General features: G+C 68.6%; 53 protein-coding genes and 6 tRNA genes (2 of these 59 only partly in view). 28 read left to right on the forward strand and 31 right to left on the reverse strand.

All coding sequences use genetic code 11. The features are described from left to right. Positions 1–228: the end of a cation:proton antiporter regulatory subunit gene (locus CJ177_RS07115; RefSeq protein ID WP_005240833.1), read on the forward strand. It extends 255 nt beyond the left edge of the window; the window shows 228 of its 483 coding nt (coding positions 256–483); its start codon lies off the left edge, out of view; it ends in the stop codon at positions 226–228. Positions 229–235: 7 nt separating this feature from the next. Next, positions 236–1,408 (forward strand): cation:proton antiporter, encoded by a 1,173-nt coding sequence (locus tag CJ177_RS07120; protein ID WP_005240834.1) that lies wholly within the window; start codon positions 236–238, stop codon positions 1,406–1,408. Between the two features lie 81 nt (positions 1,409–1,489). On the opposite strand, the gene CJ177_RS07125 is transcribed toward CJ177_RS07120, so the two are convergent. After that, the gene (locus CJ177_RS07125; RefSeq protein ID WP_005569767.1) at positions 1,490–2,863 is read right to left on the reverse strand and encodes an RNA polymerase sigma factor; all 1,374 of its coding nucleotides are present in this window, start codon (positions 2,861–2,863) and stop codon (positions 1,490–1,492) included. A gap of 121 nt (positions 2,864–2,984) precedes the next feature. Beyond that, a complete protein-coding gene (ppgK, locus tag CJ177_RS07130; protein WP_005240845.1) occupies positions 2,985–3,737 on the reverse strand; it encodes a polyphosphate--glucose phosphotransferase in 753 nt (250 codons plus the stop codon). A 156-nt stretch (positions 3,738–3,893) separates the two neighbouring features. On the opposite strand from ppgK, the gene CJ177_RS07135 reads away from it, so the two are divergent. Beyond that, positions 3,894–4,796: an inositol monophosphatase family protein gene (locus CJ177_RS07135; protein ID WP_037179155.1), complete on the forward strand. Its 903-nt coding sequence runs from the start codon at positions 3,894–3,896 to the stop codon at positions 4,794–4,796. 7 nt (positions 4,797–4,803) lie between these two features. On the opposite strand, the gene cei is transcribed toward CJ177_RS07135, so the two are convergent. After that, the gene (gene cei, locus CJ177_RS07140) at positions 4,804–5,493 is read right to left on the reverse strand and encodes an envelope integrity protein Cei (RefSeq protein ID WP_005240849.1); all 690 of its coding nucleotides are present in this window, start codon (positions 5,491–5,493) and stop codon (positions 4,804–4,806) included. A 480-nt stretch (positions 5,494–5,973) separates the two neighbouring features. Between cei and CJ177_RS07145 the strand changes: the two genes are divergently transcribed. Further along, complete coding sequence (locus CJ177_RS07145) at positions 5,974–6,276, forward strand: DUF4193 domain-containing protein (protein WP_005240850.1); 303 nt, start codon at positions 5,974–5,976, stop codon at positions 6,274–6,276. Positions 6,277–6,322: 46 nt separating this feature from the next. On the opposite strand, the gene CJ177_RS07150 is transcribed toward CJ177_RS07145, so the two are convergent. Next, positions 6,323–6,793, reverse strand: coding sequence for a DUF3093 domain-containing protein (locus tag CJ177_RS07150; protein WP_005240851.1), 471 nt, complete (start codon positions 6,791–6,793; stop codon positions 6,323–6,325). Between the two features lie 86 nt (positions 6,794–6,879). On the opposite strand from CJ177_RS07150, the gene dut reads away from it, so the two are divergent. Both dut and CJ177_RS07160 read left to right on the forward strand, forming a co-directional pair. After that, positions 6,880–7,401: a dUTP diphosphatase gene (gene dut, locus CJ177_RS07155; protein WP_025432405.1), complete on the forward strand. Its 522-nt coding sequence runs from the start codon at positions 6,880–6,882 to the stop codon at positions 7,399–7,401. A 2-nt stretch (positions 7,402–7,403) separates the two neighbouring features. After that, positions 7,404–8,261: a DUF3710 domain-containing protein gene (locus CJ177_RS07160; RefSeq protein ID WP_095867495.1), complete on the forward strand. Its 858-nt coding sequence runs from the start codon at positions 7,404–7,406 to the stop codon at positions 8,259–8,261. A 23-nt stretch (positions 8,262–8,284) separates the two neighbouring features. Here CJ177_RS07160 and CJ177_RS07165 read toward each other — a convergent pair whose 3' ends face one another. After that, on the reverse strand, positions 8,285–8,998 hold the full coding sequence (locus tag CJ177_RS07165) for an alpha/beta fold hydrolase (protein WP_095867496.1): 714 nt from the start codon (positions 8,996–8,998) through the stop codon (positions 8,285–8,287). Between the two features lie 136 nt (positions 8,999–9,134). Here CJ177_RS07165 and CJ177_RS07170 point away from each other — a divergent pair, with 136 nt between their 5' ends. Next, positions 9,135–9,512 (forward strand): OB-fold nucleic acid binding domain-containing protein, encoded by a 378-nt coding sequence (locus CJ177_RS07170; RefSeq protein ID WP_005240856.1) that lies wholly within the window; start codon positions 9,135–9,137, stop codon positions 9,510–9,512. 28 nt (positions 9,513–9,540) lie between these two features. Continuing rightward, entirely contained in the window at positions 9,541–10,221 is a 681-nt protein-coding gene (locus CJ177_RS07175) for a DUF3159 domain-containing protein (RefSeq protein WP_005240866.1), read from the forward strand. A 70-nt stretch (positions 10,222–10,291) separates the two neighbouring features. Here the strand turns inward: CJ177_RS07175 and CJ177_RS07180 are convergent, their stop codons facing one another. The 3 genes from CJ177_RS07180 to CJ177_RS07190 are packed head-to-tail and all read right to left on the reverse strand — an operon-like array spanning position 10,292 to position 12,000. Further along, positions 10,292–10,591 carry a GNAT family N-acetyltransferase gene (locus CJ177_RS07180; RefSeq protein WP_095867497.1) on the reverse strand — a complete coding sequence of 100 codons (300 nt, stop codon included), beginning with the start codon at positions 10,589–10,591 and terminating at the stop codon, positions 10,292–10,294. 35 nt (positions 10,592–10,626) lie between these two features. Then, the gene (locus CJ177_RS07185; protein WP_005240868.1) at positions 10,627–11,286 is read right to left on the reverse strand and encodes a TrkA family potassium uptake protein; all 660 of its coding nucleotides are present in this window, start codon (positions 11,284–11,286) and stop codon (positions 10,627–10,629) included. Between the two features lie 48 nt (positions 11,287–11,334). Further along, positions 11,335–12,000 (reverse strand): TrkA family potassium uptake protein, encoded by a 666-nt coding sequence (locus CJ177_RS07190; RefSeq protein ID WP_005240869.1) that lies wholly within the window; start codon positions 11,998–12,000, stop codon positions 11,335–11,337. Between the two features lie 162 nt (positions 12,001–12,162). Here CJ177_RS07190 and CJ177_RS07195 point away from each other — a divergent pair, with 162 nt between their 5' ends. From CJ177_RS07195 to CJ177_RS07205, 3 genes are all read left to right on the forward strand, one after another. Next, on the forward strand, positions 12,163–14,157 hold the full coding sequence (locus tag CJ177_RS07195) for an APC family permease (protein WP_025432406.1): 1,995 nt from the start codon (positions 12,163–12,165) through the stop codon (positions 14,155–14,157). A gap of 13 nt (positions 14,158–14,170) precedes the next feature. Then, the gene (locus CJ177_RS07200) at positions 14,171–15,439 is read left to right on the forward strand and encodes a class I SAM-dependent RNA methyltransferase (RefSeq protein WP_095867498.1); all 1,269 of its coding nucleotides are present in this window, start codon (positions 14,171–14,173) and stop codon (positions 15,437–15,439) included. A gap of 77 nt (positions 15,440–15,516) precedes the next feature. Beyond that, positions 15,517–15,975, forward strand: coding sequence for a MarR family winged helix-turn-helix transcriptional regulator (locus CJ177_RS07205; protein ID WP_005240874.1), 459 nt, complete (start codon positions 15,517–15,519; stop codon positions 15,973–15,975). Here the strand turns inward: CJ177_RS07205 and CJ177_RS07210 are convergent. From CJ177_RS07210 to glsA, 4 genes are all read right to left on the reverse strand, one after another. Then, entirely contained in the window at positions 15,972–16,634 is a 663-nt protein-coding gene (locus tag CJ177_RS07210; RefSeq protein ID WP_025432408.1) for an SIMPL domain-containing protein, read from the reverse strand. The two genes, CJ177_RS07205 and CJ177_RS07210, sit on opposite strands and share 4 nt — an antisense overlap. Then, a complete protein-coding gene (locus CJ177_RS07215; RefSeq protein WP_005240878.1) occupies positions 16,631–17,470 on the reverse strand; it encodes an ABC transporter permease in 840 nt (279 codons plus the stop codon). Before CJ177_RS07215 ends, CJ177_RS07210 begins: the two co-directional genes overlap by 4 nt. After that, the gene (locus CJ177_RS07220) at positions 17,467–18,429 is read right to left on the reverse strand and encodes a daunorubicin resistance protein DrrA family ABC transporter ATP-binding protein (RefSeq protein WP_005240880.1); all 963 of its coding nucleotides are present in this window, start codon (positions 18,427–18,429) and stop codon (positions 17,467–17,469) included. Before CJ177_RS07220 ends, CJ177_RS07215 begins: the two co-directional genes overlap by 4 nt. A gap of 98 nt (positions 18,430–18,527) precedes the next feature. Continuing rightward, positions 18,528–20,336 carry a glutaminase A gene (gene glsA / locus CJ177_RS07225; protein WP_061043006.1) on the reverse strand — a complete coding sequence of 603 codons (1,809 nt, stop codon included), beginning with the start codon at positions 20,334–20,336 and terminating at the stop codon, positions 18,528–18,530. A gap of 249 nt (positions 20,337–20,585) precedes the next feature. On the opposite strand from glsA, the gene dxs reads away from it, so the two are divergent. Continuing rightward, a complete protein-coding gene (dxs, locus tag CJ177_RS07230) occupies positions 20,586–22,535 on the forward strand; it encodes a 1-deoxy-D-xylulose-5-phosphate synthase (RefSeq protein ID WP_025432409.1) in 1,950 nt (649 codons plus the stop codon). A gap of 69 nt (positions 22,536–22,604) precedes the next feature. Here dxs and CJ177_RS07235 read toward each other — a convergent pair whose 3' ends face one another. Together CJ177_RS07235 and CJ177_RS07240 are read right to left on the reverse strand one after the other, a co-directional pair. Further along, the gene (locus tag CJ177_RS07235) at positions 22,605–24,002 is read right to left on the reverse strand and encodes a sugar porter family MFS transporter (protein ID WP_005240899.1); all 1,398 of its coding nucleotides are present in this window, start codon (positions 24,000–24,002) and stop codon (positions 22,605–22,607) included. A 96-nt stretch (positions 24,003–24,098) separates the two neighbouring features. Beyond that, entirely contained in the window at positions 24,099–25,115 is a 1,017-nt protein-coding gene (locus CJ177_RS07240) for an iron-siderophore ABC transporter substrate-binding protein (protein ID WP_005240901.1), read from the reverse strand. Positions 25,116–25,412: 297 nt separating this feature from the next. Here CJ177_RS07240 and CJ177_RS07245 point away from each other — a divergent pair, with 297 nt between their 5' ends. From CJ177_RS07245 to CJ177_RS07270, 6 genes are read left to right on the forward strand one after another with little or no spacing between them, the layout of a single operon-like run. Beyond that, positions 25,413–26,189, forward strand: a complete 777-nt coding sequence (locus CJ177_RS07245) for a GntR family transcriptional regulator (protein ID WP_095867499.1) — start codon at positions 25,413–25,415, stop codon at positions 26,187–26,189. Then, on the forward strand, positions 26,186–26,413 hold the full coding sequence (locus CJ177_RS07250; protein WP_005240903.1) for a ferredoxin family protein: 228 nt from the start codon (positions 26,186–26,188) through the stop codon (positions 26,411–26,413). Before CJ177_RS07245 ends, CJ177_RS07250 begins: the two co-directional genes overlap by 4 nt. Positions 26,414–26,429: 16 nt before the next feature. After that, positions 26,430–27,860: an ABC transporter substrate-binding protein gene (locus CJ177_RS07255; RefSeq protein ID WP_005240904.1), complete on the forward strand. Its 1,431-nt coding sequence runs from the start codon at positions 26,430–26,432 to the stop codon at positions 27,858–27,860. Beyond that, positions 27,857–28,717 carry an ABC transporter permease gene (locus CJ177_RS07260; RefSeq protein ID WP_061701304.1) on the forward strand — a complete coding sequence of 287 codons (861 nt, stop codon included), beginning with the start codon at positions 27,857–27,859 and terminating at the stop codon, positions 28,715–28,717. Before CJ177_RS07255 ends, CJ177_RS07260 begins: the two co-directional genes overlap by 4 nt. Further along, on the forward strand, positions 28,714–29,493 hold the full coding sequence (locus CJ177_RS07265) for an ABC transporter ATP-binding protein (protein WP_061043009.1): 780 nt from the start codon (positions 28,714–28,716) through the stop codon (positions 29,491–29,493). The genes CJ177_RS07260 and CJ177_RS07265 overlap by 4 nt, the downstream gene beginning before the upstream one ends. Further along, complete coding sequence (locus CJ177_RS07270) at positions 29,493–32,192, forward strand: fumarate reductase/succinate dehydrogenase flavoprotein subunit (RefSeq protein ID WP_095867500.1); 2,700 nt, start codon at positions 29,493–29,495, stop codon at positions 32,190–32,192. Before CJ177_RS07265 ends, CJ177_RS07270 begins: the two co-directional genes overlap by 1 nt. Before the next feature lie 51 nt (positions 32,193–32,243). On the opposite strand, the gene CJ177_RS07275 is transcribed toward CJ177_RS07270, so the two are convergent. From CJ177_RS07275 to CJ177_RS07290, 4 genes are all read right to left on the reverse strand, one after another. After that, complete coding sequence (locus CJ177_RS07275) at positions 32,244–34,352, reverse strand: 3-hydroxyacyl-CoA dehydrogenase NAD-binding domain-containing protein (RefSeq protein ID WP_061701302.1); 2,109 nt, start codon at positions 34,350–34,352, stop codon at positions 32,244–32,246. Further along, complete coding sequence (locus tag CJ177_RS07280) at positions 34,353–35,561, reverse strand: thiolase family protein (protein ID WP_005240909.1); 1,209 nt, start codon at positions 35,559–35,561, stop codon at positions 34,353–34,355. A 149-nt stretch (positions 35,562–35,710) separates the two neighbouring features. Further along, the gene (locus CJ177_RS07285; RefSeq protein WP_005240910.1) at positions 35,711–37,000 is read right to left on the reverse strand and encodes a ribonuclease D; all 1,290 of its coding nucleotides are present in this window, start codon (positions 36,998–37,000) and stop codon (positions 35,711–35,713) included. A 49-nt stretch (positions 37,001–37,049) separates the two neighbouring features. After that, entirely contained in the window at positions 37,050–38,444 is a 1,395-nt protein-coding gene (locus CJ177_RS07290; RefSeq protein WP_061043013.1) for a wax ester/triacylglycerol synthase family O-acyltransferase, read from the reverse strand. A 165-nt stretch (positions 38,445–38,609) separates the two neighbouring features. Between CJ177_RS07290 and CJ177_RS07295 the strand changes: the two genes are divergently transcribed. Further along, positions 38,610–39,860, forward strand: coding sequence for an alpha/beta hydrolase (locus CJ177_RS07295; protein WP_095867501.1), 1,251 nt, complete (start codon positions 38,610–38,612; stop codon positions 39,858–39,860). Here the strand turns inward: CJ177_RS07295 and CJ177_RS07300 are convergent, their stop codons facing one another. Next, positions 39,861–40,454 (reverse strand): DUF3000 domain-containing protein, encoded by a 594-nt coding sequence (locus tag CJ177_RS07300; RefSeq protein WP_005240914.1) that lies wholly within the window; start codon positions 40,452–40,454, stop codon positions 39,861–39,863. A 161-nt stretch (positions 40,455–40,615) separates the two neighbouring features. Between CJ177_RS07300 and hemE the strand changes: the two genes are divergently transcribed. The 4 genes from hemE to CJ177_RS07320 are packed head-to-tail and all read left to right on the forward strand — an operon-like array spanning position 40,616 to position 46,105. Continuing rightward, positions 40,616–41,683: a uroporphyrinogen decarboxylase gene (gene hemE, locus CJ177_RS07305; protein WP_005263993.1), complete on the forward strand. Its 1,068-nt coding sequence runs from the start codon at positions 40,616–40,618 to the stop codon at positions 41,681–41,683. Beyond that, positions 41,680–43,041: a protoporphyrinogen oxidase gene (locus CJ177_RS07310; RefSeq protein ID WP_095867502.1), complete on the forward strand. Its 1,362-nt coding sequence runs from the start codon at positions 41,680–41,682 to the stop codon at positions 43,039–43,041. Before hemE ends, CJ177_RS07310 begins: the two co-directional genes overlap by 4 nt. 4 nt (positions 43,042–43,045) lie before the next feature. Beyond that, positions 43,046–43,741, forward strand: coding sequence for a hydrogen peroxide-dependent heme synthase (gene hemQ, locus CJ177_RS07315; protein ID WP_005240921.1), 696 nt, complete (start codon positions 43,046–43,048; stop codon positions 43,739–43,741). Positions 43,742–43,756: 15 nt separating this feature from the next. Next, on the forward strand, positions 43,757–46,105 hold the full coding sequence (locus CJ177_RS07320) for a molybdopterin guanine dinucleotide-containing S/N-oxide reductase (RefSeq protein ID WP_095867503.1): 2,349 nt from the start codon (positions 43,757–43,759) through the stop codon (positions 46,103–46,105). Here the strand turns inward: CJ177_RS07320 and msrB are convergent. Genes msrB through CJ177_RS07340 form a run of 4 tightly spaced genes read right to left on the reverse strand, consistent with a single transcriptional unit; the run spans position 46,065 to position 50,302 of the window. Then, on the reverse strand, positions 46,065–46,502 hold the full coding sequence (gene msrB / locus CJ177_RS07325) for a peptide-methionine (R)-S-oxide reductase MsrB (RefSeq protein ID WP_005240925.1): 438 nt from the start codon (positions 46,500–46,502) through the stop codon (positions 46,065–46,067). The two genes, CJ177_RS07320 and msrB, sit on opposite strands and share 41 nt — an antisense overlap. Positions 46,503–46,561: 59 nt before the next feature. After that, entirely contained in the window at positions 46,562–47,899 is a 1,338-nt protein-coding gene (locus tag CJ177_RS07330) for a glycosyltransferase family 87 protein (RefSeq protein ID WP_061697013.1), read from the reverse strand. Between the two features lie 34 nt (positions 47,900–47,933). Beyond that, on the reverse strand, positions 47,934–49,499 hold the full coding sequence (locus CJ177_RS07335) for an alpha/beta fold hydrolase (protein WP_025432414.1): 1,566 nt from the start codon (positions 49,497–49,499) through the stop codon (positions 47,934–47,936). Positions 49,500–49,513: 14 nt separating this feature from the next. Beyond that, on the reverse strand, positions 49,514–50,302 hold the full coding sequence (locus CJ177_RS07340) for a pyrimidine reductase family protein (RefSeq protein ID WP_005240942.1): 789 nt from the start codon (positions 50,300–50,302) through the stop codon (positions 49,514–49,516). A gap of 34 nt (positions 50,303–50,336) precedes the next feature. Here CJ177_RS07340 and zapE point away from each other — a divergent pair, with 34 nt between their 5' ends. Continuing rightward, positions 50,337–51,353, forward strand: coding sequence for a cell division protein ZapE (zapE, locus tag CJ177_RS07345; protein ID WP_025432416.1), 1,017 nt, complete (start codon positions 50,337–50,339; stop codon positions 51,351–51,353). 9 nt (positions 51,354–51,362) lie between these two features. On the opposite strand, the gene CJ177_RS07350 is transcribed toward zapE, so the two are convergent. The 3 genes from CJ177_RS07350 to CJ177_RS07360 are packed head-to-tail and all read right to left on the reverse strand — an operon-like array spanning position 51,363 to position 53,573. Beyond that, entirely contained in the window at positions 51,363–51,893 is a 531-nt protein-coding gene (locus CJ177_RS07350) for a GNAT family N-acetyltransferase (protein WP_005240947.1), read from the reverse strand. Next, entirely contained in the window at positions 51,890–52,324 is a 435-nt protein-coding gene (locus CJ177_RS07355) for a hypothetical protein (RefSeq protein ID WP_005240949.1), read from the reverse strand. Before CJ177_RS07355 ends, CJ177_RS07350 begins: the two co-directional genes overlap by 4 nt. A 22-nt stretch (positions 52,325–52,346) precedes the next feature. After that, on the reverse strand, positions 52,347–53,573 hold the full coding sequence (locus CJ177_RS07360) for an MFS transporter (protein WP_061043017.1): 1,227 nt from the start codon (positions 53,571–53,573) through the stop codon (positions 52,347–52,349). A 455-nt stretch (positions 53,574–54,028) separates the two neighbouring features. On the opposite strand from CJ177_RS07360, the gene CJ177_RS07365 reads away from it, so the two are divergent. After that, positions 54,029–54,517, forward strand: a complete 489-nt coding sequence (locus tag CJ177_RS07365; RefSeq protein ID WP_005240954.1) for an alpha-isopropylmalate synthase regulatory domain-containing protein — start codon at positions 54,029–54,031, stop codon at positions 54,515–54,517. Between the two features lie 73 nt (positions 54,518–54,590). Here CJ177_RS07365 and CJ177_RS07370 read toward each other — a convergent pair. The 5 genes from CJ177_RS07370 to CJ177_RS07390 form a co-directional block, all read right to left on the reverse strand. Beyond that, positions 54,591–54,665 (reverse strand) — tRNA-Val (locus tag CJ177_RS07370). Between the two features lie 16 nt (positions 54,666–54,681). Next, positions 54,682–54,754, reverse strand: a tRNA-Gly gene (locus CJ177_RS07375). A gap of 77 nt (positions 54,755–54,831) precedes the next feature. Further along, positions 54,832–54,903, reverse strand: a tRNA-Val gene (locus CJ177_RS07380). A gap of 1 nt (position 54,904) precedes the next feature. Further along, positions 54,905–54,975, reverse strand: a tRNA-Cys gene (locus CJ177_RS07385). Between the two features lie 24 nt (positions 54,976–54,999). Next, a tRNA-Gly gene (locus tag CJ177_RS07390) sits at positions 55,000–55,072 on the reverse strand. 242 nt (positions 55,073–55,314) lie between these two features. On the opposite strand from CJ177_RS07390, the gene CJ177_RS07395 reads away from it, so the two are divergent. From CJ177_RS07395 to CJ177_RS07405, 3 genes are all read left to right on the forward strand, one after another. Continuing rightward, positions 55,315–55,386: transfer RNA gene (locus CJ177_RS07395), tRNA-Val, on the forward strand. Positions 55,387–55,541: 155 nt separating this feature from the next. Further along, complete coding sequence (locus tag CJ177_RS07400; protein ID WP_061043631.1) at positions 55,542–56,747, forward strand: RtcB family protein; 1,206 nt, start codon at positions 55,542–55,544, stop codon at positions 56,745–56,747. Positions 56,748–56,859: 112 nt separating this feature from the next. After that, positions 56,860–57,105, forward strand: the 5' portion of a protein-coding gene (locus CJ177_RS07405) for a TIGR02611 family protein (RefSeq protein WP_061043632.1). 186 nt of this gene lie beyond the right edge of the window; only the first 246 of its 432 coding nucleotides appear in the window; the start codon lies at positions 56,860–56,862; its stop codon lies beyond the right edge, outside the window.

Below are 57,105 nucleotides of genomic sequence, written 5' to 3' on the forward strand. Positions count from 1 at the left end.
CGCACCAAGCAGCTCTACATCAAGGAGGACTCCCGGTTCGACGGCCGCCCGCTCGGCGACACGGCGATGCGCACACGCACCGGGGTCTCGATCGTCGCGGTCATGCGGGCCGGTCAGGTCTACCCGTCACCGAAGCCCGACTTCCTGCTCACCTCCGGCGACCTCCTGGTCGCCGTCGGAACCACAGACGGACTGGACGCGTCAGCCAAGCTCCTGGCCAACGGCTGACGGTCCCGTGAACACCACCACGCTCGCGCTCATCGAACTGGGCGCGGTGTTCTTCGCGCTCGGATTGCTGGGCCGTCTGGCAGCTCAGTTCGGCATGTCGCCGATCCCGTTCTACCTCCTCGGCGGACTCTGCTTCGGCAGCGGCGGCTTCGTCAATCTCGGCGACATCAGCGAGTTCAGCCACCTGGCGGCCGAGATCGGCGTGGTTCTTCTCCTGCTTCTGCTGGGGCTGGAATACACGGCGTCGGAACTCGTCACCGGGTTGCGACGGTCGTGGATGGCCGGGGTCGTGGACGCCGTCCTCAACGCCGCGCCCGGAGCGGTCGTAGCACTGATGCTGGGGTGGGGACCCACCGGCGCGGTCGTGATGGGCGGCGTCACCTACATCTCGTCGTCGGGCATCATCGCGAAGGTACTGAGCGACCTGGGTCGGCTCGGTAACCGCGAAACGCCGGTCGTGCTCTCGATTCTCGTGTTCGAGGACCTCGCGATGGCCGTGTACCTGCCCATTCTGACGGCCCTGCTCGCCGGCGTCAGTTTCGCCGGCGGACTCGAGGCGGTGGGCATCTCCCTCGTCGTCATCTCGGTCGTCCTCGTGATCGCCCTGCGGTACGGCCGCTACGTGTCCGCCCTGCTGGACAGCCCGGACAGCGAGACCCTGCTCCTGAAGCTGCTCGGCGCCGCTCTCCTCGTCGCGGGGATCAGCTCGGCGATGCAGGTCTCGGCCGCCGTCGGAGCGTTCCTCCTGGGAATCGCGATCTCCGGCACGACCGCCCACAACGCGAGCCGCGTCCTCGAACCGCTCCGCGATCTGTTCGCCGCGATGTTCTTCGTGGTGTTCGGACTCAACACCGACCCCCGGGCGATTCCACCGGTCCTCGGCTGGGCCGTTCTGCTCGCCGTCGTCACCGCGCTGACGAAGATGGTCACCGGCGCCTGGGCGGCGAAACAGCAGGGCGTCGGGCGGCTGGGCCGGGCCCGGGCGGGGGTCGCGCTGATCGCGCGTGGCGAGTTCTCGATCGTCATCGCAGGCCTGGCATTGTCGGCCGGAGCGGTGGAGAGCGAACTCGTGGCACTCGCCACCGCGTATGTCCTCCTGATGGCCGTCATCGGCCCGGTGGCGGCACGGGTGGTCGAACCGGTGGCAGGCGCCTGGATCCGGGTTCGCACCAGCGCGTAGCGGGCCGTAGGCGGATGCCGCGGGCGCACACGACGATGCCCCCGGACTCGCTCGGAGTCCGGGGGCATCGAGGTGTGTTCGTCAGTCCAGGTAGTCGCGCAGCACCTGCGACCGGGACGGGTGGCGCAGCTTCGACATGGTCTTGGACTCGATCTGACGGATGCGCTCACGCGTGACCCCGTAGACCTGTCCGATCTCGTCGAGGGTGCGGGGCTGTCCGTCGGTCAGGCCGAAGCGCAGGCGCACGACGCCCGCTTCACGCTCGGAGAGAGTCTCGAGCACCGACTGCAGCTGATCCTGCAGGAGGGTGAACGAGACGGCGTCGACGGCCACGACGGCCTCGGAGTCCTCGATGAAGTCGCCGAGCTGGCTGTCGCCCTCGTCGCCGATCGTCTGGTCGAGGGAGATGGGCTCACGAGCGTACTGCTGGATCTCCAGCACCTTCTCGGGCGTGATGTCCATTTCCTTGGCGAGCTCTTCGGGAGTGGGCTCACGGCCCAGGTCCTGCAGGAGTTCACGCTGGATGCGGCCGAGCTTGTTGATGACCTCCACCATGTGCACCGGGATGCGGATGGTGCGGGCCTGGTCGGCCATCGCGCGGGTGATGGCCTGACGGATCCACCACGTGGCGTAGGTCGAGAACTTGTAGCCCTTGGTGTAGTCGAATTTCTCGACGGCACGGATGAGGCCCAGGTTGCCTTCCTGGATCAGGTCGAGGAATGCCATGCCGCGGCCGGTGTAGCGCTTGGCCAGCGACACGACGAGACGGAGGTTCGCCTCGAGGAGGTGGTTCTTGGCGCGGTTTCCGTCGCGGCAGATCCAGCTCATGTCCCGGCGCTGGGCGGCGGGGAGCTTCTCGCCGGAATCGGACAGCTCCTGCATGATCTGGGTCGCGTAGAGCCCGGCCTCGATCCGCTTGGCGAGCTCGACCTCCTCTTCGGCGTTGAGGAGGGCGACCTTGCCGATCTGCTTGAGGTAGGCGCGGACCGAGTCGGCGGACGCGGTCAGTTCGGCGTCCTTGCGGGCCTGGCGGAGCGCTTCGGACTCCTCCTCGTCCCACACGAAGTCGCCGGAGGCCTTGTCCTTCTCGGACGGCTCCTCGGTCTCCTCGTCCTCGCCGACTGCGACGACCTCGACGACGTCGGACTCGACCTCGGCGAGGTCGCCCTCGGTGATGTCGATGTCCTCCATGTCGGCGGAGTCTTCGTCGACGTCCTCGCCGTCCGCGCCCTTACCGGCCGTGGCCTTCTTTCCGCCCGCCTTCTTGGCTGCCGCCTTCTTGGCGGGAGCCTTCTTCGCTGCTGCCTTCTTGGCGGGAGCCTTCTTGGCCGCCGGCTTCTTCGCGGGAGCTTCCTCGGCTGCCGGAGCAGTGCCGGTGGCTGCCGCTCCGACTGGTGCTTCCGGTCCTGACTCCGAAGTCGAATCAGCAGTCTGACGTGTATCGGTGGCTGCCACGTACGCCCTTTCGTGACGGTGTCGTGCGGCGTCACGCCAGAGTGGTCATCCGGCGGAGAGGTCTACTGGTTTCGCCGGCGCGCAGCCGGGCTCTTCCATTGTAACGACCCATCCGAATTAGTTACGGAGCGATGCCCGTTTCCACCGCGAGCGCAGCACCGACGATGCCCGCCGTATTGAGCAGCGCAGCAGGTACGACGGGTGTCCTGTTGGTCAGATGCGGGATCCACTTCTCGTTCTTCCGGCTGATTCCGCCGCCGGCGATGAACAGATCCGGGCACATGAGGTTCTCGAACCGGGTGAGGACACGGCTCACCTCGCCGGCCCATTCCTTGTACGACAGATCCTTCTTCTCCTTGACCGAGGACGCCGCCCGGTGCTCGGCTTCCTTGCCGTCCACCTCCATGTGCCCGAACTCGGTGTTGGGAAGCAGGACGCCGTCGTGGAGGATCGCCGAGCCGATGCCGGTGCCGAACGTGAGGAGGATGACGACCCCCTTCGCGTCTTTGCCGGCGCCGAGCGCGTCCTCTGCTATTCCTGCCGCGTCCGCGTCGTTGAGGACGGTGACGAGCCGGCCGCCGAGTGCGTCGGAGAACAGCGCGCGGGCGTCCGTCCCGATCCACTTCTTGTCGATGTTGGCGGCGGATCGCGCCACACCGCCGGTGACGACGCTCGGCAGGGTGATACCGACCGGTCCGTCCCATTCTGCCTGGCGGATGATCTCGGCGACGGTCTCCGCGACCGCCTCCGGAGTGGACGGCTGGGGGGTGAGGAGCTTGATGCGGTCCCCGACCAGCTGGCCCGTCTCGAGATCCACGACGCCACCCTTGACGCCACTGCCTCCGACGTCGACACCGAACCCCGTTTTGGTCATGGCGTGTGCTCCTTCGTGTCGACGTCGACGTGTTCTCCGGCGCTCTTCTGCTGCTCGTCACACTAGTGTGTCGACGCGTGTTCGGTGGGCGATGACACCAGCTGTGCGAAACGTCAGCGGTGGTGTGAGGCAGCGAAAGTGTGTTCCGATGGGTGGGTGCATGCACCCCAGAGTTCAGAGTCCGCGCCAGGCAACGTCGGCACCGATCCCAGGCGACTGCTCGAGGTCGCCGTGGCGGTGGCCGAGGAAGCCGCCGCCCACGTCCGGGCGCGACGGCCCGAGGTCTTCGGAATCGTCGGGAAGCGAGCGGGATCCGGCGATTCCGTCGCGTCGAAGAGCACCCCGACCGACCCGGTCACGGTGGTCGACACCGAGAGCGAGCAGGTGATCCGCGACCGGCTCGCGGAGCTTCGCCCCGACGACGCGATCCTCGGCGAAGAAGGTGGGGGAGAGGAGGATTCCGTCGCCGAGGTGCGGTGGATCGTGGATCCGATCGACGGCACCGTGAACTTTCTGTACGGCGTCCCCGCGTACGCGGTGTCCGTGGCCGCCCAGATCGACGGGGTATCCGTCGCCGGGGCCGTGGTCGACGTGGCGGCCCGATCGACCTACGCGGCGGCACGTGGTGGCGGGGCGACCCTCACCGACGGGGACGGGCGGGTGAGCGACCTCCGGTGCAACCCGGTCACCGACGTGTCGATGGCGTTGCTCGCCACCGGATTCGGGTACGGCGCGGCGCGGCGCAAGGCGCAGGGCGCCCTCATCGCGGACATTCTGCCGAGGGTGCGCGACATCCGCCGGATCGGTTCGGCGGCTCTCGATCTGTGCATGGTCGCGGCCGGTCGTGTCGACGCCCATTTCGAACACGGGCTGAGCCCGTGGGACTGGGCCGCGGGGTCGCTGATCGCGACCGAGGCGGGGGCCCGCGTGCGAATCCCCTCCCCGCAGACGTCGAGCGCGGACGGCGAAGTGGTGGTGGCCGCGGCCCCCGGCATCGCCGACGCCCTGGACGCCCTGTTCGCCGAGATCGGGGTGGACACCCCGATCCCGGAACGGTGACCGCCGGTCAGCAGCGGGCGGTGCGCGCCGCCTTCAGCAGGTCGATGTCGAGGGGGGCGGGCTGGCTGCCGGGCGGCGGATCCTTCAGGGACCGCAGGACCTCTTCGGCGTCGGTGTTCGGCGAGATCTTGCGGAAGTAGGTGCCGAGCGCGAGGTCGACCGTGTCGTCGGTGCGGGTGTCCTGGATGAGTTCGGCACACGGGGCCACCAGCCAGAGTGCGCTCGCGGCGGCGGCGCCGTTGGGGCCGAATCGCAGCTGCCCCTGGCACTGCATGTTCTGGTCGACGTAGACCGGGTCGTTGCCCGCCTGGACGTCGGGCGCGCTCGCGAACCCGTAGTCGCTGAGCTGTGCGGCCACCTGCGCCGCCTGGCCGTGCTCGCCGTTGGCGTTGAACACGCGCACCTTCGTGGCGGACAGCGCGGCAGGCTCCACGTCCCGCAGGGTCGAACCGTCGACCTTCTCGCCCAGTGCCTGCTGCGGCGGGGCGGCGGGGTCGACGGGCTGCGCGGCCGGCTGCGGAGGGTTGCAGTCGACCGTGGTGGCCAGATCCTCGTCGTCGCCGAGGACGCCGATCCACACGACGGCGCCGAGCAGGGCGAGGACCGCGAACACCACGAGGATCGGCATCGCCCGCCGCCGCCGGAACGGACGACCCTTGTCGTCGAGCGGGCTGCCTTCGGTGATCAGTGAAACCACAGTGTGCCTCGACCTCTCCTACGAACTGCGCTTCGTACGTTGCACCCGTACAGCGCACCGATACAGGGCCCGGCCACACGTCGTGGCGCAGGTTCGGCACCTACCTTAGATCCCTGGCACGTCATAACCCCGAACCCGTCCCCGTTGTGGAATGTCACAGCTTGCTGTGGTGTTGGTGACGATTAGCAGACAATTTGCGCGATCGGTCGATTCGGTTACGACTTTTGTACTTCCTTCGGCTACTGTCTGGCGGCCCCAGTCGTTCAAAGCGTGCAGAACGAGGGTCGGCAGAAGATGACAAAAGAGGCGTAGATCATGTTTCCGGGGCCTGGTTCCGGGCACGAACCCATCCGCTGCAGCGTTGTGCAGCCGCAGGGTGTGATCTGCGCCGAGGCGGTTTTCGTGTGGGCGGTCGACCAACAATCGGTTCGACGTACCGCACGGGCCGGGATACACCGAAGAGGATGAGGGGAAGGCGACATGGCAACTGACTACGACGCACCGCGGCGAACAGAGTCCGACGAGGTTTCGGAGGATTCGCTGGAGGAACTGAAGGCGCGACGCAACGAGGCTCAGTCGGCTGTTGTCGACGTGGACGAGTCCGACACCGCGGAATCGTTCGAACTGCCCGGCGCGGATCTGTCCGGTGAAGAGCTCTCGGTGCGGGTCGTGCCGAAGCAGGCCGACGAGTTCACGTGTTCGAGCTGTTTCCTGGTGCACCACCGCAGCCGGCTCGCCAGCGACGCGGGCGGAGTGCTGGTGTGCAGGGACTGCGCGGCCTGAGCGACGGTGAGTACGAGAGGCGGACGGTGGGAGGCCCACCGTCCGATCAGTCTCCGTCCGCCTGCGGGCGGGCACGGTTGACGGCGGCCAGCAACTCGGCCGGCCGTCGTGTACTGATCAACCAGTAGGGGGTCGGGTCCTCGGGGTCGTCGAGCACGATCAGTGCCATCGGCTTGACCCACACCCGGTGTTGCACGAACGCGGCGGGGTCGAGCTGACGACCGAGAGCCGCGCTCTTCGCCGAACCGGGCACCTCGGCGACCCGCGCGATCACGTCCAGCGGCAGATGCGCCTGTCCGACCCGCAGGTGAACGCCGTTCGGTTCCTCGACGACCTCGACGCGGAGACGGCTGAGCCAGACGAGTCCCCACACGGGCAGGGGAAGCAGAAGGACGTACGGCAGCCACGCGCGCAGACCCGGCGCACCCATGTGCACCTCGGCGGCGAGCAGACCGGCGACGAACAAGCCCACTGCCCACCACCAGACGGGCACCCACAGGCGCTCGGAGTACAGCACGGGCGAGGTGTTATCGGTGGGCGCGACTTCGGGCCGGGACGTTTGTGACACCCGACCAGGATAGTCGGTGTCTGAGAGTAGGCTCGGTGCACGTGAGCGACCTATCTCCCGGCCTTTCTCCCGCCGCGACCCCCGCCCTTCCGCCCGTCGCCCTCCAGCGGCTGGACCCCGACATTCCGGTCCCGCAGCGTGCGCACGACGGCGACGCCGGTGTCGACCTGTGCAGCACCATCGACGTGACCATCGAGCCGGGGCGCCGCGTCCTCGTCGGAACCGGCATCGCGATCGCGCTGCCCCTGGGCACGGTCGGGCTGATCCATCCCCGATCCGGGCTGGCCGCAAAATCGGGTCTGTCGGTGGTCAACACCCCCGGCACCATCGATGCCGGGTACCGCGGCGAGATCAAGGTGTGCCTGATCAATCACGACCTCGAGACCCCGATCGAGATCCGCCGGGGCGACCGGATCGCCCAACTGCTCGTCCAACGGGTCGAACTGGTGTCGTTCGTCGAGGTCCCGTCGCTCGACGGCACCACCCGCGGCAGCGACGGCCACGGGTCGAGCGGAGGCCACGCGAGCCTCGTCGGCAATGCCAGTGAAGGAGCCTGATCATGTTCGGACGTCGTAAGAAGAAGGAAGCCGAGGACGACCGGCCCGGTTTCTTCGAGGACGCCGAGACGGACGCCGCGGCCGGCGACGCCGACGCGGACTATGAGGACGACTACGACGCCGTGACCGAGGTGGACGGCGGCCCGTACGACGCCGACGACCTCGAGTCGGGCGCCGACCTCACCGTAGGTGAGGTGGGAACCCGACTCGACCTCGGTTCCGTACTCGTCCCGATGCCGCAGGGCGCCCAGTTGCAGGTGGAGATGGCGCCCGACGGTTCGCCGCAGGCCGTGCATCTCGTCACCCAGCACGGGCGCATCACGGTGGCCGCGTATGCCGCCCCGAAGTCTCCGGGCCAGTGGCGGGAAGTCGCGGGCGACCTCGCCGAATCGCTGCGCAACGACAATGCGACGGTGAGCGTCGAGAGCGGACCGTGGGGACGCGAGGTCTTCGCCGTCACCCCGAACGCCGACCTGCGCTTCATCGGCGTCGACGGCTACCGGTGGATGGTGCGCTGCGTGGTCGCGGGACCGAGCGGTGGCAACACGGCCGACTCGGAGCTCGTCGCGACCGCCAGGGCGATCCTGCGCGACACCGTCGTGAAGCGGGGTAACGAGCCGAATCCGGTGCGGACGCCGCTGCCGGTGGTCCTGCCCGAGGCACTCGCCCAGCAGCTGGCCGCCGCTCACCAGCAGCAGCTGGCGCAGCAGCAGGGTGCCGCTCCGCAGCAGTCCGCGCCGCAGCAGCCGGCTCCGGCGGGTCCGCAGGGCGAGCAGCAGGCGCCCCCCGCGGAGGCGCCGGCTCAGCCGCAGCAGCGTCGCGGCGAATCGGGTTCGGCGATGCAGCAACTCGGTCGCTGATCCCGGTTCCGGAGATTCGACGCTCAGGTCCTGTGCAGGACCGAGTCCAGCGCATCGAGGCTGGCGTAGCCGAGAATCGCCGGGTCGGCGCCGATCTCGTCCAGCGACATCGTGACGAGGCCCGAGTGTGGTAGTCGTTCGGACCACTCGCGGGCGACCTCGAGGGGATGCACGGCGTCGTCGGTGGCGGCGGCGATCCCCACCGGCACCGTGATGCGCTCGAGGTCGCCCACACCGGGAGCGTGGTACTCGGACGCTTCGTCCAGCGCGGCGGGAAGGTGCGGCCACTGCGATCGCCACGATTTCGCCAGTTCCCGGCCCAGCCAGGGCGGGCTGGAGGCGATCATCTCGGCAGTGACCTGTTCGAGGCCGTCAGCCCGCAGCCGGGCCGCGGTGAACCGGGCGCTGGCGGCGGCGGGAGCGTCCGCGGCGGTCCCGGTCCACGCGGGCAGCGCCGCGAGGACGCCCGCGACGCGATCCGGGTGTGATCCTGCCCACTGCAGTGCCACGGCGGCCCCGATGGAGACCCCTCCGACGAGGATGCGCCCGTGCCGCGCGGCCGCGGCGTCGAGCGCGTCGACGTAGCTTCCGACGACTCGCCGGGGATCGGGTTCGACTGCGGCCGTGCGCACTCCACGGCAGGTCAGGGGCTCGGTGAAGGCGCGGGCCACGAAGTCCGCGTCGGATCCCGTACCCGGGAGCACAACGGCCACGGACGGCCGGTCATCAGAGGGCATGAGACGATCCTGCCTCGTCCGTCACGGTGCTCCTCCGGTGGTGTGGTTGCTTGGAACCAATGGGTCTACAGTGGCGAATACACAGCCCTACGAGCGGCGCGAAGATCTCGCGTCGCACATGCTCCAGGAGCGCGCAATGGCACCCGCCACGGCAGGATATTTTCGTCGGCTGACTCGCAGGCTCACCGAGGACCTCGAGCAGCTGGACGCCGAGGAAATGGCCGAGACGTCTCAGGCGTCCGGCGCACAACGTGCCTGCGACTGCAGCCGCGGCGAAGAGGTCACCATGCTGGGACGGCTCCGTAGTGTCGAAGCCTGTCCGAAGTCCGGCAATGCCAGCATCGAAGCCGAATTCTTCGACGGCACGGAACAGATCAAGTTGGTGTGGATCGGCCGGCGGAGGATTCCGGGTATCGAGCCGGGCAAAACTCTGCTGGTTCGTGGACGTGTCGGCGAACGCGACGGCCAGAAGGTGATCTTCAACCCGTATTACGAGTTGCGCGGCGAATCGTAGGGGCCGCCCCATGTGGCACTCTCGTTGAGTGACCGAAACGAAGCAGCAATCCATACTCGAACAGCTCGGTGGGATCAGCGGGCTCATCTATTCGACCCTGCCCATCCTGGTCTTCGTTCCGGTCAACGGTGTGTGGGGCCTGGGTCCGGCGATCTGGGCGGCTCTCGGTGTCGCCGTCGCCATTCTCGTCTGGCGCCTCGTCCGCCACAGCCCCATCCAGCCCGCGGTGTCCGGATTCTTCGGCGTCGGCATTTCCGCGTTCATCGCCTATCGCACGGGCGATGCCAAGGGATACTTCCTGTTCGGGATTTACACGAGCCTCGCGTACGGGGCGGTGTTCCTGATCTCGATTCTGGTGCGCTGGCCGCTCGTCGGCCTGATCTGGGGATTCCTCAACGGCCACGGCAACCTCTGGCGGCGCCATCGTGGCGCGGTACGGGCCTACGACGTGGCCACTGCCGCCTGGGCGCTGGTGTTCGCGGCCCGGTACCTCGTGCAGTCGCAACTCTACGATTCGGACCAGACCGGGTGGCTCGCGTTCGCGCGCATCGCGATGGGCTGGCCGTTGGCGGGATTGGCTCTCCTGGTGACGATCTGGGCTGTGCGCCGGGCCGACCGGATCGTCGAACCGGGACCCTCGGACGAGGCCGGCGAACCGACGGACGACACGGAGGCAGGCGGCCCCCGGGACGAGCCCGGCCGTACCTGAGCTCGGCGCCCTTCACATGGGACCGCGGGGGCGCTGACCGGTTGTGCCGGAGACGAAGTCGCCGAACCGATCAGGCCACGAGGTCCTGGTACTCGGGATGCTTCGACACGAATTTCACGACGTACGGGCACACCGGGCGCACCCGCAGTCCACGGCGGCGCAGATCGTCCAGAGCCGCACTCACGAGCGTGCGGGCGAGTCCGAGTCCCTCGTACCGCGGATAGATCTCGGTGTGAACGAAAACGCGTACGCCCCCGTCGACTTCGTACTGCTCGATTCCCGCGAGTTCCCCGTCGGCGTGGATCTCGTACCGGCTCTGCTGCGGGCTGTCGGTGACGACGATGCTCTCGGGTGTTGCGGTGGTACTCAACGGATCCTCCCGGGTGTCGATCGGTCCCCGCCGGGTCAGGAGAGCCCGACGGCCGCTCGAAGGTCGTCCTCGACGTCCACGGACGCGACGAACAGGAGTTCGTCGCCGCCCTCGAGCGGATCGTCCTGCTGCGGCACGATGACCCGTCCGCCGCGGAGGATGGTGACCAGGGCGGCGTCGCGGGGCAATTGCAGCTTGCGGACGGGTTTACCGGCGAGCGGGGTGTTGTCGGGCAGCGTGACCTCGACGAGGTTGGCCTGCCCCTGGCGCAGCGTCATCAGCCGCACGAGATCGCCGACCGACACCGCCTCCTCCACCAGCGAGGCGAGCATCCGGGGCGTGGAGACGGCGACGTCGACTCCCCAGGACTCGTCGAACAACCACTCGTTGCGGGGATCGTTGACGCGGGCCACCACGCGGCTGACCCCGAACTCGGTCTTCGCGAGGAGGCTGAGGACCAGGTTGGCCTTGTCGTCACCGGTGGCCGCGATCACCACCTCGTAGGTTTCGAGGGACGCCGTTTCGAGGCTGCTCAGCTCGCACGCGTCGGCGTGGACCCAGGTCGCCTCGGGCACCGACTCCTGCTCGACGTGCTCGAGCTTGCGTTCGATCAGCATGACGTCGTGTTCGCTGCGGACCAGTTCGCGCGCGATCGAGCGTCCGACTGCGCCGGCTCCTGCGATTGCGACTCTCATCGATTGCTTCCGTTCGGGTGGTCGATCGTGAACATTCTCACTGCCGTCTCAGTTGTCCGAAGGCGGGGGATTGCCCGCGAGCGCGACGGCCTCGGCCACCGTTCCCGACACGGCCGCGATGTACACCTGGTCGTCGGCCTGGAAGACCGTCTTGCGGTCGGGAAGGACGCCGGTGCCGAAGCGGATGATGAACGCGACACGCGAATTCGTCGCCGCCTCGAGTTCGGCGACCGGCCTGCCGATCCAGTCCTCGTGCAGGGACAACTCGGTGACCGCGACGGTTCCGGACGGATCGCGCCACTTGGCGGTCTGGCTGTCGCGGGTGAGGGTGTGCAGGAAGCGGTCCGTCGACCACGGGACGGTGGCGACAGTGGGGATCCCGAGCCGCTCGTACACGGCGGCACGCTTGGCGTCGTAGATCCGGGCGACGACGCGCTCCACGCCGAACGTCTCCCGGGCCACTCGCGCGGAAATGATGTTGGAGTTGTCTCCGGACGACACCGCGGCGAATGCCTCTGCGCGCTCGATACCGGACTTGACCAGCACGTCACGGTCGAATCCCATGCCGACGACGGTGCGTCCGGGGAAGTCGGGTTCGAGACGTAGGAATGCGGCAGGGTCGCGATCGATGACCGCGACCTCGTGGCCGATCCGGGTCAGCGAGCCAGCGAGGGATGAGCCGACCCGGCCGCATCCCATGATGACCACATACACCTTGTACTCCGTTCATGGGCTCTGGCGTCACGTCTCGAGTACGTGCGTACCGAATCGAACCGTACAGTGCCCAGGCGGAAGAGCAACCGAGACAGAGATCGCAATCCGGACACATTGGTGGGTGAGGGTCCAGGTTTTCTGCGGACGGCTTACGCTTTGGCAGTGTCAAAGCTCTCGACCGCCACAAAGCGGCTACTGCTAGGCAGACCCTTCCGGAGCGACAAGCTCGGGCACACGCTGCTTCCCAAGAGGATCGCCCTCCCGGTCTTCGCCTCCGATGCGATGTCATCGGTGGCCTACGCCCCCGAGGAAATCTTCCTCGTACTATCGGTGGCGGGCATCTCCGCCTACGCGTACACCCCCTGGATCGGACTTGCCGTCGCCGCGGTGATGGCGGTGGTGGTCGCCAGTTACCGGCAGAACGTGCACGCCTACCCGTCGGGCGGCGGCGACTACGAGGTCGCGACCGTCAATCTCGGTCCCAACGCGGGTCTGACCGTGGGCAGCGCCCTGCTGGTGGACTACGTCCTCACGGTCGCGGTCTCCATCTCGTCGGCCGCGTCCAACATCGGTTCGGCGGTGCCGTTCGTGGCCCAGCACAAGGTGCTGTTCGCGGTCGCGGCCATCGTGCTGCTGACTGCCATCAATCTGCGTGGCATCCGTGAATCCGGTGCCGCCTTCGCGATCCCGACATACGCGTTCATCGCCGGCATGGCCCTGATGCTGCTGTGGGGGTTCTTCCAGATCTTCGTCCTCGGCGACGACCTGCGCGCCGAATCGTCCGGATTCGAACTCGAAGCCGAGGACTCCCACCTGTACGGGATCGCGTTCGCGTTCCTGATCGCTCGGGCCTTCTCCTCCGGCTGTGCGGCACTGACCGGCGTCGAGGCGATCAGCAACGGTGTTCCCGCCTTCCAGAAGCCCAAGTCCCGCAACGCGGCCACCACGCTGCTGCTGCTGGGATCGATTGCCATCGTGCTGCTGATGGGCATCATCATCCTGGCCCAGAAGATCGGGATCGTGTACGCGCACAGCCCGGCCGAACAGCTGATCGGCGCCCCCGCCGGGTATCACCAGAAGACTCTGATCGCGCAGATCGCGGAGACGGTGTTCGGCGGTTTCCCCATCGGCTTCTATTTCATCGCGATCGTGACGGCCCTGATCCTCGTGCTCGCCGCCAACACGGCCTTCAACGGGTTCCCCGTGCTCGGCTCGATCCTCGCGCAGGACCGCTACCTGCCCCGGCAGCTGCACACCCGCGGCGACCGCCTGGCGTTCAGCAACGGCATCCTGTTCCTGTCCGGGGCGGCGATCGCGTTCGTCGTCCTGTTCGGCGCCGAGGTGACCAAGCTGATCCAGCTGTACATCGTCGGCGTGTTCGTCTCGTTCGTGCTGAGCCAGACGGGCATGATCCGGCACTGGACCCGGCACCTGAAGACCGAGAACGACCCGGCTCAGCGTCGGCGGATGCACCGCTCCCGGGTGATCAACTCCATCGGCCTCGCCATGACCGGCGCCGTCCTGATCATCGTGCTCATCACGAAGTTCGCGGCAGGCGCCTGGATCGCGATCGTGGCCATGGTCGCCATCTTCGTCGTGATGAAGATGATCCGGAAGCACTACGACAGCGTCGCGCGGGAGCTCGAGGAACAGGAATGGGACGGGGTGCTGCCCAGCCGGACTCACTCCATCGTCCTCGTCTCCAAGCTGCACATGCCGACGATGCGCGCGCTCGCCTATGCCCGGGCCACACGGCCGGACACACTCGAGGCGATCACGGTGAACGTCGACGAACCCGACACCCGGGCGCTCGTGCGCCAGTGGGAGAAGACCGACATCGCGGTGCCGCTCAAGGTGATCGAGTCGCCGTACCGCGAAATCACCAAACCCGTGCTCGACTACGTGCGGCGCGTCCGGAAGGACTCGCCGCGGGACGTCGTCACCGTGTTCATCCCCGAGTACGTGGTGGGGCACTGGTGGGAGCAGATCCTGCACAACCAGAGTGCGCTGCGGCTCAAGAGCCGCCTGCTGTTCCAGCCGGGTGTGATGGTCACCAGCGTTCCGTGGCAACTGAACTCGTCCGAGAAGGCGAAGACACTGAACATCGAATACACGGCCGGGGCGTCACGCCGCGGCTACGAACCCGACGACAAGTGACGGGCGAGAAGCGTTGAGTGAGAACTGGTCGGACCGCCGCCTCGAACTGCGGCTGGGAAATCCCGGGCACGGCGGTTTCGTCGTCGCCCGCCATGAGGGCCGCGTGGTCTTCGTCCGGCACGGACTGCCCGGCGAGCGGGTGATCGCGCTCGTCACCGAGGATCGCGGCGGGTCCTACTGCCGGGCCGACGCGATCGAGATCCTCGACGCGTCCCCGGAGCGGGTCACCCCGGTGTGCCCGGTGTCGGGTCCGGGCGGCGCGGGGTGTTGCGACTTCTCGCACGCGAGCCTGCACGTGCAGCGGGACATGAAGGCGCAGGTCGTGGCCGAGCAGTTGGCGCGGCTCGCGCGTGTGCAGCGGGACGTGGACGTCGAGGAACTGCCCGGCACCGGCGACGGCACCGGCTGGCGCACGCGGGTGCGGCTCGCCGTCGACCCGGACGGCCGCCCCGGCTATCACCGGCACCGCAGTTCCGGGATCGTCACGGACCTGGCGTGCCCGCAGATCGAGTCGGCCGCCTACGACGGTGTGAGCGAACACGATTGGACGCCCGGCAGCGAGGTGCAGATCGTTCTCGACGGCGCGGGGGAGCGGCACGTGGTCGAGATCGCTCCGCCGAAGGTGTCGCGGACCGGCCGTACGAGTCCCGGGCGCCGCGGTGCCATGGCACGCCGCGCCGCCAGCGGTGCGCCGCGCGCCGAGCGGGTGGTCGTCGGATCGGGTCGCCCGGTGGAGCGGGTGCGCGACCGGGAATGGGCGCTGGCCGCCACCGGGTTCTGGCAGGCGCATCGCGGGGCCGCGGAAACGTATTCGGCCGTGGTCTCCGAATGGGCCGGGATGTCCGCGGGTGAGACCGCATGGGACCTGTACGGGGGAGTGGGTGTGTTCGCCGCCGCCCTCGCCGGCGGTGCCGGGTCGTCCGGGCACGTGGATTCCGTCGAGTCCTCGCGCCAGGCCGTCGCGGACGGGAAGGCGGCACTCTCCGACCTGCCGCAGGTGCGTTTCCACGCCGACCGGGTCGAGCGCGCCATCTCCGGGCTCGCCTCCCCGCCACAGGTCGTGGTGCTCGATCCGCCGCGTGCGGGCGCGGGGCGTGACGTGATCGGGGCGGTCGCCGCCACGGGCGCCGAACGGGTCGTGCACGTGGGGTGCGACCCGGCGTCGTTCGCCCGCGACATCGGTCTGTACCTCGCGCAGGGATATCATGTCGACGAGCTGCGCGCGTTCGATGCGTTCCCTCTCACCCACCACGTGGAGTGCATCGCGTTGCTGACGCGCTGACAGCGGCGCATCGTTACCGAACGCAACAAAACGTTATAGTCGGCCCGCAAGTAGTGGGTGTGTGGGACGGGGACTGGATGTCGGTACAGGCAGATACTGCGCAAGCGCTCGTCGATGCGGTGTTCGCACTCGGGCGGTCGCTGCGGGCGGTCGTCTCCGCGAGCGGCGAGACCCCGATCCCGCCGGCGCTGACGAGCGTGCTCTTCGTGCTCGCCGCGCGCGGGGAGTGCCGCCAGAACGAACTGGCCGCAGACCTGTGCGTCAGTCAGTCCTCGCTGAGCAGGCAGATTTCCGAACTGGTCGACGCGGGATACGTGTCGCGCGCCGCCGATCCCCACGACAAGCGTGCCTCCCGCATTCGGGTGTCGCCGAACGGGATGGACATTCTGCGCGAGACGACCGAGCGCCGGGCCGAACGGCTGCGCGGCATGCTCGAAGGCTGGTCCCAGGAACAGGCGCTCGCGGCGGTGACGTCGCTGACGCAGCTCAACGACACGTTCGCCGCGTCGGTCCAGCAGCGGGGCCCCCGGGTCTAGACGAGACGCCACCGTACCCGGACGTCGACCCGCGTCGGTTTCTCGCCGCGTTCGACGGCGATCGGGGAGTCGGCCGCCGCGAACGCCTTCGCGACCGGCCGCGGGGACACGTCACCGATGTCGACTTCCGCGATGTCGAGCACCTCGCCCAGCGCACGACGCGACAGCGAGGCGTACTGCTCCGCCTTGGCGAGGGCATCGGCCCAGGCCCGGTCCCGAGCGGTCGCCGTCAGCGCGGCAGGATCGGCGAAGTCGAATTCGAGTCCGCCGAGGCGGATGTCGTCGCCACCCGCGCCGACGCACGCGGCCACCACCTGCGCGGGTGACGATGCGGCCGCCCCGGCCACGCGGACCGTGACCTGCAGCGTCGTCGCGGCGGTGTAGCCCGTCACCTCGCTGCCCCGGCCCTCGGTCCAGGTGGTTTCGGAGTGCACGGAGAGCCCGGTGGTCGCGAGGTCGGGCCCCGAGACGCCGTACCCGCGCAGGGTGTCCGTGACGGCGGTGGTGGACCGGGCGACGGCCTCGAACGCGTCGGCCACCGCGGGACGTGTCGCGGTCACGGTGACGGTGGCGCGGACGAGATCCGGAACCGCCGACACGATTCCGGATCCCCGCACCGTCACCGATCTCTCGGCGTGATCGGTGGCCGCCACCGTCACGACTTACGGTTGTACAGGCGCATCGTCAGCGGTCCGAAGATCACGACGAACCCGGCGCACCACCCGAACACGACGGCGAGATCCGCCAACTCCACCGTCCCGGCCATGAGCCCGCGGATGGACGTCACCAGCTTGCTGATCGGGTTGACGCCGACGAACGCCTGCAGCCAGCCCGGCATGGTCGCGGGGTCGACGAAGATGTTGCTGGCGAATGTCAGCGGGAACAGGATGAACATCGACACACCCATGACCGCCTGCTCGGTGCGCATGAGCATCGCGAACATCGTCCAGATCCAGGACAGGCTGAACGAGAACAGCAACAGCAGGCCGATCGACGCCACCACACCGACGAGACCGCCGTCCGGGCGGAATCCCAGGACGAGCCCGAGGATCAGGACGATGATCGAGGCGATCGTGTAGCGGACGACGTCACCGAGCAGCGCGCCGACGAGCGGGGACGGACGCCAGATCGGGAGCGACCGGAACCGGTCGAACACACCCTTCTCGATGTCCTTGTTGAGCGTCAGCCCGGTGTACATGGTGATCATGACGACCGTCTGCACGAGGATGCCCGGCAGCAGGAACTGTACGTAGGCACTGGTCGAACCGGCCAGCGCGCCGCCGAAGAGGTACGTGAACATCAACGTGAACATGATCGGGAACATCGTCACGTCGAACAGTTGCTCGGGCACGTGCTTGATCTTGAGCAGCGCTCGCCAGCCGAACGAGAGCGAGGTCGACCACGCGGTGGGTCTCGCGGGCCTCGGGCCGGGCATCTTCAGGACGTCGGCGACCGCGGTGGCGGTATCGGCGGTCCGGTCGGTGGTGGAGGTCATGACGCATGCTCCTCGGTGGGTCGGCCGGTGAGGGAGAGGAAGACTTCGTCGAGGCTCGGTTGCCCCAATGCGAATGTGCTGACGGCGATTCCGGCGTCGTCGAGTGCGGGCAGCGCCCGCGAGACCCGGGCCGGGTCGTCGATACGGGCGGTGAGGGCGGCCGGATCGGCTTCTTCGGTAATCGGCACCTCGAGCACGTCCCGCAGCAGCGCTGCCGCCGCGGGACGGGTGGCGATGTCGGTGACCCGCACGTGCAGGGCACCCGACCCGACGGAGGCCTTCAGTTCACCGGTGGTGCCCTCGGCGATCACCTTGCCGTGGTCGATGACGGCGACCCGGTCGGCGAGTTGATCCGCCTCGTCGAGGTACTGCGTGGTCAGCAGAACCGTCGTGCCGCCGGCCACCAGTGCGCGGACGATCTCCCATACCTGATTGCGACTGCGCGGGTCGAGACCGGTGGTGGGCTCGTCGAGGAAGATCATCTCCGGAGTGACGATGATGCTCGCCGCGATGTCGAGCCTCCGGCGCATGCCGCCGGAGTAGTTCTTCACCTGCCGGTTGCCCGCCTCGTCGAGCCCGAAGGCGGACAGCAGCTGTTCGGACCGGGTGCGGGCCGCCGCGCGGGAGTACCCGTACAGCCGGCCGAGCAGCAGCAGATTCTCGTTGCCCGTCAGATCCTCGTCGAGCGACGCGAACTGTCCCGTGAGGGAGACCTTGCTGCGCACGGCGTCCGGTTCGCTCGCGACGTCGTGCCCCAGCACGGTGGCCGTTCCACCGTCGAGGGGCAGGAGCGTGGCCAGCATCCGGATCGCGGTGGTCTTGCCCGCGCCGTTCGGCCCGAGGACGCCGTACACGCCCCCGAGGGGGACGGCCAGATCCAGGCCGTCGACCGCGTGGGTGGATCCGAACGTCTTGACGAGTCCCGTCGTCTCGATGGCCAGCTTTGTCGCTGTGAGCATTGCACCCTGCTTTCGATTCGAGCGTCGTCGATTCCGAGCCCCAAGCCTGTCCGATTTTTCCGATTCGGGCAATCACATTTCCTGTGGGCGGTCCTCGATCAGGGCCGCAGCAGCGACCGGAGCATCACGTCGAGTTGCTCGTAGGCACCGGCAGCAAGCCGTTCGAGGAGAGCGAGTTTGAGGTCGGGCTCGTGGGCGGCCATGTCGGCGTACCGTTCCGCGGGGAGTACGGCGACGGTGACCTCGGAGTCGGCGCACACGTCGTTGAGGAAGTGCAAGTCGAGCAGCATCGTCATCTCGCCGAAGGTCATGCCCGTCGACAGCGTCATGATCCGGTACACGGCACCCCCGGAATCGGTGACTCTCATGCTGACCCGGCCCGACAGGATCAGAAACAGCCCGCACGCCCGGTCGCCCCGGTGGATGATCTGCTCGTCGCGCGTGAACGTGCGGATATCGAGGTCGCGGGTGAGTCGCCGCAGCTGCTCCGGTCGAAGCCCGGCCAGCACCGGATGTTGCGTGACGTCGATCGATGCCGGCTGGCGGAGGGCGGCGCAGTGCAGATCGAGGAGGGTGTCCTCTGACCACTGCAGTGCGGCGTCGAGGTCGGCGAACACCCGCCCGCTGGTACCGGTGAGATCCGACCGCGTGTAGCCCAGCAGGCCCGCCGGATCGACGAGGGCGACTGCGCAGCCGCGACGGGTGAGTTCGTCGCGCAGACTGTCGAGCATGCGGCGCGCGATGCCGCCGACGTCGTCCACCCGCCGGACGTCGACCACCACGACCTCGAGCTCGGTCTCGACCCCGCCGATCTCGCGCACCGCGGACTCCGCGCCGGCGAAGAGGAGGTCACCGTGCAGCTCGTAGATCCGGCTGCGCTTGCCGACGTCGTCGAGGGCGGCCCGCTCGGCGGGAGTGCGCCGCATCCGCGACGGACTGTCGACGACGGAGTAACTGGCACGGATCGACGAACGGGCGGCCCGGGTGACATGGAGGAAATGCAGCTCCAACTCGGCCGACAACGCCCGGCACGCCTCCACCCCGCGCACGCTGTTGCCGTGCTCGTCGAGGCGCGGCGAGTAGACGGCGATGCCGATCTGACCCGGCAGGACCGCGATGATGCCGCCGCCGACGCCGCTCTTGGCCGGCAACCCCACCTCGTACACCCACTTGCCCGCGGCGTCGTACATGCCGCACGTCGACATCACGCTCAGAACCCGCTCGACGAGGGCCGGGTCGAGAACGGTCTCCCTGGTGACGGGGTTGACGCCGTTGTTCGCCATCGTCGCAGCCATCACGCTCAGGTCCCGGCACGTCACGTCGACGGAACACTGGCGGAAGTAGAGGTCGACCGCCTCGTCCGGGTCGCCGGTGATGATGTCGAACGAGCGCAGCATGTGGCCGATGGCGCGGTTGCGGTGCCCGGTCCGTGACTCGGACTCGTACACCGACCGGTTGAACGTCAGGTCCCGTCCGGCGTACCGGGAGTACGCGGCCCGGATTCGTTCGAACCGGGTGTCCAGGTCCGGCCCGGCCACCAGCGACGCCGCGGTGATCGCCCCGGCGTTGATCATGGGATTGCGCGGTCGCTCCGTCCGCGGGTCGAGGCTGATCTCGTTGAACGGTTCCCCGGACGGTTCGACGTCGATCTTCTCGGCGACGGCGCCGGACCCGCGATCGGCGAGCGCCAGGGCATACGTGAACGGTTTCGAGATGGACTGGATCGTGAACGGCAGACGGGTGTCGCCGACCTCGTACACGAAGCCGTCCACGGTGGCGATGCAGATTCCGAACGAGTCGGGGGCGACCGCGGCGAGTTCGGGAATGTAGTCGGCGAGCTCGCCGCTGCGGTTCTCCCGGGTTGCGGCGAAGACTTTCCCGATCAGCGCGTCCACGACGGTGCTCATGAGTCGACCCTAGAGGCTGTTCACGACGCTGTCGGGTGTTCCGAGGGGCCCGTCCGGCGGCACAATTGTGTGAAGCCGGTCACGGCCGTGGCCGGGATGCCCGAGGACGAACCCGCGATACGGGGCCGCACCGGCCCATACCGTGTGTCCCGCACTCCGGCGGCTCCGTAGACTGGTTCCACTGTGACGTGACACGAAGCCACGGCAGAGGCACGCAAGGCGGCGTGCATCACGGAGGGAGCGATCTCGTTGGGTGTTCTTGCCCGTATCCAGACGCCTGACGATCTTCGTCAGCTGAATTCGGCGGAGATGAAGCAGCTCGCCGCGGAGATTCGTGAGTTCCTCGTGCAGAAGGTCGCGGCGACCGGTGGGCATCTCGGCCCCAACCTGGGCGTCGTCGAACTGACCCTCGCGTTGCACCGCATCTTCGAGTCGCCCGCCGACCCGATCATCTTCGACACGGGCCACCAGGCGTACGTCCACAAGATCCTCACCGGCCGCAAGGACGATTTCGACTCGCTCCGCAAGCAGGGTGGCCTGTCCGGGTACCCGTGCCGGGCGGAGAGCGACCACGACTGGGTCGAGTCCTCGCACGCATCGGCGTCGCTGTCGTACGCGGACGGCCTCGCGAAGGCCTTCGAGCTGACCGGTCAGGACCGCCACGTCGTGGCCGTCGTGGGTGACGGCGCGCTGACCGGAGGCATGTGCTGGGAGGCCCTGAACAACATCGCGGCAGGCAAGGACCGCTCGGTGGTCATCGTCGTCAACGACAACGGCCGCTCGTACGCGCCGACCATCGGTGGTCTCGCCGACCACCTCGCCGCCCTCCGCCTCCAGCCGGGATACGAGCGCATCCTCGACAGCGGCCGCCGGATGGTGAAGAAACTTCCGTGGGTGGGCCGAACCGCCTACTCGGTCCTGCACGGCATGAAGGCGGGTCTCAAGGACGCCGTGGCCCCGCAGGTGATGTTCACGGACCTCGGCATCAAGTACCTCGGGCCGGTCGACGGACACGACGAGGCCGCACTCGAATCCGCGCTGCGCCGCGCGAAGGCGTTCGGTGGCCCGGTCATCGTCCACGCCGTCACCCGCAAGGGCATGGGTTACGCGCCCGCCGAGAACCACGTGGCCGATCAGATGCACTCGACCGGCGTGATCGACCCGATCACGGGTAAGTCGACCGGGTCGGCGTCCGCCGACTGGACGTCGGTGTTCTCGGCCGAGCTGATCGATCAGGCGAGCCACCGGCAGGACATCGTGGCGATCACCGCGGCGATGGCGGGCCCGACCGGTCTCGCCGCGTTCGGCGAGAAGTATCCCGACCGGATGTTCGACGTCGGGATCGCCGAGCAGCACGCCGTGACGTCGGCGGCCGGCCTCGCCCTGGGGGGTCTGCACCCGGTGGTCGCGGTCTATTCGACGTTCCTCAACCGCGCGTTCGATCAGCTGCTGATGGACGTGGCGTTGCTGAAACTTCCCGTCACCCTCGTTCTCGACCGCGCGGGTATCACCGGCAACGACGGCGCCAGCCACAACGGCATGTGGGACATGTCGCTGCTCGGCATCGTCCCCGGTATGAAGGTCGCGGCTCCCCGCGACACCGCCACCCTGCGGGAGGAACTGGACGAAGCGCTGGCCGTCGACGACGGCCCGACCGCGCTCCGGTTCCCGAAGGGCACGGTCTGCGACGACGTCCCCGCGCTGAGCCGCGTGGACGGTGTCGTCGACATCCTTCGCGCCCCCTCCGGGCGGAACGACGTGCTCATCGTGTCGGTCGGCGCGTTCGCCGGTCTCGCGCTCGCCGCGGCGGAACGCCTGGAACAGCAGGGCATCTCGGCGACCGTCGTCGACCCGCGGTGGGTTCTGCCGGTCCCGGAGTCGCTGGTGAAGCTCGCCGAGGACTACACGATGGTCGTCACCGTCGAGGACAGCGGGCTGCACGGCGGTGTCGGTTCCACCGTGTCCGCCGCGCTGCGGTCGGCCGGGGTCGACGTCCCCTGTCGTGATCTCGGTGTTCCGCAACGGTTCCTCGACCACGCGTCGCGCGCGCAGATCCACGCCGAGCTGGGCCTCACCGCGCAGGACGTCGCCCGGCAGATCACCGGATGGTTCGCCGGCCTCGGGAACCTGCGCCCCGAGCAGCAGAACGGTGTCGTCGCCGACCTCGATGCGCAGCGCGCGGAGAAAAGCGGACAGTAGTACCGGGCGCCCCACACAGAAATCCGGCCGAATCGCACTGTGATTCGGCCGGATCCGTTCGTGCCTGGGTCAGGTGTGCATCTCCTCGAGCTCCATCCCCTTCGTCTCCCGGACCTTCGACCGGACGAAGAAGAAGGACAGCAACGCGAAGAACGCGAACAGTCCGTACAGGAACCACAGCCCCACCGAGCGGGTGAGAGGCGGGAACGACAGCGTGACCGTGAAGTTCGCGATCCAGTTCGCCGCCGTGCTGATGCCGAGTGCGTAGGCGCGCATGTTGTTGGGGAACATCTCGCCCAGCATCACCCACATGACCGGGCCCCAGGTGGAGGCGAAGAAGATCACGAACAGGTTGGCACCGATCAGCGCGACCGCCCCCCACGGGCTGGGGAGCACGACGTCGTCGCCGCTGCCCGTCGCCTGGGAGAAGGCGATTGCGGCCATGAGCAGGCTCACGAACATGCCGAGCGAGCCGACCATGAGCAGGATGCGCCTGCCGATCCGGTCGACGAACAGGATGGCGACGAACGTCATGCCCACATTGATGATCGCGGTGATCACCGACGTGGTGAACGACTCGTTCTCGGTGAAGCCCACCGACTTCCAGAGCGTGGTGGAGTAGTAGAAGATCGCGTTGATACCCACGAACTGCTGGAAGATGGCCATGAAGATGCCGACCCAGACGATCGGCTGCAGCCCGAACTTCGGGCCGCGAATATCGTCGAACGACGCCGTCGACTCGTGGCGGAGGGTCAGCCGGATCTCGGAGACGCGCTCCTGCGGGTCGACTTCGCCGGTGATGTTCGCGAGGATGTCGGCCGCTTCCTGATCGAGGTGCTTGCCGACCAGGTAGCGGGGTGACTCGGGGATCATCAGTGCGAGAATGCCGTACACGACCGCGGGGACCACACCGACGATGAACATCCAGCGCCAGGCCTCGAGGTTCAGCCACAACTCGTTGGAGGCGCCGCCCGCGGCGTTCTGCAGCACCGCGTCCGACAGCAGCGCGGCGAAGATGCCGAGTGTGATGGCCAACTGCTGCAGCGACGCCAACGCGCCGCGGTAGCGGGCCGGCGCGATCTCCGAGATGTATGTGGGCGCAATGACCGACGCGATACCGATGCCGAGACCGCCGAGGACGCGCCACAGCATCAGGTCGGGGACGCTGAACGCGAGACCCGCTCCGAGCGAGGACACGACGAACAGCACCGAACCGAGCAGCATCACTTTCTTGCGGCCCCAGCGGTCCGCGAGGCGACCCGCAAACCATGCGCCCACAGCACATCCGAGCAGAGCGATCGCCACGGCGAAGCCGGTGAAGAACGACCCCAGCTCGAAGTGGTCCTGGATGGAGTCGACGGCGCCGTTGATGACCGAGCTGTCGAAACCGAAGAGAAATCCACCGACCGCGGCGGCGACAGTGACGCCGATGACCTTCGCGGTGTGTCTTTCGGACATCTGCGTCATCGCATACCTGCTTTCGGCGAGCGTTCCTGATGCGGGCACAGCGGAAATTCGTGTCTCGGATTACGCTACGCCCGACACCGCCTGTCAGGCGGGAGTTCAGGCACCCGCTTTCTTCGCGGCCTCGCTCAGCTGAGGTGTCAGCTTGTCCAGAACCCACGGTGTCGCGAGAACGCTGGTCTGGCTGAGCCCCGAGATGATCTTCGTGTCCGACAGCGCGACCGCGGTTCCACGCCCGATGGCACCGAGATTCGCGTAGGCCGGGTTCGCGCCAACGGTGGTGTTCTCCGGGACGAACGCGACCACGACGTCGGCGTCCACATCGGAGATGTTCTCCACGGAGATGTCGGCGAAGAACTTGTCCGGATCATTGGCCGCAGCCAGCTTCTGCACGCCGGGTGACACGGTGAACCCGAGCTGGGTCAGCACCTGGACACGGGGATCGGAGGGCATGTAGACGTTGACCGTCGCGGCGTCGGTGTCGAAGTTGATCACCGAGATCGTCTTGCCGGCGAACTCGGGGTGTGCGGCGGCGGTCTGGGCGAGGGTGTCGTCGAGACCGGCCACCAGCTGCTCCGCCTCGGCGCTCTTGCCGAGTGCCTGTCCGACCAGCGTGGTCTGGTCCTGCCACGTGGTCTGCCACGCCTTGTCCGGGTACGCCACCGTGGGGGCGATCCCCGACAGCTTCTCGTACGTCGCCTGGTCGAATCCCTCGTACGGGGCGAGGACGACATCGGGCGCCAGCGAGGCGACGCCCTCGATGGGGGTGGACGTGGCGGTGTCGAGCAACGTGGTCCGGGACGGATCGAATCGGTCCTGCAGCCAGGGCATCACACCGTTCGCCTCGGCGCCGTACGTGTACTTCGGCATCCCGACCGGTGTCTCGCCGAGCGCGTAGACGACATCCTGGGCGTTCCATCCGAGCGTGACGATGCGTTCGGGCGCCGCGTCGAGGGTGGTCGATCCGAACGTGTTCTCGATCGTGACGGGGAACCCCTCACCGGACGTTGCCGTGCTGCCTCCGCTGTCGCCGGACGAGCACGCGGCGAGGAGGAGGGACGAACTGGCCACGGCGAGTGCGACGGCGAGCTGACGTCTGGCGGTGGGTGCGAACACGGCAACGACTCCTTCGGGACGAAAACAGAAGGTAAGCCTAACCTAGACTTGATCGCTCGACGGGCGGACGTCGCGACTTCGAATCACCCTGATTGAAACTTCCGGGCCCGGCCCGGCCTGGCGCATTCGCGGGTCGCCGCCGTGTTTCCGCTGGTGAGGCGTTCCGGTCCCGCCGCGGACCCGGCCGATTCGCGGGGTCGCCCCGAGCGGCCGTTCGCGGCGACTCCGGGCCCCGCCGACTGCCGTTAGCGTTTGTCTTCGTCCAGCTCACACGCACTATCGACGAAGGAAACCACGGTGGTGAATCCGACTCCCCTCCAGACGGCGTCGCGCAGTTCCCGCGCGGACCATGCGCGCAGATTCGCCGACCTGCTCCGTCAGCAGATCCACGCGGACTCCTTCGCCGAGCGCGGATTGCCGTCGGAATCGGAGTTGGCCGAAGAGTTCGGCGTGTCGCGCAATGCGGTACGCGACGGACTGGCGCTGCTGAAGCAGGAGGGGCTCATCGACCGGGCCCCGCGCGTGGGAACGCACGTGGCGCAGCGCAAGTACGACCACGGTCTCGACGCCCTGCTCGGGCTGAAGGAGACGCTCAAGGGGCACGGCGACGTCCGCAACGACGTCCGCGCCGCCCTGGAGATCAGCCCGCCGCCCGCCGTCGCCCGCCGCCTGCAGCTGGAGCCGGGCGAACCCGCCGTCTACATCGAGCGGGTGCGCTACCTCGGCGACCTGCCGCTCAGCCTGGACCTCACCTACCTCGTTCCCGACATCGGAGCCGAGATCCTCGGCCACGACCTCGAAACCAACGACGTGTTCGCGCTGATCGAGGAGGTGTGCGGCCAGCCCCTCGGCTCCGCCGATCTGGCGATCGAATCGGTGAACGCCGACGCGCATTCCGCCGCGAACCTCCAGACGCCCGACGGTGCGGCGCTCCTGTTGCTCGAACGCCTCACCCGGCTCGTCGACGGACGTCCCGTCGACCTCGAATACATCCGCATGCGCGGTGACCGAATCACCATGCGCAGCAGCCTCGTCCGCCGACCCGACATCACGAACTGGGAGCTCACCTCATGACCTTGGTCAATCAACGAGCCGACGTACCCGTCACCATCGACGAGTCGCTGTGCATCGAGGGCTGCACCCTGTGCGTCGAGATCTGCCCGCTCGATTCGCTGGCTATCAACCCGGAGAACGGCAAGGCCTTCATGCACGTCGACGAATGCTGGTACTGCGGGCCCTGCGCGGCTCGCTGCCCGACCGGCGCGGTCACCGTGAACATGCCGTACCTCCTCCGCTGAGCGAAAGACCACACAGATGAAGCGACGCTCTTCCACCTTCGCGATCGCCGCCGCGGCACTGACACTCGTGGCGACCAGTTGCTCCCTCGAACCCTCCGCCGACGACGGTGACGCGGTCACGCTCGTGATCGGGTACCAGTCCAAGACGATCAACACCGTCACCGCCGGAACGCTGCTGCGCGCACAGGGATACCTCGAACAGCGCCTGCAGGACGTGACCGAGCAGACCGGGACGAAGTACTCCGTCGAATGGCAGGACTACGACACCGGGGCGCCGATCACCGCCCAGATGGTGGCCGAGAAGATCGACATCGGATCGATGGGCGACTACCCCATGCTGATCAACGGCTCCCGCACCCAGGCGAACCCGCGCTCGAAGACGGAGATCGTCTCGGTCACCGGCTACAACCCCGAGGGCGCACTGAACATGGTGGTGGTGCCACCGAATTCACCTGCGACCACACTCGGCGACCTGGCCGGCAAGAAGGTGTCCGCGAGCGTCGGCTCCGCAGGCCACGGCACCCTCGTCCAGGCGCTCGACCGCGCCGGAATCGACCCGGGTACCGGCGTCGAAGTGCTCAACCAGCAGCCGCAGGTCGGATCCTCGGCCCTGGAATCCGGTCAGGTGGCGGCGCTGTCCCAGTTCGTGGCCTGGCCCGGACTTCTCGTCTTCCAGGACAAGGCCAAGCTGCTGTACGACGGCGCCGAACTCCGAACCCCGACCCTGCACGGTGTGGTGGCCCGTGAGGCGTACGCGGACGAACACCCCGAAGTTCTCGACGCGTTCCTCCGGGCGCAGCTCGACGCCACGCGGTTCGTCCAGACGCAACCGCTCGAGGCGTCGCGGATCGTTGCCGACGCGAGCGGCCTGCCGCAGGAGGTCGTGTACCTGTACAACGGCCCGGGCGGCACGTCGTTCGACACCACCCTCAAGCCCGGGCTGATCGATGCGCTGAAGAACGATGTGCCGTACCTGAAGTCGATCGGCGACTTCGCCGACCTCGACGTCGACGGTTTCGTGAACGACGCTCCGCTCCGGTCCGCGTTCGAGGCCGACGGGCAGGACTACGACGCCACGCTCGCGTCCACGGCCAACCCGACGTCGGTCACCGGCATCGATCCCGTGTGCGCGACCGCCCCGAGCGATCCGGCACTGGCCGGGGAGGTCTGGTTCGACGGCGCCACCGGGACGCAGCCGGCCGCGAACCCGACGTGCCTGCTCCGGGCGGTCAAGCAGGCCCGGGCCGAGGGACGCGCCGTGCGCGCCGCCTACGTTCCCGACGCCGAACTGGGCACCCGGTGGTTCGCGGACAAATCGGTGTGGGTGCGCGACGGCGACAACTTCCTGCCCTTCACCACCGGCGCCGCGGCAGACCGCTACCTGCGCGCGCATCCCACGGGTGGCGTGGTCACGTACGACCGCGCGGTCGAGGAGGTGCGGCAGTGACCACCCTGCAACAGTCCACGGTCCTGTTCGACACCGAAGCCGCTGCCGAAGAACATGATCCGGCATCGACGCGCCGGCGAACCTCGCCGTGGCGGTCACGCCTCGTACGAATCACGTCCGTGATCGCGGCAATCGTCGCGTGGCAGTTGCTGACCGCCAACGACGTGCGGGTGTGGCTGCGGTTCGACACGCTCCCCACCGTCACCGACGTCGTGTCCGCGTTCGGAACCCAGCTGCAGAGCGACCTGTTCTACCTCGACCTCGGGCAGTCGCTGATCCGCATCCTCAGCGGATTCGGACTCGCGACTGTGGTCGGTGTGGCCACCGGAATCGCCCTCGGCAGATCGGAACTGTTCGCCGACGTCCTCGGTCCGCTGACGGAACTCGCGCGGCCGATCCCCGCCATCGCGGTGGTACCCGTCGCGATCCTGCTGTTTCCCAGCGACGAGGCCGGCATCGTGTTCATCACGTTCGTTGCCGCGTTCTTCCCGATCATGGTGAGCACCCGGCATGCCGTCCGGGCCCTCCCGACGTTGTGGGAGGACTCGGTGCGCACGCTCGGCGGCGGACGCTGGGACGTGCTGTCCCGGGTGGTGCTGCCCGGAATCCTGCCCGGCGTGTTCGGTGGACTCTCGGTCGGAATCGGGGTGGCGTGGATCTGCGTGATCTCCGCCGAGATGATCTCCGGCAGGCTCGGTGTCGGGTACCGCACCTGGCAGGCGTACACGATCGTCGACTATCCCGGCGTCTTCGTCGGCATGATCACTATCGGCATCCTCGGATTCGCGACGTCCGGCGCAGTCGAACTGCTCGGCAGGCGCGTCACCCGCTGGCTGCCACGAGGGGAGCGCGCATGACCGCCACCGCAGTGCCGTCCGTGACCGCCGGCATGTCGCTGGTCCTCGACGACGTCACCCTGTCCTACACCGGGAACCCCGTCATCCGTTCGCTGTCGCTGACCGTGGTCCCCGGCGAGATCCTCGTGCTCACCGGGCCTTCGGGGTGCGGCAAGTCCACCGTGCTGCGCGCGTTGGCCGGCCTGCTGCCGCCCGATTCGGGCCGCGTCGTCGCCGACGGCGCGGCGGTGGAGTCGACGTCCCGGGACCGGGCCGTCGTCTTCCAGGACAACGCGCTCCTCCCGTGGCGCACGGTGCGCTCGAACATCGAGCTGGCCCTCGCGCTCCGCGGCGAACCCCGCAAGGGACGCCGTGAGACCGCCGATCGCTGGATCGCGGAGGTCGGTCTGACCGGGTTCGGCGACTTCCTGCCCAAGAACCTGTCCGGCGGCATGCGGCAACGAGTGCAGTTGGCGCGCGGCCTCGCCGGGGCTCCGCGGGCCGTGATGATGGACGAGCCGTTCGGCGCCCTCGACACGCAGACCCGCGGCGTCATGCAGCGACTGCTCGTCGACACGTGGAGTACTCACCCGACCACCGTGGTGTTCGTGACCCACGACGTGGACGAGGCGGTGCTGCTCGGTGATCGCGTCGCGGTGCTCGGCCGGGCCGGCGAGCCGCTGCGGGCGCTCGTCGACATCCCGCACCCCCGGGACCGCGACCACCTCGACCACCCCGACACCCGTGCCGCGCGCGCCGACGTGCTCGCCGCACTGAACCACACTTCGGAGACCTGATGGACATTCCCGACCTCGCCGACACCGTCCGTCTCGATTGCGACGTGCTCGTGATCGGTGGCGGCACCGCCGGCACGATGGCGGCACTGACCGCCGCCGAGAACGGCGCGAACGTGCTCCTGCTCGAGAAGGCGCACGTGCGCCATTCCGGCGCGCTCGCAATGGGAATGGACGGCGTCAACAACGCCGTCATCCCCGGCAAGGCCGAACCCGAGGACTACGTCGCCGAGATCACCAGAGCCAACGACGGGATCGTCAACCAGCGCACCGTGTACCAGACGGCGACCCGCGGTTTCGCGATGGTGCAGCGCCTCGAGAAGTACGGCGTGAAGTTCGAGAAGGACGAGTACGGCGAATACGCGGTCCGCCGGGTGCACCGCTCCGGCTCGTACGTGCTGCCGATGCCCGAGGGCAAGGACGTGAAGAAGGCTCTCTACCGGGTGCTGCGGCAGCGGAAGATGCGGGAGAAGATCCGCATCGAGAACCGCCTGATGCCCGTCCGGGTGCTGACGGAGAACGGCCGCGCCGTCGGGGCCGCGGCGCTGAACACCCGCACCGGTGAGTTCGTCGCGGTCGGGGCGAAGGCGGTGATCCTCGCGACCGGTCCGTGTGGCCGGCTCGGGCTCCCGGCATCGGGGTACCTCTACGGCACGTACGAGAACCCGACCAACGCCGGTGACGGCTACTCGATGGCCTATCACGCGGGAGCCGAACTGAGCGGCATCGAATGCTTCCAGATCAACCCGCTGATCAAGGACTACAACGGCCCGGCGTGCGCGTACGTCGCGAACCCGTTCGGCGGTTACCAGGTGAATGCCGAGGGGGAGAGGTTCGTCGACTCCGACTACTGGTCGGGGCAGATGATGAGCGAGGTCAAGAGCGAGATCGAATCCGCTCGCGGGCCCATCTATCTCAAGGTCAGCCACCTCCCGGAGGAAACCCTCGACACGCTCGAGTCGATCCTGCACACCACTGAACGCCCCACCCGCGGCACGTTCCACGCGAACCGCGGCCACGACTACCGCAGCCACGACATCGAGATGCACATCTCGGAGATCGGCTTGTGCAGCGGGCATTCCGCGTCCGGGGTGTGGGTGGACGAGCACGGCGCGACCACCGTCCCCGGCTTGTACGCGGCAGGCGACCTCGCCTGCGTCCCCCACAACTACATGATCGGCGCATTCGTGTACGGCGACCTCGCCGGATCGCACGCCACCGGCACCCTGCCCGACGTCGAGGCGCCGACCGCGCTGCCCGCAGAGCAGCTGGCCGCCGCGCACGAGCTGATCTACCGGCCGCTGCGCAACCCGGACGGGCCGCCGCAGCCGCAGGTCGAGTACAAGCTGCGCCGCTTCGTCAACGACTATGTCGCGCCGCCGAAGACGGCGACGAAGCTGTCGATCGCCGTCGAGACGTTCGAACGGATGGCAGGGGAGATCGCCGGGATGGGCGCGACCACCCCGCACGAACTGATGCGCTGCGCGGAGGTCACGTTCATCCGGGACTGCGCGGAAATGGCGTCCCGCAGCTCCCTCACCAGAACCGAAAGTCGCTGGGGGCTCTACCACGAACGGGCGGACCTCCCGGAGCAGCGGGACGACGAATGGGGATACCACCTGAATCTGCGGCGCGGCGAGAACGGCGACATGGAATTCCTCAAGCGCCCCGTCGAGCCGTACTTCGTGCCGGTGCCCGGACTCGATTCCCTTCCGCCGGTGGACCGGACGGTCGTACCCGTCGCGCAGCCGCCACTGGTCGGGGGGCGTGCCCCGGTGGAGGAGCGCTCGCGCATCGCCGCGCCGGTCCGGCAGGAGCCGTCGTCACCGGCCATCGTCGCGGTCCTCGGACTCGACGCGCCGAGCGTCGCCGAGCTTGCACCGTATCTGGGCGACGCCGACCCGCAGGTCCGCGTCACGGCACTCTCGGTGCTGACGGAAGGAACCCCCGACGGATTCGGGACGGCCCTCGTCGACGCCCTCGGCGACGGTGCGGTGACGGTGCGCCGCGCTGCCGCCGACGGCCTGCGCGAACTCGTCGAGGTGCTGCCGTCCGCCGACGGACTGGCCGACCACCTGGGGTCGGGTGACGCCGTGGTCCGGTCCGCCGTGGTCGACGTTCTGCGCGCGTTGCACGCCGGTTCGGCGGAGCAGTTCCTGACGGCGCTGTCCGACGGTGATCACCACGTCCGGATCGAAGCGGTGCGGGCGCTGGTGTCGCTGGACCGGTGGGAGTCGGTGGCGGCGGGCGCGCACGACGAGAACCGGGAAGTGCGGATCACCGTCGCGCACGGCCTGGCCACCATCGGGCTCGGCGGTGTCGACACCGTGCGCTCACTGGCCGGCGACCGCGATCCGCTGGTACGCGCCGCCGCGCTCACGGCGTTCGCGAGTCTGGGCTGCACCGGCGACGACGTGACCCTTGCGACGCCGGCGCTGCGGGAGTCGGCCTGGCAGATCCGGCAGGGCGCTGCGCGGGCACTCGCCGGAGCGGACCCCGAGGTCGCGGTGCCCGCGCTGGCGGACGCCCTGACGGATGCGCACCTCGATGTGCGCAAGGCCGCCGTCCTCGCACTCGGCCGGTGGCCGGGCGACCGCGCCGCCGTCGGCGCGCTCACCACTGCGCTCGAGGACACGGACGCCGACGTGCGGGCGTACGCCCGCCAGGCGCTCGCCGCCGCCGATCACGTCCCCGTGCCCTGAGCAGGTGAGTGGCAATGTGTGCCGGGGCACACATTGCCACTCACCTCCGGGTCAGACGCTCGCGACGCCCGGTGCCAGGAACCGCTTGCCGTTGACGGCCTCGGACGTGCCGGTGCGGTCCAGGTACGGCGTGATACCACCGTTCCAGAAGCCGAACCCGCCGCCCAGGATCAGGCAGAGGTCGATGTCCTCGGCCGCGGCGACGACACCCTCGTCGAGCATGATCTGGATCTCTTCGGCGAACGCGCGACGCGTGCGATCCAGAACCTCTTCGGACGTGGACGCCTTGTCGCCCTGCTTCCACAGTTCGGCGACCTCGGGGTCGACGACCTGCTTGCCGTCGGCGCCGTAGCTCCACACCGCCGACTTCTTGGCCTCGACCAGCGCCTCGAGTCCGGGGGAGTTGTGGAAGCGCTCGGGGTACGCCTCGGCGAGGGTCTCACCGGTGTGCAGCGCGACCGCAGGCCCGACGAGGGCCAGCAGGGTGAACGGGGTCATCGGCATGCCGAGTTCGGCGATGGCGTTGTCGGCCACCTCGAACGGGGTGCCCTCGTCGACCGCGTTCATGACCTCACCGAGGGTGCGGATCAGGAGTCGGTTGAAGACGAACCCGGGCAGGTCGGCGGAACCGACGGCCGACTTCTTGAGCGCCTTGGCGGTGGCGAATGCCGTTGCCAGCGTGGCGTCGTCGGTCTTCTCGCCCTTGATGACCTCGAGCAGGGGCAGCACGGCGACCGGGTTGAAGAAGTGGAAGCCGACCACCCGCTCGGGGTGCTTCAGGTCCGCGGCCATCTTGGTGATCGACAGCGAGGACGTGTTCGTCGCCAGGATGGTCTCGGGGGCGACGTGCTCCTCGAGTTCCGCGAAGATCTTCTTCTTTAGATCGAGGTTCTCGAACACGGCCTCGATCACGAAGTCGGTCTTCGCGAACGCGGCCTTGTCCAGCGAGCCGGACACGAGACCCTTGAGGCGGTTCGCCGCGTCCGGCGACAACCGGCCCTTGCCCTGCAGCTTGTCGATCTCGCCGTGGACGTAGCCGACACCCTTGTCGATGCGCTCCTGGTCGATGTCGGTGAGGATGACCGGCACCTTGAGCTGGCGGACGAACAGCATCGCGAGCTGGCTGGCCATCAATCCGGCACCGACGATGCCGACACCGGTCACCTTGCGGGCGAGGGACTTGTCCGGTGCGCCGGCGGGACGCTTGGCGCGCTTGTTCACCAGGTCGAACGCGTACAGGCCTGCGCGGAGCTCGTCCGCGAGCAGCAGATCGGCGAGCGCCTCGTCCTCGGCGGCGAAGCCCTTGTCGAGCGACGCGGGATCGGTGAGATCGGTGGTCCGGGCCAGCTCGAGGAGCTCGACGGCCTTGACCGGTCCGGGGGCGTTGTTCTTGGTCTTGCCCTCGACGACGGCCTTCGCGCGGGCGATCGCGTCGTCCCAGCCCTTGCCCCGGTCGATCTCGGGACGCGTGGGGGTGATCTCGCCGGCCAGGACCTGCGCGGCCCAGGCGAACGACTGCTCGAGGAAGTCGGCCGAACCGAACACCGCGTCGACGACGCCGAGTTCGAGGGCCTTCTTCGGGGTGAGCGTCTTGTTCTGGTTCAGCGCGTTCTCGAGGACGACGGTGACCGCGTTCGAGGGGCCGATGAGGTTGGGCAGCAACTGCGTTCCGCCCCAGCCCGGCACCAGTCCGAGGAACGTCTCGGGCAGACCCAGGGCGCCCGCGCTCTCGGATGCGGTGCGGTAGTGGCTGTGCAGCGCGACCTCGAGTCCGCCGCCGAGTGCGACGCCGTTGACGAACGCGAACGTCGGCACGGACGATTCGCGCAGCCGGCGGAACACCTTGTGGCCGAGCCGGCCGAGTTCGAGCGCCTGGTCACGGTTCGTGATGCTCGGAACACCCTTGAGGTCCGCGCCGGCGGCGAAGATGAAGGGCTTGCCGGTGATCGCGATCGCGACGGGATGGGCCGCGAACGCCTCGTCCAGTGCGGCGTCGAGCGCCTTCAGGCCGCCCGGGCCGAACGACGAAGGCTTGGTGTGGTCGAAACCGTTGTCGAGGGTGATCAGCGCGACCGGGCCCTCGATGCCGGGTACGGCGACGATCTTGGTGTACGCGTTGGTCACGACCTCGTCGGCGAATGCCGTTGCAATGTCGGTCATCTACTTGGCTCCATCGAAGTTCGGGTTCTCCCAGATCACGGTTCCGCCCATGCCCAGACCGATGCACATGGTGGTCAGGCCGTAACGGACGTCGGGGCGCTGGGCGAATTGGCGGGACAGCTGGGTCATCAGGCGGACACCGGAGGACGCGAGGGGGTGGCCGCACGCGATGGCGCCGCCCCACTGGTTGACGCGCGGATCGTCGTCGGCGATGCCGTAGTGCTCGAGGAACGCGAGGACCTGGACGGCGAAGGCCTCGTTGATCTCGAACAGACCGATGTCCTCGATCTTCAGGCCGGTGCGGGCAAGCAGCTTCTCGGTGGCCGGCACCGGGCCGATGCCCATGACTGCGGGGTCGACGCCCTGGAACGCGAATCCGACCATGCGCATGCCGATCGGCAGTCCGAGTTCGAGCGCGGTGTCCTCACCGGCGAGGAGGGCGGCGGTCGCACCGTCGTTCAGACCGGCCGCGTTACCCGCGGTGATCCGACCCGCGGGACGGAACGGCGTCTTCAGCTTGCCGAGGTCCTCGAGCGTGGTGCCCGGACGCGGCGGCTCGTCCTCGGTGGCCAGCCCCCAGCCGGCGGCGGAGCGGGTGGCGACGGGCACGAGGGTGTCGGCGATGAAGCCGGCCTTGCGGGCGGCCTCGTACTTGTTCTGGCTCGCGACGGCGTACGCGTCGGTGCGGTCCTTGGTGATGGTCGGGAACCGGTCGTGCAGGTTCTCGGCCGTGTTGCCCATGACGAGCGCGCTGGGGTCGACGAGGCGATCGGCGAGGAACCGGGGGTTCGGGTCTGCGCCCTCGCCCATCGGGTGACGGCCCATGTGCTCGACGCCGCCGGCGATCACCACGTCGTACTGGCCGAAGCCGATGCCCGACGCGGTGGTGGTGACGGACGTCATGGCACCGGCACACATGCGGTCGATGGCGAAACCGGGGACGGTCTCGGGAAGTCCGGCCAGGATCGCGGAGGTGCGGCCGATGGTGAGACCCTGATCGCCCGTCTGCGTGGTCGCGGCGATGGCGACCTCGTCGATGCGCGCGGGGTCGAGCTGCGGATTACGGCGAAGCAGCTCGCGGATGGTCTTGACGACGAGGTCGTCCGCGCGGGTCTCCGCGTAGATGCCCTTGGGGCCGGCCTTGCCGAACGGAGTGCGGATGCCGTCGACGAACACGACGTTGCGTTGAGTTGTGGTGGATGGAGCCACGCGAATTCCTCCTGATGGAGCAGTTTGGTTCCGGATCACGGCCAGGCGTCCGGCCTCCAGACCAGCGTACCCCTATCGTTACTCGCGGGTAACTTAATGGGTACCTCATCGGGAATTCACGCGCTCACCCCGCGTGTCGGTGCTGTCGGTCAGGTGCCGCCGGAGCCCTTCTGCTCGGCGGCGGAGAGCAGTGCGCTCGCCAGCGCGGGCACGGTCAGCGTCCGCTGCCAGGGGCGGGCACCGCCCGCGTCGAGCACCCGGTCGATCGCCGTCTCGACCTCGCCGTCCTCGGGGGCCGACCAGTCCCAGCACAACCTGCGGACGAGTTCCGGGGTCACCAGGTTCTCCACCGGCACCGACACCTCCGCGCCGAGGGCGGCCAGCGCGGCGCGGGCAGCCGTCAGCCGTTCGGCGGCCTCGGGGTCGTGTCGCGCCCACCGGCTCGCCGGCGGCGGTCCCGTGAACGGCGGGGTCTTCGGAGGAAGTGCGGTGTCCGGCAGTGCCCGGGCATCCTCGAGCGCCTGCAGCCAGATCCGGGAGTGCCGCCGCTGGCGGGGACCGCCGAACACGGGCAGCGCCCGGAGCGCCTCGATGCTCCGGGGGTCCTTGGTCGCCGCGTCGATGATCGCCGAATCCGGCAGGACCCGGCTGGGGGAGACGTCCCGTTTGCGGGCGAGGTCCTCGCGGGCCTGCCACAGGGAGCGTGCCGCGGCGAGTTGCCGCTGCGTCTTCAGCGACGTGATGTGCGACGTCCGCCGCCAGCGGTCGGCCTTGGGCTTCGGTGGCCCCGCGAGCCGGATGTGCTCGAACTCCTGTGCAGCCCACCCGCTCTTGCCCTGCTCGTCGAGTTCCGCGGCCATCACGTTCCGCAACTCGACCAGAACCTCGACGTCGAGGGCTGCGTAGTTCAGCCAGGAATCGGGCAGCGGCCGCTTCGACCAGTCGGCGGCGCCGTGGCCCTTCCGGAGTTCGAGGCCCAGCGTCCGCTCGACGATCGCGGCGAGACCGACCCGTTCGAACCCGGCGAGGCGCCCCGCCAGTTCGGTGTCGAACAGGGTCGCCGGCGCCAGACCGATCTCCGCGAGCCCCGGCAGATCCTGGTCGGCGGAGTGCAGGATCCACTCCAGCGGATTGATCACCTCCGCCAGCGGGGCGAGATCGGCGGCGGTGGGGATCGGGTCGAGGAGCACCGTGCCCGCACCCTCCCGGCGCAGCTGCACGAGATACGCCCGCGCCGAATAGCGGAAGCCGGACGCCCGCTCGGCGTCGACCGCCAGCGGCCCGGTGCCCTCGCTCAGCGCGGCCGCGGCCTTCGCGACACCCTCCGCCGTGGTCACGACGTCGGGCACGCCGTCCCGGGGTGCGAGCAGGGGAACGATCTGCCGGCCGGGCTCTTCGGCGGGGCCGGGTGACGAGGCGTCGTCGGTGACTTCGGACATGACAGCTGACTCTACGTCGCTTCGGGATTCCCGCAGCGCACCGGCGGGTTCACGTCCGGTTCCCCGCGGCCGCGACGAGCTCGTCCAACGCCGCGGGAAACGCGTCGACGAGGTCCCAGAGGTGGGGTGCCAGTTCCGGGCAGCTCATCAGGCCGACGTCGAGCTGACCGTTCAGTGACATCACCGTCACGTTGAGCCCGGCGCCGTGGAAGATCGGTCCCAGCGGATACATCGCCTTGATCAGCGCGCCCAGGAAGTACAGCGGGACCGACGGTCCGGGCACGTTGGAGATGACCAGGTTGTGGACCACCGGATGCCGCTCCGCCAGGCCGAGGGTCGAGTAGAGGCGCATGGCGGTGCCGAACACAGCCTGCCCGGCGAACTGGGACCAATCCTGCAGCAGGCTCGCGCCGAGGGTTTCGTTGTGTTCCTTCGAGGTCGAGTTGTGTTCGCCGATCGCCAGCAGGCGTTCGGCCGGATCCTCGATCTGGGTGCCGAGCTGGGTGAACATGCCCGACACCTGGTTGGTGCCCGGGCGGTCCGACTTTCCGTGTACCGACACCGGGACGATGGCGACGAGCGACTTGTCGGGCAGCTCCCGGCGGTGCTGCAGGTACTTCCGCAGCGCGCCCGAGCACAGCGCGAGCACCACGTCGTTGACCTTGACGTCGAACGCGTCCTTGACCGTCTTGACCTTCTCGAGGTCGAGCTGGGTGAACGCGAGATTGCGGTGACTGGTCAACGTGCCGTTCAGGGACGTGCGCGGCGCGGTGAACGGTGCGGGCATCGCCTCGCCGCGGCGGGCCCGGCCGATCCAGCGGGGTAGCAGAGTCAGGCTCTGCGGGACGATCCTGAGGAGTTTCGCGGGCCGGGACGCGACCGCGAGCAGCCCGCCCACGGCGATGTCGAGTGTGCTCGCCTGCCCCGCGCTCTCGGCGGAGTCGTCGGGGTCTGGGCGTGGTGCGTCCGGTTCGAGGCCGCACAGCTGGGCCATCATGTTGGCGCCGGTGATGCCGTCGACCCCGGCGTGGTGCATCTTCGACATCACGGCGACGGAACCGTCCTCGAGGCCCTCGATCACCCACATCTCCCACAGCGGCCGGGCACGGTCGAGGGGAATGCCTGCGATGTCGCCGCACAGCTCGGCCAGCTCGTCGCGGCCGCCGGGAGCGGGGAGCGCGACACGATGGCAGTGCCGGTCGATGTCGAAGTCGGTGTCCTCGACCCACACGGGGTGGTCGAGGTTGAACTTCGAGTCCTGCAGCTTGCGCCGGAACGAGGGAATCGCCTCGGTGCGCGCGCCGAGCTCCGCCTTGAGCTGGGCGAACGTGTAGCCGCCCGGAACCGTCGAGACGTCGAGGATGATGACTCCGCAGACGTGGAGGAGTTGCGTCGACGTTTCGAGATAGAGGAAGGACGCGTCGAGACCGCTGAGTCGCTGCATGGTCCGATACTAGAACACGTTCTAGAAGTAGGTCCATCGAATCATGGAACTGCGAGGTCGACGGCGCCCGGCCCCGGGTGATGGCCCACCGCCTCGTTCTCGATCCGGCGCCCGCGGGCCGGGGCGGGCAACCGATCGATTAGAACATGTTCTACGGTTGGGGGTATGACCCGAGGCTTCGTTCTCCGGCAGGCCGTCGGCGCCGCACTCGCCGCCAACGCCCTGCGTCCCCTGCCCGGTGCGCCCACGTCGGTGGTCGCGTTCTTCTCGGGGTGGCTCACTACCGAACTCGCGCCGCACCTCCTCGCCGTGACCGCGGCCGACGCCGCCCAGCACGCCGCGCGTCACGGAACACGGACCCGAAGCGACCGCATCGGGCTGGCGCTGGCCGCCGCATCCGCCGCCGGGCTCGCCGCCGTGATCGCCACCGGCCGGGGCGCCGGAGCGGAAGCCGAATCCGCTCTCGTCGAGACGCTCGGCGAGAACTACACCGACCGCGACACTGCCATCGAACACCCGGGGCGACCCGTGTGGCGGCAACTCCTCAACCCGTTCTGGATGCGCAACAAGGCGGTCACCCGGGTCCGCAACCTCGCGTACGGGCCGGGCGGGCGCCGGGCCCGCCTCGACATCTATCACCGGCAGGATGTGCCGTCGAAGAGTCCGGTCCTCCTGCAGATCCACGGCGGGGGATGGGTGATCGGGAACAAGGATCAACAGGGTCTGCCGCTCATGCTGGAGATGGCCTCGCGGGGGTGGGTGTGCGCGGCCGTCAACTACCCGCTGTCGCCGAAGGCGAAGTGGCCCGAACACCTGATCGCGATCAAGCAGGCCCTGGCCTGGCTCCGGGAGCACGTCGAGGAATACGGCGGCAACCCCGACTTCATCGCCGTCACAGGTGGTTCCGCGGGCGGCCACCTCGCCGCCATGGTGGGACTCACCGCGAACGACAGCCACCTGCAGCCGGGGTTCGAGGACGTCGACACCTCGGTCCAGGCGTGTGTCCCGTACTACGGGGTCTACGACTTCGCCGGTGACACCGGCATCAAGGCCGTCCTCCAGCGCGTGCACTCCGGACTGATGCCGATGGTGCTCGGCAAGCAGGCCACGTTCCCCGACGACTACCGGGCCGCGTCGCCGCTGGCGCACCTGCGGGCGGACGCACCGCCGTTCTTCGTGATCCACGGCACGAGCGATTCGCTCATTCCCGTCGCCGAGGCGCGGATCTTCGTCGACGAACTCCGGCAGGTGTCCGACAACCCCGTCGTCTACGCGGAATTGAAGGGCGCGCAGCACGCGTTCGACGTGTTCCCCTCGATCCGCAGCATCTCCGTCACCCAGGCGGTCGGACGATTCCTGGAATGGTCGCGCAGCGCCACCACCGACGTGCCCTCGGCGGGCACCGAATCGGCCTGACTACTCGTCGCCCAGCGTCCGCAGCTGCGACACCCCGGCGGGTGGCAGACCGGCCGCATACGCCAGTACCTCGCAGAACGCCTCGACGTGCGTGGCCAGTTCGACCGACGTCGCCGTCCACGACGCGCGCAGTTCCAGCTGATGCGCATGCGGGGGACCGGCGATGTCGCCGTAGCGCACCGACGTCGTCGCGGTCACCGTCCCGCCGAGCGCGTTGAGCGGTTCGTGGCGCGATTCGAGTGCGTCGACGAGCCAGCTCCACGCCACCTCGGGAAGCAGGGGGTCGGACGCCACGGCGGCGTCGAGGTCGGCCTGAATGTAGGCGACCAGCCTCATGGTGCCGTTCCAGGCCTCGTCGCCCTCGGGGTCGAACAGGAGGATCAATCTGCCGAACGCGTCACCCTCGCTCTGTTCGGCGACGACCCCGGTGTCCTCGTGCACGACCTCTGCGCCGACGGCGTAGCTGTACGGCGCGAGCCGTTGCGGGGGCCGGATGGGGCCCAGCTCGATGTCCGCGCGAACCTGCGCGGAATTCATCGCTTCGACCGCGGCGCGGAACTCGGCCGGTTCGGCGGGCGATCCCGAAGTCGTCACAGCTCGGGACGTTAGACCCGGACCCCCACATCTCGTCGGAGGCGCGCCGAGCAGGGCCGATCGGCGGCGGAGTCCCGGCATGGCAGCATGAGAGCTGCCGAAATTCGAGCAGGCAGAGAGCGCGAGGACCGATGAGCGGGTTGGAAAGCACCAATGCAGGCATGAGTGAACGGGCGACGTACGCCGCGAGGCGGGTGCTCCCCGACGCACCCCTCCTGGCGGCCGCGGAAGGCCGTACCCCCGGCCGTCGCCCGGTGTGGTTCATGCGGCAGGCGGGCCGCTCGCTTCCCGAGTACCGCGAGATCCGGTCGGGGATCGGCATGCTCGAGTCGTGCTTCGATCCGGCACTGGTCTGCGAGATCACCATGCAGCCCGTGCGCCGGCACGGCGTCGACGCCGCGATCCTGTTCTCCGACATCGTGGTGCCGCTCAAGGCCGCAGGCATCGATCTCGACATCGTCGCCGGCACCGGTCCCGTCGTCGCGAACCCGGTCCGGTCGATCGCGGACGTCGCCGCCCTGCCGCGCCTCGTACCCGAGGAAGTCGGCGCCGTCGCGCAGGCCGTGCAGCTGCTCACCGCGGAACTCGGCTCGACGCCGCTGATCGGCTTCGCCGGAGCCCCGTTCACTCTCGCCTCGTACCTGGTCGAGGGCGGTCCGAGCCGCAATCACGAGCGCACGAAGGCGCTCATGCACTCCGACCCCCGGACGTGGCACGCGCTGCTCGGCACCCTGGCCGATACCACCATCACCTTCCTGCAGACCCAGTTGCGCGCCGGCGTCGACGCGATCCAGCTGTTCGACTCGTGGGCCGGCGCGCTGTCCCTCGCCGAGTACCGGGAATTCGTGCTGCCCCACTCCGAGCGGGTGTTCGCCGAGGTGGAGAGCGCGAAGGTGCCGCGCATCCACTTCGGCGTCGGAACCGGCGAACTGCTCGGCGCGATGGGCGAAGCGGGCGCCGACGTGGTGGGCGTCGACTGGCGCATCCCCCTGGACGTGGCAGCGCGCCGGGTCGGCCCGGGCAAGGCGCTCCAGGGCAACCTCGACCCCGCGGTGCTGTTCGCCGGACCGGCGGCGGTCGAGAAGCAGGTCCGCCGCATCACCGCGGAAGCGGACGCCGCCCTCGCCGCCGGCGCCACGGGACACATCTTCAACCTCGGGCACGGCGTCCTGCCCGACACCGACCCGGGCGCGCTGACCGCGCTGGTCGAGCTGGTGCATTCACTGTGACCGGGTCGTCGCCGAAGGTTCTCGTCGTCGGCGGCGGCATCTCCGGGCTCGTTGCCGCGTACCGCCTGCGGCAGCGGCTCGGCGCCGATGCCCGGATCGTCCTCGCCGACGGCGCGGAGCGGCTCGGCGGCAAGCTGCGCACGGTGGACCTGGCGGGGGAGCCCGTCGACGTCGGGGCGGAAGCCTTCATCGCGCGGCGCCCGGAACTGCCCGCCCTGCTCGGTGAACTCGGCCTCTCCGACCAGCTGGTGCATCCGGCGGGACTGCGGCCGCTCATCTGGTCCGAGGACGCGCTGCACCCGCTGCCGGCCGGCACCCTCATGGGGATACCCGCGGACGGGAACAGTCTGCGCGGTCTCGTCGACGACCGGACACTCGCGCGGGTGGCGGGGGAGCGGACGGTGCCCCTCGACTGGACACCGGGTGCGGACATCGCCGTCGGTGCACTGGTCGGCGACCGGTTCGGCGCGCAGGTGGTCCAGCGGTCGGTGGATCCGCTTCTCGGAGGGGTCTATTCGGGTCTGGCGGACACGATCGGCGTCCGCGCCGCGCTCCCCACGCTCGCGGCGGCGCTCGACCGCGGCGCCACGAGCCTGTCCGCGGCGGTGGCGGACGCCCTCCCCGCCCCGACCCCCGGGCCGGTGTTCGGGGCGCTGCGCGACGGCTACGGCGTCCTGCTGCGCGCCCTGACGGAGGCCGCGTCGGCGGAGATCGTGCACGAACGGATCCGGACACTCGCCCGGGACGGCGACGGCTGGTCGGCGGAACCGGTGGGCCCCGTCGACGGGGTCGTGCTCGCCGTGCCCGCCCCGCAGCTCGCCGACCTGCTCGCCGGCATCGCCCCCCGCGCGTCGGCGGCCGCCGCGGACATCCCGCTGGCCTCGTCGGCGGTCGTCGCGCTGGCGCTGCCGGTCCGGGTCGACCTCCCGCAGAACTCCGGGATCCTCGTCGCCACCGACGCCGCGCTCGGCGCGAAGGCGTTCACCCTGTCGAGTCGCAAGTGGCCGCACCTCGCCGAGCGGGAGGTGACCCTCGTCCGGGCGTCCTTCGGACGGTTCGGCGACGCCGCCGTCGTCGACGCACCCGACGACGAGCTGATCGCCGCGGCCCGGCGGGACCTCGCGACCGTCACCGGGGTGTCCGCGGAACCCGCCGCGGTGCACGTCCAGCGCTGGCACGGCGGCCTGCCGCAGTACGGTCCCGGCCATCTCGGGCGGGTGGCGGTGATCGAGCAGGAAGTCGCAGGTCTGGACGGTCTCGAGGTGTCCGGGGCGCTGCTGCACGGGGTGGGTGTTCCCGCGTGTGTGGCCGCTGCGACGACGGCGGCTGCACGGCTCGCCGGGCGAGTGGCACGATAGACGCATGGCACGCCTCGACTTCGACGCATTGAACTCTGAAATCCGTTACCTCATGTTCTCGGTGTTCCAGGTGGAACCCGGTGTTCTCGGGGACGACCGGGAAGCTGTGATCAAGGAGGCGCGGATCTTCTTCGAAGGTCAGGCGGAGAAGGGTGTCGTGGTGCGCGGGCTCTACGACGTGGCCGGCCTGCGTGCCGACGCCGACTTCATGATCTGGACGCACTCGGCGAGCATCGAAGCCCTTCAGGCCACGTACGCCGACTTCCGCCGCACCACCGCCCTGGGCCGCGCGAGCAAGCCGGTGTGGAGCAACGTCGCGTGCCACCGTCCCGCCGAGTTCAACAAGAGCCACATTCCGGCGTTCCTGGCCGGTGAGGACCCGGGCAACTACATCTGCGTGTACCCGTTCGTCCGGTCCTACGAGTGGTACCTGCTGCCCGACGACGAGCGGCGCAAGATGCTCGCCGACCACGGCATGGCGGCCCGCACGTACAAGGACGTCCGCGCCAACACCGTGCCCTCGTTCGCACTCGGCGACTACGAGTGGATTCTCGCGTTCGAGGCGCCGGAGCTGTACCGCATCGTCGATCTCATGCGCGACCTGCGCGCCACCGAGGCCCGTCTGCACGTCCGCGAAGAGGTGCCGTTCTTCACCGGCCCGCGGGTGGATGTGGAGAAGCTGATCACCGCTCTGCCGTGATCTGACGCAGCACCGATGAATGACGCCGACGGGGCTCGCACCGCGCCCCGCTACCAGCACATGTCGCACTGGGGCATGTTCGAGGCCGAGGTCGCCGACGGCGACGTCGTCGCCGCCCACCCGTACACCGGTGACGCGAACCCGTCACCGGTGCTGGGCAACATCGCCGGGTCGGTCCGCAGCAAGGCGCGGATCACCGGCCCGGTGGTGCGCCGCGGGTGGCTCGACAACGGCCCAGGACCCAGCGGTTCCCGAGGGGCCGACGAGTTCGTGTCGGTCGACTGGGAAGAGCTGACGCAGCGGCTCGCGAACGAACTGCGCAGGGTCGTCGACACGCACGGCAACAGCGCGATCTACGGCGGTTCGTACGGCTGGGCCAGCGCGGGACGGTTCCACCACGCCCAGAGTCAGGTCCACCGGTTCCTGAACACCCTCGGTGGCTACACCCGTTCGGTGCACAGCTACTCGCTGGGCGCGACGGGCGTCATCATGCCCCGGGTGGTGGGCACCCACTGGAAGATGTTCGCCCGCTCCACGTCCTGGAAGGTCATCGCCGAGCACACCGATCTCATGGTGTGCTTCGGTGGCGTCCCCCTCAAGAACACCGGCGTCAATCACGGCGGGACCAGCGACCACCCCACCCGCGACGCACTCGACGCCCTCCGGCGCCGCGGTGGGTCCGTCGTGTCGTTCAGTCCGCTGCGCGACGACGTGCACGGCGCCGCCGAACGGCACGCCCCGGTGCCCGGCACCGATGTCGCGATCATGCTCGCCCTCGCGTACGTCCTCGCGACGGAAGACCTGCACGACATGGCATTCCTGGGCAGCCACTGCGTCGGCTACGACCGCTTCGAGGACTACCTCCTCGGGCGCTCCGACGGCGTACCGAAGTCGCCCGCGTGGGCCGAGCAGATCTCCGGCGTCGCCGCCGCGGACCTGGTGGCCCTCGCCCGGCGGATGGCGGCGGGCAGGACGATGGTGACCGTCACGTGGTCGCTGCAGAGGGTCCGGCACGGTGAGCAGGCCCCGTGGATGGGGGTCACCCTCGCCGCGATGCTGGGCCAGATCGGCCTTCCCGGTGGTGGTTTCGGCCACGGCTACGGTTCCATGAACGAGCCCGGGCTCGCCCCCGTCCCGTACCCGCTGCCCACGCTTCCCCAGGGGCTGAACCCCGTCCGCGACTTCATCCCCGTGGCCGCGATCTCCGACATGCTCCTGAACCCCGGCGCACCGTTCGACTACGACGGTCAGCGGCTGACGTACCCGGACATCAAGATGCTGTACTGGGCGGGCGGCAACCCGTTCCACCACCATCAGGACATTCCCCGGCTGCGCCGGGCGCTGGCCCGTCCCGACACGATCGTGGTCCACGACCCCTACTGGACGCCGATGGCCCGGCACGCGGACATCGTCGTGCCGTCCACCACGTCGCTCGAGCGGGCCGATATCAGCTGCACCCGCAACGACCCGCTGCTCGTCGCCATGCACGCCGCCGTCGGGCCGTACGCCGACGCGCAGGACGACTACGACACGTTCGCCGCCGTCGCCCGGAAACTGGGTGTCGGGGAGAAGTTCACCGAGGGCCGCTCGTCCGAGCAGTGGCTCGAGCACCTGTACGGGCAGTGGCGGGACTTCGTCCGCGCGGACGGCGGCCCCGCCCCGAGTTTCGACGACTTCTGGACGCAGGGCCACGTGCGGATGCGGACCGAGGACGACCTGATCCTGTTCGGCGACTTCCGGGCCGATCCGGTGAAATTCCCCCTGGCCACCCCGAGCGGGCGGATCGAGATCTTCTCCGCCGACATCGACGGATTCGGCTACGACGACTGCGCCGGACACCCACGCTGGTACGAGCCCGAGGAATGGCTGGGCGGCCGCCGGGCACGGCAGTTCCCGCTGCATCTGATCGCCAACCAGCCGCGTACCCGACTGCACAGCCAACTCGACCACGGCAGCACCAGCCAGAAATCGAAGATCCGGGGCCGCGAACCGCTGCGAATCCATCCGGATGACGCCACCGATCGCGGACTCACCGCCGGCGACGTCGTCCGCGTGTTCAACGACCGCGGCGCCTGCCTCGCCGGCGTGGTGGTGGACGACGGTGTCCGCCGCGGTGTGGTTCAGCTGTCGACGGGAGCCTGGTACGACCCTCTCGACGCCACCGACCCGGATTCCCTCTGCGTGCACGGGAACCCCAACGTGCTGACACCGGACGTGGGCACGTCGTCACTCGCCCACGGCTGCACGGGCCAGCACGTGCTCGTCGAGATCGAACGCTACGAGGGCGAGCTACCGCCGATCCGGGCGTTCGATCCACCGACGATCATTCGCCGGTCGGTTCCAGGGTCAGCGAGATCGAATTGATGCAGTACCGCTGATCGGTGGGGGTGGGGTAGCCCTCGCCCTCGAAGACGTGGCCCAGGTGGCTGTGGCACGTCCCGCACACCACCTCGACGCGGCGCATACCCAGCGACGTGTCCTCGCGGAGGACGACGGCGTCCGAGTCGGCCGGATCGAAGAACGACGGCCACCCACAATGCGATTCGAACTTCTCCGCGCTGCGGAACAGCTCGGCGCCACAGGCCCGGCAGTGGTAGACGCCTTCCGTCTTGGTGTCGGTGTACTCGCCGACGAAGGGGCGCTCGGTACCGGCCTGGCGCAGCACCGCGTACTCCTCGGGAGTCAGTTTCTCGCGCCACTCGCTGTCGGAGAGAGCAACCTTCGGGGCGGACTGCGTGGGATCCTGCTGCTGCGAACTCATGGCTCCACGCTAATACGTTTCGCCGATTCCGGCCGCGACGCCCGGCGCGTGACGGGGGCCTACGTCTTGGCGGTGGCCGACTCGACCTGCGGCTGCTCGTCCGGTTCCGGTTCCCGCGGCGAGATGTCGGGAGCCTTCTCGTGCGGTTCGAGGAGGAACGCCGGATCGATGCCCCGGTCGAGTCGCCCCTCGCGCCGCGCCGAGACGTAGCGGACGGTCAGCACACCGAAGACCACGAGGAGCAGGAGGCTCCACCCCAGCGTGGTCTTCATGTACTCGGCGGTCCGGCCGGCCTCGATGAACCGGCTCGACAGCCAGCTGTCGTAACTCATGAACCCGTACACGGCCAGCCACGCAGGCCAGTTCCGCATCACCGAATTCTTCAGCACCACGGACATCAGGAGCGGGAACAGCATCATCGAGTAATACATCTGGCCCAGCGAGCCGAGAAGCCACGACGCCGTCAGCAGAACCCCGGACATGGTGACGACGAAGAACAGCTCGTCGTGGCGGTAGTAGCGGTAGAGCAGCCACAGGGAGCTGAGCACGATGGCGGTGAAGACACCGCGCAGAGCCCAGATCAGGGCGGTGGGGAGGCCGTAGTACTTGCCGTTGCCGACGATCGCGCTGTTGAAGTAGTCGCGCGACTCCATCAGGTACGGCACTGTGTGGCGCACGAAGTCCATCGGGTCCGCGGACAGCGGCCACGCCACGGCGGTGAGGATCAGGGGGATGCCGATCGCGGTGACGAACACCTTCCACTGTCCGCGCACCAGAGGCAGCAGCAGGAGTGGGGCGAGTATCGGTTTCACCGCGAACGTCAGCCCGATGGCGACACCGGACCACATGTCCTTGCGCTTCATCAACAACACGAGGAACGCGATCTCGCCGAGCAGGACCAGGCCGTTGATGTTGGTGAAGACGAGGGTGTTGGTGACGGTTTCGGACGAGAACGTGGCGAGCAGCAGGATCGGGGCCGCGATGGTGTTCAATCCCAGGCCGAACAGCCGCAGGAGCAGGTACAACGCGATCACGATGGCGATCGCGTTGGCGATGATGAACAACCACCGGGACTTCTCGGGGTCGATCACCGCGATCGGTGCCATCAGCAGTGTGCCGGACGGCGGATACAGATAATGCGGATCGACCCAGTTGAAGTTGGCGGTGTAGACGGGCCGCCCGTTGAGGAAGGCCAGCGCAGCGTTGTAGACCGGGCGGAAGTCGTCGGTGATGTACCCGTTGACCGCCTTGACGACCACTCGATGCAGCACTGTCATGACGGCGATCGGCCACAGCGCGAAGTTGATGACCTCGTTGGCAGTCCGCCCGGTGCGCGGTTCGAGTTGTCGAAGGAACACCACGGCACGGTACACCGAGAAGCTCTGACGTGCGGTCACGCACCCCCTGTGGGTGTCGGGCGGACCACCTCGGCTAGGCGGGGCAGGCGCTGCCGTCCGGGGGCAGCACGCCGTCCGCGACGTAGGTGACGATCGACTTCTGCGCGCAGTCCGAATGGGTGGCGGGGTGGCCGCTGCCGTGCCACGTCAACGTCGCCGTCGCGGCGCCCGCGCTCGACACGGCCCCGGTCACCGTCCCCACCCCGGCGTTCCCGACGACCGGGTCGGCGGTGCCGCTCAGCACCAGGACCGGCAGCGTCAGCTCGCCGGGCAGGGCGGGCGGCGCGGTCGCGGGCCACGAGGTGCACGTGAGCAGACCGACGGCGGCGTTCGGGCCGAACAGCGGGAACCGCTCGCCCCACAGCTTCTGCAGTTCGCGGACCCGGTCGGGTGCGGGCCACTGCTGGCCGTCCGTGCAGCGGGTGATGAACTGGCCGTCGCTCTCGTAGGCCGCCTCGGCCTGCGTGACCGCCGCGAGGATCGGCGCCGTGTTTCCGGCGAGGGCGGCGGACACCGCATCGGACAGGGTGCGGACGCGGCCCTGCTGGTCGCCGCCCGCCGCGGCGAGCGACCCGGACACCGCGGTGAGGAGGGCGTTCGCGGAGACCCGCGGGATCTGACCGTTCGCGGCGCGGGTGACGGCGTCGGTCATCGCGGCGCGGGGATCGGCGCCCAGGGAGCAGTTGAGGGCGATGCACTGGCGGGCGAACGAGTCGAACGCCGCCTCCTGACCCGCGACCTGCTGCTCGGTGGCGGTCGCGGCATCCACCGTGGTGACGGCGGGGGAGTCGAGGACGAGCCGGCCGACCCGATCGGGGTACTTGGCGGCGTAGCTGAGCGCGACGGCACTGCCGTTGCCGGTGGCGAGGATCCCGAGCGCATCGACGTCCCAGGTGCGGCGCAGCTCCTCGATGTCGTCGGCGGCGTGGGTGCTGTCGAACGCGAGTTCCTGCGGCTGCAGGTAGTCGGTGCACGCGATGGTGGCGTCGCGGCCCAGCGCGGTCACCTTGTCGACCTGGTCACCCGTCCCCGGGTCGAACTGCCCGAGATTCGCCAGGCTGCTGCGGAGCTCCGGGGTGAGGCATTCGATCTCCTGCGAGGAGGCGATCCCGCGGCGGTCCACCGCGACCACCGGTCGCGTCGACAGCAGCGATGTCAGACCGCCGGTGCTCAGCGCTGCGAGCGTCGCGGTCGACGACCGGTCCGATCCCGACGTGAGCACCAGCGGGGCCGCGTTCTCGGGGGTGTCGGCGAGCCGTGCCCGCATCGCACCCATCGTGAAGGAGCCGGGCAGGGTGCCGCTCTCGTCGACGGCCGACTCGTACGAGCCGCATTCGAAGACGAGCCCGGCCGGCGGTGTCGTTCCCGGGCCCAGGGCGCCGAGCGTGCTCTGCGTGCAGTCGGTCCACGCCAGATCGTTCTTCGGGGTCTGCAACACGGGCGGGGGAGCGTCGGTGTTCTCGGTCTCCGTCGCGGTGGGTTCGCTGCCGCCGCCCTCGCGTTCGACCGCCACGTGGGGCCGGTTGGACGGTCCGGCTCCGCACGCGCTGCACACCACGAGAACCATTGCGAGCAACACCGATCTGCGCATGGCGACCACCCTGCCAGGTTCCTCTACGGGCGGGGCAGCCGCACCCATCTGGTGAGGACGGTGCCGTCGGTGTCGGTGAGGATGTGCGCGGGGGTCATCGCGGTGACCCGGGTACTCGGCGAGGTGGCGACGCGACCCACGGTCCCGCCGACGAGCACGGGTGCCGTGGTCAGGCAGACCTCGTCGACGGCGTCGTCCGCAGTCAGCTGCCCGAACAGGCTCGGGCCGCCCTCGCAGAGCACCCGGCGCAGTCCGAGATCCTCGAGGGCGGCGATCAGCCCGTCGCCGGTGACCTGCCCCTCGCCGGCCGTCACGATCCGCGCACCCGCGTCGGCGAGAGCCCGGACCCGCGTCGGGTCGGCGTCCGTGCACGTGACGACGATCGGGGCCACCTCGGTGTCGGTGAACAGGCGTGAGTGCGGGTCGAGGTGGGCGCGAGCAGACACGACGGCGATCGGCGGGACCTCCTGCATCCCCGACGCCACCCGGCGTCGCCTGCCCTCCGCGCCGACGCGCGCCCCGCCGTAGTTCTCCGCCCGGACGGTTCCGGCTCCGACCAGCACGACGTCGGCCAACTCCCGCAGGGTTTCGAAGACCAGCCTGTCCGCGGGTGTGCCGAGCGCCCCGCTGACGCCGTCGACGGAGACGGCTCCGTCGATGCTGCTCACGAAGTTGACGCGCACCCAGGGCCGCGGCGTCTCCGCTGGGTAGGCATACAGGTCGCGCAGCGCGTTCGCGGTCGATTCACTGGACTCCTCCCGTGCGGGTGGACTGTCCGGTGTGAAAAATGTCGCAATATGTACACGGTGCATGTTGGTGATCACAACACGTGGATACCCTGCTTGTATGCATGCACGTCTTGTCGATCGTAGCCCCGTGGTACCGGCTGATCAGTTGGTAGCTCAGATGGTGCCCCCGGCCATGTTCGACGAGGTGAGCTTCGCGTCGTACATCCCCGATCCCGCAGAACCCAGCCAGGCCGCCGCGGTCCAGACGGCGGAGGAGTTCGCGAAGAAGGTCGTGAAGATCCGCAGTGGCGGGCGACGCGGCCTGTTCGGGAAGAAGACGCAGGCCACCGGTGCCGGTCTCTACCTCGACGGCGGCTTCGGTGTCGGTAAGACCCACCTTCTGGCGTCGATCTTCCACAGCGTCCCGTCGCCCAAGGCGTTCGGCACGTTCGTGGAGCTGACGCACGTCGTCGGTGCCCTCGGTTTCAACAAGGCCGTCGAGCAGTTGTCCGGCCACAGCGTCCTCTGCATCGACGAATTCGAACTCGACGACCCGGGCGACACCATGCTGGTGTCCCGCCTGCTGTCGGAATTGTCGGCGCGCGGCGTGTCCATCGTGGCGACGTCGAACACACTGCCCGGCCAGCTCGGCGAAGGCCGATTCGCCGCGCAGGACTTCCTGCGGGAGATCAAGAAGCTGGGCTCGATCTTCGAGACGATCCGCGTCGACGGACCCGACTACCGGCACCGCGACCTGCCGCCGGCCCCGGACCCGATCTCGTCGGAGGAGCTCGCCGAGCGCGCCGACAGCATCCCCGGCGCGACGCTCGACGACTTCGACGCGCTGTGCAAGCACCTCAGCACGCTGCACCCGTCCCGCTACAACAAGCTGGTCGAGGGCATTCCGGCCGTGTTCCTGGACGGCGTCCACCCCGCCGAGGACCAGTCGGTCGCGCTGCGCCTGGTGGTCCTCGCCGACCGCTTGTACGACGCGAGCATCCCGGTCACCGTGGCAGGGGCCAAGCTCGACGCGATCTTCACTCCCGAGATGCTGGCCGGCGGGTACCGGAAGAAGTACCTGCGTGCCACGTCGCGCCTGCTGGCGCTGTCGCGCTTCGAGGTCGCCGCGAGCTGACGCAGCTCGTCACAGTGCCCGCTGCATCACGAAGTCGTGGTGCAGCTGGGTGCCGACGAGGAAGGTCTTCGTTCCGACCTGCGTGAATCCGTGCTTCGCGTAGAAGCGCTGGGCGCGCACATTCTCCTGGTTGACGCCGAGCCACAGCCCGGCGCACCCCGCGGCGACGGCGCGTTCGACGATGGCGTCCATCAGCGCGGACGCGACGCCGGTCCCGTGGTTGCCGGGCAGCACGTACAGCTTGCTGATCTCGGTTGTCGGCCGGAGCGTCACGGCCCTGCCGACATCCGGATCGGCGGGCTCACCGTCGATCAGCATCGCGTAGCCGACGATCGCCCCGCCGTGGGTGACCTTCAGGACGGTGCGGTTCGGGTCGGTGAGGTATTCCGAGAACCGTTCGGCCGACAGCACGTCGTCGATGAAGGCGGCGATGTCGTCCTGTGTCGCCCCGGGCGGGCACGCGAGAGGGAACGTTGCCGCGGCGACGTCGGCGATCGCCTCGGAATCCCAGATCCCTGCCGGGTCTATTTCGACTGTCACAGCTGGTCCACCGCGTCCTTCGCTTCCCGAAGTGTCATTCCCGTACTGTCCCGCAGCAGGGTGATCGCCGCAACGGTCTTGCCCTCGCTCTTGAGGTCGCGGAGCGTGCCCTCGATCGGCGACGTGTCTCCGCAGGAGCGGATTCCGGCGGGGACCGGCCGGGCTTGGAGCCGGCCGTACTCGACCGTGGCCTTCGCGTGCCGCACGCCGATCCCGTCCCGCGCGACGAGAATCTTGATCGCCTCGATCGTCCTGCCCCGGTCGAGCAGACACGTCACCTCGTCCCGGACGGCGTCGTCGAGGTGTCGCCACGTCGATGCGGGATGCAGGTCGTGTGGGGTGTGTGAGCCGCCACGAGCGGATCGTGACGAGACCAGAACTGCGACGTAGACGATCGCCACGGCGATCACGAACCATCCCCAAGTCGGCATGTCCTAAGTAGAACATCTGCCGTCAGTCGCGATCCGGGGCGCACTCGGATTGCTTGTCCCGGTCCCGGTCCCGGTCCGGGGCGAACGCGGGGGCGAGCAGGACGAGCCCCACCGCGAACAGGAGCGGGACCACGAACCCGATCCGCAGGCTGGTCGCCGCGGCGACGCCGCCGACTATCGCGCCGCCCACGAGGGTGCCCACGTAGTTGAACAGGTTGATCCGCGCCACGACGTCGTCCACCTGGCCGGAGGGTGCCAGCCGCCCGGCGGCACTGAAACACAGGGGAGCGACGACCGGCACGCCGAGGCCCACGACGAGGAATCCGGCAATCGCGACGACCGACGACGGGGCGAGGACGACGACCGTCAATCCGGCGACACCGACCGCCGAACCCACACGGACGACAGCGATCTCGCCGTACTTCGCCACCCAGAAGTCGCCGGTCAGTCGCGACACCAGAGCCGCGCACTGGTATGCGGCCAGTGCCAGAGCGGCCGTGCCGGCATCCGCGAGCAGAACGTTCCGGACGTACAGAGCGGACCAGTTGCCGACACCGAAATCGATGGCGTAGAACAACGCCATCGCGGTACCGAGCGCGAGCAGTGCTCGAATCGGAACCGGCACGGGCGCAGGGCCGGTCGCCGGCGCGGCGGTGCCCGCCGGCTCCTGACGGACGAGGAGCCGGGGACAGCAGACGGTGAGACCGACTGCCACGACGAGCGCCGCCACCAGTTGCGCGGTGGCGACGCTCACGTCGAGGGCCGAGGTGGCGGCGACGAAGAGGGCACCCGCAATCGCGCCGACGCTCCACACGGCGTGGAACGACGACAGGATGACGCGGCCGTACGCGTGCTGGATCGACACCGCCTGCATGTTGGCGGCGGCATCGACGATTCCCAGTCCGGCCCCGTACACGGACAGGCAGACGAAGAAGGCCGCGGTATTCGGGCTGAAACCGAGCGCGCCACCGGCAATCGCGATGGTCGCGAGCCCGAGTCGCAGGGCCGACCTGCTGGAGAATCGGCGAGCCAGGTGCTCGGCGAGGACGCTTCCGGCTCCGGCGATGAGAGACACCGTCACGACGGCCACCACGATGATCGTGTCGTCGAACCCGAATCGGTCCTGGTACTGCGGCAGCTGTGTGAGAACGGCCGCGAGGAGAAATCCCTGCAGGCCGAATGCGCCCGCTGTGGCGATCCGTGCCGAGCGGTGGTCCGCGGACGCATCTGCGCGTGGTGAATCCGTCATGCGTGTCGGCCTTCGGTAGAGGACATCCGATTGATTGGACGAGTGTCCAATACTTTGCGGGGATGTGCAGCGTTCTCCGAATCGGCGGGCGAAAAGTCCTGCAAGCGCGCGGTGCGTGAGGTGCCCGGAACAAGACTGAGCCCCAGCCTTGGATGGGGGGTCATGGCTGGGGCTCATTGCCATCGGGGGGGTGGATGGCAAGTTCGACGATACATGAGGAATTCCTCACGTTCCAGATGCAGCGGTAACGATTTCGTCACCCGCCCGTCACCGGTGGCCGGCGCGACAGCGTGAACGGGGCCTGTTGCCTCTGCGGGCGGTTGTCGCCTACAGTGTCATCCATGCAGCGCATTCTCGTAGTTCTCCGCCGTAGCGGGGTCTGATACGGACCGACCCCTCGCTGCGGGTCGTTGAGCTACGCGTTGGTCCTCCCTCCTTTCAGGAAGACCACGAGAATGAGTACAAACCCTTCTTTCGCTTCACCCTTTCCCTCGTCGGCAACGGCCGCCGACCCGTTTGCCGCGCGCCACGGCAAGCCGCTGCCGCGGGAACTCCGCACCGAATCCGCCGGAATGGCGTGGTCCGCGTTCGAAGCCGTCTACGCGCCGTCCAGCGGACCGTTCCGTCTGGGCAGCTGGTCGGAAACGAAGACCGGCCCCGGAATGTGGGATTTCGAAGCGACACTCGGTATCGGCGAATCGATCTGCAAGACCGCTGCGAGCGCGCCCGGCCCGGTGGCCGCCATGACCTCGATGCTGTACGACGCGGGGTGTGCGATGGAGATCCTGTCATTTCATCAGCACGAGATCGGGCACCGGACCGCGACATTCCTGCTCTGCGAGCGAGACGGCATCCGGCTCTGGGCGATGGGAATCGGTGAATCCCACACGGAATCGACTCTGCGCGCGATGATCTCCGGCGCCAACCGGCTCCAGTCCGCCTGACACCGGAACGACAGTTCAGCCCCGGTCGATGACCGGGGCTGAACTGTCGTGAACTGGTCGGTTGAAAGTGAACTGGTGCGCGATACTGGGATTGAACCAGTGACCTCTTCCGTGTCAGGGAAGCGCTCTCCCGCTGAGCTAATCGCGCGGGATGGAGAAAAGAGAGCGGACGACGGGATTCGAACCCGCGACCCCAACCTTGGCAAGGTTGTGCGCTACCAGCTGCGCCACGTCCGCATTCGTGAAAGCCCCCGGGCTGGGGGCCGTCACTGGTCGAGCAAGTAAAACAGTCGTGCATCTATCATCTATCTCGGTGCGCGATACTGGGATTGAACCAGTGACCTCTTCCGTGTCAGGGAAGCGCTCTCCCGCTGAGCTAATCGCGCGAGGTGGAGACGGGAATCGAACCCGTGTGCACGGCTTTGCAGGCCGTTGCCTCACCACTCGGCCACTCCACCGTGAAGGTTGAGTCCAACCTCTCGAGCGGACGACGGGATTCGAACCCGCGACCCCAACCTTGGCAAGGTTGTGCGCTACCAGCTGCGCCACGTCCGCATGCACCGTGTAACTCGCGGAGAATGTTCTCCGTGGTGCGGTTGAGAACATTAGCCGACCATCCGCGATAGTTACAAATCTGCAGGTCAAGGCATCAGACGGTGAACTACACATGAACGACGCCGGGTCGAGGACGTGCCGCGGGCGGGGGTCGACACGAATCCCAACGACGTGATTTTCGTTCGGCCGCTCGGTCGTGTTAATGTTCCAACTCGTTCGAGCGCGAGTGTTTGGCGCGCTTCGGTCCCGTGGCTCAGTGGAAGAGCGTCCCGTTCACACCGGGGAGGTCGCTGGTTCGATCCCAGCCGGGACCACAGATGAGAAGAGGGCGTTTCCGAAAGCGGAAACGCCCTCTTCTTTTTCTTGTGCCCACCCCGATAATCGGTTGTTCCGGCTCTTCGGCGCGGCGGACAATGAACTCAGCCGGCCGAAAGTTCCCGGGTGATCCGCTATCGAAGGACTGAGTCCCATGTTCCCCGTGAGGCTGGAAGGCACCACCGCGCCCACCTTGATGTGGGCGGAAGAGTGGACCATCGAGCAGGCTGCGTTGCAGCAGCTGCGGAACATGGCCGACCTGCCGTGGGTCCACGGGGTGCGGGTCATGCCCGACGTCCATGTCGGCAAGGGTGCGACGGTCGGTTCCGTCATCGCGATGCGGGAGGCGATCGCCCCGGCGGCGGTCGGCGTCGACATCGGGTGCGGAATGACGGCGGTCCGGACGGATGTGACCGCGAGCGATCTGCCCGACAGCCTGCGGTCGATGCGGTCGCGCATCGAGCGTGCGGTGCCGGTCGGGTTCGCCATGCACGAGCGTTCGGTGAACGTCGGCGCCCTCGATGTCACGAACGCCGGGGGAGTGAAGAGGGGATGGCACCGCTTCTGGCAGGACTTCGGTGACCTGCATTCCGGCGTCCAGTCCCGCGAATCCAAGGCGATGAAACAGATCGGCACGCTCGGCGGTGGCAACCACTTCATCGAGGTGTGCCTGTCCGACGCAGACGAAGTCTGGCTGATGCTCCACTCCGGGTCGCGCAACATCGGCAAGGAACTGGCGGAGCGGCACATCGCGGTGGCGCGGGCGTTGCCGCACAACCAGCGCCTCGTCGATCGCGATCTCGCGGTGTTCCTCGCCGGCAGCAAGGAGATGGACGCATACCGCCACGACCTGACGTGGGCGCAGGAGTACGCGGCCCGCAACCGCGCCGTCATGCTCACCCTGGTGATGCAGGCGTTCCGGCAGTCACTGCCCGGTAGGACGGTGCGGTTCGACGAGCCGATCTCCTGCCACCACAACTACGTGTCGGAGGAGATCATCGACGGCGAGCCCATGCTCGTCACCCGTAAGGGCGCGATCCGCGCCGGCCGGGGTGATCTCGGACTCATCCCCGGCTCCATGGGCACCGGTTCCTACGTGGTGCGAGGCCTGGGCTCCGAGCTGTCCTTCAATTCGGCGTCACACGGGGCGGGACGGACGATGAGCCGCACGAAGGCGAAGAAGCGTTTCACCGTCGACGACCTCGTGCGGCAGACGTCCGGAGTCGAATCACGCAAGGACGCGGGCGTGATCGACGAGATCCCCGGCGCCTACAAGGACATCGAGCAGGTGATCGAAGCGCAGGCCGATCTCGTCGAGGTCGTGGCCCACCTGCGGCAGGTCGTCTGTGTGAAGGGATAACCCGCGAGCGTGTGCGGCGGTGCGACGACGCGCCGCCGCAGGTCGCGGTCGGTAGGGTGGACTGGTGACTAGCGGAGAAGCTCGGCCGGGACCCGCGCCCGAGAACGTGGACATGGACGTGGACGACTCGGATCTGTCCCCGTTCCAGGAAGCGGAGAGCCGCTGGCGCCGGTGGCGAGCACACATCGCCGCGCGCCCGAGCCTCAACCTGGCCTACCGCATCGCGGTGGGGGTGATCGGCGCTCTCGTGCTGGCCGCCGGGATCGTCGCGATTCCCTATCCGGGCCCCGGCTGGCTGATCGTGTTCGCGGGGCTCGGAATTCTCGCATCCGAGTTCGCGTGGGCCCACCGGCTGCTG

Origin of the sequence: Rhodococcus sp. ACPA1 (assembly GCF_002300195.1) — a bacterium.
In the GTDB taxonomy this organism is placed as follows: domain Bacteria; phylum Actinomycetota; class Actinomycetes; order Mycobacteriales; family Mycobacteriaceae; genus Rhodococcus_F; species Rhodococcus_F opacus.

Bases quoted from the DNA above. Each gene is read 5' to 3' on its own strand.
- ppgK (WP_005240845.1), bottom strand. From the start codon at position 3,737: ATGACCAAAACGGGGTTCGGTGTCGACGTCGGAGGCAGTGGCGTCAAG.
- CJ177_RS07145 (WP_005240850.1), top strand. From the start codon at position 5,974: ATGGCAACTGACTACGACGCACCGCGGCGAACAGAGTCCGACGAGGTT.
- CJ177_RS07160 (WP_095867495.1), top strand. From the start codon at position 7,404: ATGTTCGGACGTCGTAAGAAGAAGGAAGCCGAGGACGACCGGCCCGGT.
- CJ177_RS07165 (WP_095867496.1), bottom strand. From the start codon at position 8,998: ATGCCCTCTGATGACCGGCCGTCCGTGGCCGTTGTGCTCCCGGGTACG.
- CJ177_RS07170 (WP_005240856.1), top strand. From the start codon at position 9,135: ATGGCACCCGCCACGGCAGGATATTTTCGTCGGCTGACTCGCAGGCTC.
- CJ177_RS07185 (WP_005240868.1), bottom strand. From the start codon at position 11,286: ATGAGAGTCGCAATCGCAGGAGCCGGCGCAGTCGGACGCTCGATCGCG.
- CJ177_RS07205 (WP_005240874.1), top strand. From the start codon at position 15,517: ATGTCGGTACAGGCAGATACTGCGCAAGCGCTCGTCGATGCGGTGTTC.
- CJ177_RS07215 (WP_005240878.1), bottom strand. From the start codon at position 17,470: ATGACCTCCACCACCGACCGGACCGCCGATACCGCCACCGCGGTCGCC.
- CJ177_RS07220 (WP_005240880.1), bottom strand. From the start codon at position 18,429: ATGCTCACAGCGACAAAGCTGGCCATCGAGACGACGGGACTCGTCAAG.
- glsA (WP_061043006.1), bottom strand. From the start codon at position 20,336: ATGAGCACCGTCGTGGACGCGCTGATCGGGAAAGTCTTCGCCGCAACC.
- CJ177_RS07235 (WP_005240899.1), bottom strand. From the start codon at position 24,002: ATGACGCAGATGTCCGAAAGACACACCGCGAAGGTCATCGGCGTCACT.
- CJ177_RS07250 (WP_005240903.1), top strand. From the start codon at position 26,186: ATGACCTTGGTCAATCAACGAGCCGACGTACCCGTCACCATCGACGAG.
- CJ177_RS07255 (WP_005240904.1), top strand. From the start codon at position 26,430: ATGAAGCGACGCTCTTCCACCTTCGCGATCGCCGCCGCGGCACTGACA.
- CJ177_RS07265 (WP_061043009.1), top strand. From the start codon at position 28,714: ATGACCGCCACCGCAGTGCCGTCCGTGACCGCCGGCATGTCGCTGGTC.
- CJ177_RS07270 (WP_095867500.1), top strand. From the start codon at position 29,493: ATGGACATTCCCGACCTCGCCGACACCGTCCGTCTCGATTGCGACGTG.
- CJ177_RS07275 (WP_061701302.1), bottom strand. From the start codon at position 34,352: ATGACCGACATTGCAACGGCATTCGCCGACGAGGTCGTGACCAACGCG.
- CJ177_RS07285 (WP_005240910.1), bottom strand. From the start codon at position 37,000: ATGTCCGAAGTCACCGACGACGCCTCGTCACCCGGCCCCGCCGAAGAG.
- CJ177_RS07290 (WP_061043013.1), bottom strand. From the start codon at position 38,444: ATGCAGCGACTCAGCGGTCTCGACGCGTCCTTCCTCTATCTCGAAACG.
- CJ177_RS07295 (WP_095867501.1), top strand. From the start codon at position 38,610: ATGACCCGAGGCTTCGTTCTCCGGCAGGCCGTCGGCGCCGCACTCGCC.
- hemE (WP_005263993.1), top strand. From the start codon at position 40,616: ATGAGTGAACGGGCGACGTACGCCGCGAGGCGGGTGCTCCCCGACGCA.
- hemQ (WP_005240921.1), top strand. From the start codon at position 43,046: ATGGCACGCCTCGACTTCGACGCATTGAACTCTGAAATCCGTTACCTC.
- CJ177_RS07320 (WP_095867503.1), top strand. From the start codon at position 43,757: ATGAATGACGCCGACGGGGCTCGCACCGCGCCCCGCTACCAGCACATG.
- msrB (WP_005240925.1), bottom strand. From the start codon at position 46,502: ATGAGTTCGCAGCAGCAGGATCCCACGCAGTCCGCCCCGAAGGTTGCT.
- CJ177_RS07340 (WP_005240942.1), bottom strand. From the start codon at position 50,302: ATGCACCGTGTACATATTGCGACATTTTTCACACCGGACAGTCCACCC.
- zapE (WP_025432416.1), top strand. From the start codon at position 50,337: ATGCATGCACGTCTTGTCGATCGTAGCCCCGTGGTACCGGCTGATCAG.
- CJ177_RS07355 (WP_005240949.1), bottom strand. From the start codon at position 52,324: ATGCCGACTTGGGGATGGTTCGTGATCGCCGTGGCGATCGTCTACGTC.
- CJ177_RS07360 (WP_061043017.1), bottom strand. From the start codon at position 53,573: ATGACGGATTCACCACGCGCAGATGCGTCCGCGGACCACCGCTCGGCA.
- CJ177_RS07365 (WP_005240954.1), top strand. From the start codon at position 54,029: ATGAGTACAAACCCTTCTTTCGCTTCACCCTTTCCCTCGTCGGCAACG.
- CJ177_RS07400 (WP_061043631.1), top strand. From the start codon at position 55,542: ATGTTCCCCGTGAGGCTGGAAGGCACCACCGCGCCCACCTTGATGTGG.